Raw genomic sequence first — 55,036 nt, 5'->3', positions numbered from 1 at the left:
TTAGAAATGTTAAAAGAACAAAATGTATCGAATCCAGATTTCGTAGCACTAACCCATTGGCATTGGGATCATATTTTTGGATTGCCTGTACTACAAGATGCATTGTCTATTGCACATTCTGAAACGAAAAAAGAGATGCGTAAACTTGTTTCTTATGAATGGACAGATGAAGCTTTGGACGCACGCGTAAAAGAGGGTACTGAAATTGCATTTTGTGCGGATTGCATAAAAAAAGAGTTTGAAGAAAAAGCGAGAAATATTAACATTATTCCTCCGACCTTAACGTTCCAGAATCAAATGGAATTAGATCTTGGTGAAGTGACATGCGTGTTAAAACATGTGGGCGGAGATCATGCACATGATTCAGTTGTTATTTACGTGAAAGAAGAAAAGATATTATTTTTAGGAGACTGTATATATGCTGATATTTTTTCTTCGAAGTGGAACTATACGACGAAAAGAACGTTTGCATTAATAGATGAATTAGAAAAATTTGATGCTGAGACATATATTCTTTCTCATGGGGAAGCGATAAATCGAGAGGAGTTTTTACAAGAGATTCGCATGTTAAAAGCAGTAGGAACTTATACAGAAGCTCATAAGGGCGATGAAGAGAAGATAAAGGCAGCGTATAAACAAGAACTAGATAGAGAATTAAATGAAGATGAGTTAGAAACAATAACTTATTTTGTCAATGGTTATGAAATGAATAATCAATAAGACACTACATTAATCCAATATAATTAAATTGCACAAAAAGAGTATTGAAATTTAATTCAATACTCTTTTCAATAGTTAAATATGTAGTTTCAACTAAATTCTAAATATAGGGGTTCATCGTCTGAAGTGATTTTATTCTATTTATTTTTCGTATAGATAGTGGTTCAAGTAGAAGCTTTCTTTGCTAATTCAGTAATATATTCAAAGAATACATCACGTTTTACATCATAAACGACATTTACAGGTCGTCCATCAGCAGTTTCCTCTGTACGTCCTTGGCTTGGTCCGTATGTATGAACGATACTATTAATTGTTTCAGTTTTTGCAAGGTTAGTGTTTCCGACAAGCGCGGTAGTTAGTACATCCCATAAATAGTAGGTAGAGTTCGTTGAGAAGTGAACGAGAGGGGGAACCATTGCATAGCATTGACCAAGGAAATCCATACCAATATACTTTCGTTCTTTTGCCCATTGTTCACGTATGTCTATAGTTAACGGAACTTGGTTTGTACTTTCTAGTGTCACTAAGTCGATTTTAATTTTTGCATCCCATACACGAGCCACTGCTTCAGGGTCCCAAAACGAATTCCACTCAGCTGTTCCATCATGCTCTGGTTCATGTACATTGCCTGCTGTAAGAAATGTACCACCCATCCAAACGAGACGTTCAATTTTATCTTCTATGATGGGAGTTTCATATAATGCACGAGCAAGGTCAGTTAGGGGCCCGGTAAATAATAAAGTTGTTTTTCCTTCCGTTTGTAGAAGTGTTTCTATTAAATGGTGATGTGCAGGCTTTACCACCACGGGTGTTACAACTTTTCCAGACTCATTTAAAATTGGTAGAGCATCTACATAAAATGCATGCATCCGCCAGTCTTTTGGAAACGGGTTTTGCCCGCGAGAGTTTGAAGCGGCTACTGCAATATTACCTTTGCCGAAGCGATCAATAATTTTACGACTTGCAGACATTGCGGGTTCTAAATAGCAGTCTGCTGGGATAACAGATACACCGGTAAGTTCAACGTTTTCCATTTGAAGTAATAAAAATAATGAAATTAAATCATCTACGCCGCCATCATGATTGAAGTACACTTTTTTCTTCATTGTAATCTCCATCCTATATGATTTAGTTAGAAATTAAATATGAATTGAGGAGAAGTCATCAATAATTTCCACCACTTCAATTTCTCCATTAATCAGTAGCTCAGGAAGTTCATTTCTAATATTTCCTTTCCAATACTTTCTAGCTTATTCGATTTTTTGAGAAAAAGGAATACCATCTTCTTTTGGTAAAAGATTCCCGTCACCTTCAAAAGAACTTCCGATTACTCGTAGTTTAACAATCTGTAAAACTTCTCGATTGTAAGAATCAAATAATGCTTTCCATTTTAAAGCATCTTCATAGCTTTTTGCAGCGTATAAACAAGATAACCTGGAAGGATATTCAGGGAATTCTTGTAGTCTAACCATTTCTACAATGGTTTCTCTAGCTGCTCTAATTGTTTGATCCATATAACTTATAACTACTTTAGCATTTTCATTATTTATATGTAATTCGTCATTTTTATAGTGATTATTTAAAATTTGTATGCCATCTTCACCATTAGCATTTAATTGTTCTCTTTCAAAAAAGAAGTGATATAGAGTATTGTGTTGATTTTTGTTAAAAGGAATCATTTGTCCGATATGCATTTTTTTCCTTGTTACGATGTGATATGCGTAAAATTCTGTTTCATTCATGGTTATCCTCCTAGTAATAATGTAATGCAATGTTAAATTTAGTAATTCAACATTGAAATATATAAAACCTTTATAAGTAAAAGTGAGAATTTGAGTTGAAAGTAAAGAAAATACATGAAAACGTTTTAAATTTGTTCACAAAATGTTCACTTACGAAGGGGGTTCCAATGTCGATATAATGACAAAGACTCAAAGAGAGAGGATGATGAAATTTGCCAACAACAAGAAAAGAAAACCTCCAATTTGGCATGATGATGTGCCTTGGAATGGTTATCGTAATGACGTTTTACAATTTACTAATGAATGAAACAGGAGGACCAATTTATATTAAAGAGATTGCATTAGAACTATTAATTGGCTTTATTATTGCGCTATTAATTGAAATAAGTATAGTTGGACCTTGTGCGAAAAAAATTGTATTCATGTTGCCATTTGATAAATCTAAGAAAATAAATATTATCGTTGCGATGGCGACAACTATGGTAATCGGAATGGTGTTCTTTATGTCATTTTTCGGTATGGCTATGATGCATTTACATGGTGGACTACAAGGAGCTTCATTTGTTTCAATTTATTTTTCGATTTTTATTAAAAATTTCATAATGGCATATCCATTACAATTAATTATTATGGGACCGCTTGTACGTTTCTTATTTGCAAAGTTTGTTATGAAAAAGAAATCTTTTAATGTAGCGTAATTTTCATTTATAAAACACTATATATAAATAAAAAACACATCTCGCATTTTTGAGGTGTGTTTTTTTTTCATTCCAAGTTATTTTCATAGTGATGTGACATTTGTCCTTTTGTCATTATAGGATGATGGTTTTTAATTAAGTCAGAAATAAAGGATGAGGAGATGATTTTTTGAAAGGTATTCTATTTGCTGTTTTTGCGGGGATATTTATAACACTTCAAGGAACCTTTAATGCGAAACTTAGTTCACATATCGGTATATGGTCGACGAGTATTATAACCCATTTAATTGGATTCATTATTGCAACAACTGTATTTTTGTTAAAGAAAGAAGAGAAAGTAACGGATTTAAAGAGTGTAAAAAAAATATATTTAGTAGCGGGTGCATTTGGTGGATTCATTATTTGCGCAGAAACTATGGCGATATATTCACTAGGAGTTACATTGACAGCTGGCACACTAATGGTTGCTCAATTGTTAACGGCAACAGTTATTGAAATGAAAGGACTGTTTCATATAAAAAAGATACAGATGGAGAGATATCATATTGTGGGAACAATAGTAATGATTATAGGTATTGTTGTATTTAATATGTAAATGAAAGGAGGAAATGAATATGGAGAATAGATCAAGTTTAATTACGCATTATTTGAAAATCAATAAAACGCTCGAGGTTTTTTCAGAAATAGATACAGCATATTTTCAATTAAATCACTTTGAAAAAGGCGAGCTTATTTGCAATATAGATGACGAAATGGATCGTTTATATTTTGTTGTTAAAGGGAAAGTAAAAGTTTATACGATTACACCTGAAGGGAAGAAACTAATTCTTCGCTTTATCAATCCATTGGCCATTGTTGGTGATATTGAACTAATTCAAAATAGCAAAGCACATAATGTCGTTGAGGCTTGTTCAGATGTTGTAGCAATCTCTATTTCTAATACGGTTATTAGAAACAAGTTATTACATGATCCTATATTTATGAAGTTCTTGCTTGAAAACATTGCCAACACGTTAAAAATATCGACTCGTTTTACTGCTCTTAATTTACTTTATCCTGTAGAAGTACGTGTAGCTAGTTATTTGCTTTCAATTTCAACAGATAGTAACGGGAATATGTATAAAGGGGATTTGGATGCAACTTCAGTAACGAGTATTGCAGATTTTATAGGGGTAAGTTATAGGCACGTAATTCGGGTATTACAAAGATTTTATAATGAAAAACTAATTGAAAAGAGTAATGGAGTTATTGTAATTAAAGATTTTTCTAGAATGAAGGAAGTCGCTAAAGATAATATATATGAGCAATGAAAGGGAGAGGAAGATTTTGATTGGATTTAGTTTAGCTATATTAGCAGGAATATTAATTAGCGTACAATCTGTTTTTAATGCAAAAGTAAATGAAAATGTAGGACAGTGGTTAACAACTACATGTGTCCTTGGAATAGGTCTCATTAGTTCTATTCTATTTTATATCATTACAGAAAACAGTATTAGCATTAAAGTGTATACTGCAAATTATTTGTTTTATGTAAGTGGACTGTTTGGCATCGGGTTAATTATTTGTATAATGGGTGCAATAAAGAGTTTAGGTCCAGCATATACGGTGCTAATTAGTCTTATTACTCAATTGGTCGTTGCGTTATGCATTGATACATTCGGATTATTTGGAATGGAGAGTGTTCCATTACAAGTAAATAAATTAGTTGGTATAGGTTTATTAATTGTGGGAGTAGGAATTTTTAAAAATCTATTTTTGAATAAGAAAGCTATTCTTATAAATGAGGATAGTGTCTAAAGAATATAAAGGGAAAAAGTGTAAATGGTCAGAACTTATATATTTAGATAGTAATAAGTGAGCGATGAGGAGAGAAGATAAATGAATCAGTTAATGTTGCAAGATGGTATACACTATTTGAAAATCAATGGGATTATGCATTGGTGTAAAGTTGCAGGGACAGCTCATAATACAGTCCCTCTTATTATAGTACATGGTGGTCCAGGTGGTAATCATTATGTATTCGAAAGAACGCTTGGTTTGAAGTTAGAAGGAAATATGACTGTAGTTTATTACGAACAAAGAGGTTGCGGACGAAGTGAGGCACCACAAGATGACGGTGAGTACTCAATCAATACTCTAGTCGAAGATTTAGAGGAATTAAGAAAGCAATTACATGTAGAGAAGATAAATTTGTTAGGCTACTCTTTTGGTGGACAACTTTGTTTAGAGTATGCTTTGAAATATTCGAAAAATGTTGAACAAATGGTATTACAAGCACCATCGTTAGATGATTTTAATGATATGTATACTGTGCAGATAGAAGGTTTTCTACAAGTAACGAAAGGGGAAATGAAAGAACAAATATTGAAAATAAGTAAGTCGAAAATTGCGCTAAAAGAAAAATATAATCAAGTTTGGAGTATAGTTGATACAGAAAATGTAGATCGACTATTGTTTAAAAATGAAGAATTTGCAAAGCTAAATAGAAGGTTTTGGGAGGAAAGTCAGTTAAGTAATACAGGGAAGATGAGCAAAGTTATTTTTGGAACAAAAGCATCTTTACCGCTTATTGAGCGTATTAAAGGTTTAGAAATTGATACGTGTGTCATAGTTGGAGCGCATGACTATAACACGGGTGTAGGAATGAGTTATAGAATAACGAGACAATTGAAAAATGGTAAACTTGTTATATTTGAAAATAGTGGACATTTCCCAGATATCGAGGAGATGGATAAAGTCTGTGAAACGATTATTGAGTTTTTGGAACAAAAGGGGGATATTAAGGTCGAACCGAATTAATAGAGTTGAATTGGCTATTGGGATATTAAATCATGTAATATGCTAATTGTTTACTTGTAATTGAGGAAGAATCAATTAGTGTATTTGGAAAATAAGTAAAAAAGATCTCGTAAGGTGGAGGTCTTTTTTACTTATTATTTAATATTTTGAACTTATATGAACTGAAGTAGAAGAGTATGATAAGCACTTTCAGGGAACGAGAATATAACCGAAAATAAAATATTACTAAACATATATAACTAATGAATACAATGTCTTTTTCAGTTATTAAGTTGTAAATCATTTTATGATAAAATCTTTTACATAATTTAATAAAGGGGTAGTATTCAATGGGTTATTTCTCAAATGGTTTATTAGTTTTGTTTGTGCTAATCGTATGCAGTTGTATATTTTTTGGTTGATAATATAATGAGAGTCTTATATAAAAGAAGTTATCTTAAGTGAGATAACTTCTTTTTACTTTATATTGAGAAGGAATTCTATCTTTCTTATTGAAGTTTGTTCTAGTTATTTTTACATCAATCAGATTTGTGTAAAGGGAATTTTATGAAATATAAACAAGCCAGAGAATAGGGAGTATTGACATGGAAAATAGTATACGCTACATAAGTGAACATCCTACAGATTTTAATGGATTATTATCCTTATACGAATCTTTAGGATGGAATTCTCTTAAATTAACGGTTAACGAGTTAGAACGAATGTGTAAGCAAAGTTGGTATGCAATTTATGTTTTTGATGATAAGAGGTTAGTAGGGATGGGGCGTGTCATATCAGATGGAGTCATAACAGGCATTATTTGTGGAGTTGGTGTATTGCCAAAATATCAGTCTAGTGGCATCGGAAAAGAAATAGTGAAACGATTAATCCAACACTGTGAACAAAACAAGGTTATTCCACAACTTATATGTGTAGAAAAATTGCAATCTTACTATGAATCTATAGGGTTTGAAGCATTCTCTATTGGGATGACAAAACATATTATAAGATAGAGGTGCTTTATCCCGCTATTTGCCGAGTAGTAAAAGCCCCACGGATTAAAGTTTCACTTTATATTTTCAGTTTACTCGTACATATTTTCAAACTTCAACATAAAGGAGAATGGCTGTATGGAGATTGCTAAAGGGATAGAAATGTTACAACTTGAATTTCAAGAATTTGTTATTCATCCAATTCTTTTATGGGATGATGAAATGGCAGTATTAATAGATACGGGTTTCCCAGGACAAATTGAAGATATACAAGTAGAGATGGAAAAGGTTGGGGTATCATTTGATAAGTTAAAAGTCGTGATTTTGACGCATCAGGATATTGATCATATAGGTAGTCTTCCGGAGTTGTTGCAGCGCTGTCGAAGTAATATTAAAGTTTATGCGCACGAACTAGATAAGCCATATATCGAGGGGGATTTACCTTTATTGAAGGACGGAAATGTAGAGAACCGACCAAAAGGAAAAGTGAGTGATACTATGATTGACGGGCAAGAACTTCCGTATTGCGGTGGAATACTAATTCTTCATACTCCAGGGCATACCCCGGGTCATATTAGTTTATATTTGAAACAAAGTAAAATTCTTGTTGCAGGAGACTCTATGTATAGTGTGAATGGGATGTTAGGAGGAATTCACGCCCCAACAACTATAAATATTAAGGAAGCACAGCAGTCTTTGAAGAAGTATTTAAATCTAGATATTGAATCTGTAGTTTGTTACCATGGGGGATTAAGTAAGGGGAATATAAAGATTCAACTTCAAAATTTATAAAAGTCGAAGATAATAATTTTTAGATAATGGATGCTAAATTATAAAAAAACATGTTTGAAAAAAATTCAAACATGCTTTTTTATTAAAGGAAATCTGTTTAATATGAATGACCTAATCCGTTCCAATAAAAAGAAACGATTTCTTGTGCTAATTCATCTATATTTGCAAGAATAGGATTGTGATTTTCATCTTTAAAATTCCCAATAGATAATAAAGATACGAAAGCATGAGCCGCAAATTTAGCGTTTCCTTTCGGAATTTCTCCGATGTGCATAGCATTATCGAGTGCTTTTTCTAGTACTTCATACATATTATCTTCAGCATTTTTTAATTGTTTCAATTGTTCTTCAGATAACGACAGTTTTGCATCTTTCATAAAATTTTTCATATCAATATCCATCGTTGCGTGTAAGTAAACTTTAGCGAAGTCTAATAATCTTTCTTCTAAAGTTTTGTTTGTAGAGAGTATTTGAGACATATTCTCACGTATACGTACCATCATTTCGATCATAGTAGCGGTAAATAAATCGGCTTTTGTTGAATAGTAATAGTAGACAGTTGCTTTCGTAACACCACAAACTTTTGCTACTTCCTCCATAGAAACGACTTGATAATTTTGAGTAAGAAATAACCGAGTTGCAACTTCTAAAATGGTTTCTTTTGTAGATTTTGTATTTTTATTTTGACGAGGCCTTCCAAGAGTACGTTGTTTTTGTTCCAAATCCATTCGCTCCTGACATGTATTGTTTAGATAATTATAACATAATTTTTATTCATTCTTGATTAATTAACCGACCAGTATATATAATTAATAGTGGAGGAAAAAAGGAAGGTGGGTTTTTTATGAAAAAGCACCCGTTACATATGTTAGGGAGGCTTGTAGCAGGTAAAAATACGCAATGGATCACTTTATCGGTATGGATTCTTATTACATTATTACTTTCATTTACGTTACCACAAGTAAATAGTACGAAAGAACCGAACCCGAAAAATTTACCCGAAACAGCTATGTCGCAGCAAGCGGAAGCACTTATGAAAAAAGAGTTTCCGAATAATGCAGGGAATCCTTTATTAGTAGTATGGTATAGAGATGGTGGATTACAGTCGCAGGATTATAAACTCATACAAGACGTTTATAAAGAGTTAAAAGCTAGTCCTTTAAAGGAACAATCAACGTTACCACCATTTGATACAATCCCGGAACAAGTATTATCAAAAAGTGCATCAAAAGATGGTACATCATTTGTTACACCAGTATTCTTTAACAAGTCAGCTGGAACAGATATATTAAAAGGAAATCTTGATGATTTAAGAAAGATAGTGAATAGTAAGGTGGATGTAGATCCATTTAAACAAAAAATAAGTGATTCTGGATTACATGTTCGATTATCTGGACCAGTAGGCATTCAAACAGATGCAGTTAGTTTATTTAGTCAAGCAGATGTGAAATTGTTAGTTGCTACTGTATTACTTGTATTAGTCCTATTAATTTTGCTATACCGTTCACCAATTTTAGCAATTTTACCTTTACTTGTTGTTGGCTTTGCATACGGTATTATTAGTCCTACACTCGGTTTTTTAGCTGATCACGGATGGATTAAAGTAGATGCCCAAGCGATATCAATTATGACAGTACTATTGTTTGGTGCTGGAACGGATTATTGTCTATTTTTAATTTCGAGATATCGGGAGTACTTGTTAGAAGAAGAAAGCAAATATAAGGCGCTGCAACTTGCAATTAAAGCTTCTGGTGGGGCCATAATAATGAGTGCATTAACTGTTGTACTTGGATTAGGCACATTATTGCTTGCTCATTATGGTGCCTTTCATCGATTTGCAGTACCATTTAGTGTTGCTGTATTTATAATGGGAATCGCGGCTTTAACAATTTTACCAGCACTATTATTAATTTTCGGTAGAATTGCATTTTTCCCGTTTATACCGAGAACAACTTCAATGAATGAGGAGTTTGCAAGAAAGAAAAAGAGGGCTGTAAAAGTTAAAAAATCAAAAGGCTCCTTTAGTAAAAAACTTGGAGATATTGTAGTACGAAGACCATGGACAATAATTATGCTAACTGTATTTGTATTAGGCGGATTGGCTTCATTCGTACCACGTATTCAATACACATATGACTTATTAGAGTCGTTTCCAAAGGATATGCCTTCTCGTGAAGGGTTTACGTTAATTAGTGATCATTTCTCAGCTGGTGAACTAGCACCAATAAAAGTTGTTGTTGATACGAAAGGAAAAGAGCTTCCTATTAAACAAGAACTAGAGAAATTTTCTTTCGTAAATACAGTAAAAGAGCCAAAAGAGGGAAAAGAAAATAAGCAAATACAAATGTATGAAGTTTCTTTAGCGGAAAATCCATACGCAATTGAAGCGTTAGATCAAATTCCTAAATTGAAAAACAGTGTGGAAAAAGTATTAAAAGATGCTGGGATTAGTAATGCTGAAGAGCAATTGTGGATTGGTGGAGAAACAGCTTCATTATATGATACAAAGCAAATTACGGAACGTGATGAATCAGTAATTATTCCAGTAATGATTAGCATTATCGCTTTACTATTACTTGTCTATTTACGATCGGTTGTTGCAATGGTTTATTTAATTGTAACTGTTGTCTTATCATTCTTCTCAGCGTTAGGAGCAGGATGGGTATTACTTCATTACGGTATGGGAGCGCCGGCCATTCAAGGTGCGATACCGTTGTACGCATTCGTATTTTTAGTTGCTTTAGGTGAAGATTATAATATTTTTATGGTTTCAGAAATATGGAAAAACAGAAAGACACAAAATCACTTGGATGCAGTAAAAAATGGTGTAATACAAACAGGTAGTGTTATTACATCGGCAGGTTTAATTTTAGCAGGAACTTTTGCAGTGTTAGGTACACTTCCAATTCAAGTATTAGTTCAATTTGGTATTGTAACTGCAATTGGCGTATTACTAGATACGTTTATCGTAAGACCGTTACTTGTACCCGCGATTACAGTAGTTTTAGGCCGATTTGCTTTTTGGCCAGGTAAACTTTCAAGAAAGAGTGAAGAAATACAAAAGGTGGATGTATAGTTAAAAAAGCCAAGGATATTTTCCTTGGCTTTTTTCAATGTAGTTAATTAATTTTTTGAAGTCAAACCATCAGCTGCAGCGTGATCAGCATCTTCAATTGTTGTTTCGGGCATCCCGTATAAGCCGTTCATTGCTTGTTCTTCGATAGTAAGATTTGCAGTATTATTATTTTGAATAGATGTAGTGTTTTCAGTAACATTTTCTTTTTTATTCATATTTTTGTTATTCATGTATGTATCCTCCAAATTTCATTTGATTTATCTATAGTATGTGGATGGATTTCCAGAAATATGTGAATTGATTCTTACATATGTTATATAATTAAATGAATAATTAGGGTGAGTTGTAAACTGTTAGGAGTGAACAAGTATGGTAAGAGCAAGGGAATTAGCCTTCTAAAATAAAAAGAAAATTTTAGGAGGCTATTAGAATGAAGTTTCATGTAATTGATAGAGAAGATTGGAATAGAGAGCGGTATTTTGAGCATTATTTTAAGTTGAAATGTACATTTAGTATGACTGTGAATGTTGATATCACGATGTTATTAGAGGAAGTATATCAAAAGGGAATAAAATTTTATCCCGTTTTTATATATTTAATTTCTAGAGTAGTAAATAATCATAAAAAATTTCGAACATGTTTTAACGATGAAGGAGTTTTAGGCTATTGGGAGGAAATGATACCGAGTTATACAATCTTTCATAAAGATGATAAGTCTTTTTCAAGTATATGGACGGATTATTCAAGTGATTTCCGCACTTTCTATAAAAAGTATGAAGACGATATGAGATACTATGCTAGTGTTCATGGTCTTTTCACGAAAGAAAATATTCCGCCTAATGTATTTCCGATTTCTAGCATACCTTGGACTAGTTTTACTGGATTTAATCTTAATATTAATAATGATGAAAATTTTCTATTGCCAATTATAACTTGTGGGAAATATTTTAACGAAGGAAACAAGGTTATGCTACCAGTTTCATTGCAAGTACATCATTCGGTTTGTGATGGATATGATGCGAGTCAATTTATAGAAGATTTACAGCAGTTAAGTAATACTTGCAATGAGTGGCTTAAGTAATATCTAATTTTTAATTATATAAAGTGAAACTTTAATCAGTGGGGTGTCAGCCCCCGCTGATTATTAGCCCGACCCCCACCTAACTTCTTTGCTTTCGCTGAATTTTGAGGTGGGGGTCTTACTGCCCGGCAAATAGCGGGATAAAATTGAAAATGAATAAAAGAAGAGAACATGTTTATATTACATGGTCTCTTTTTATTATTCATTAATATTAAGTAATCGTGGAAAATATAGGGTGATTTGTAGTTTAATAGTAAAGAGAGTGATTAGTGTTAATTTTCTTTGTTTTTAAGAATTTAAGGATATAAATGTTTTAATAGGGGGAATAAAGTGAAATTCGTAAGCATTGAAAAAGATGAGATCTTAATTGGGAATATGGCAAAATTGTATTGTAAAGTATTTGAAAAAACAAATTTCAATGAAATGATCGAGCGAATGAATAGGCATATAGAATATACAGGTTTTAAAGGTATAGTAGCAATAAATGATGAAAATGAAGTAGTTGGCTTTACTTATGGTTATCGCTCAATGGAGGGACAGTACTATAATCAATTAATGAGAGAAGCGTTACATCTAGAGCAAGTAGACGAATGGTTACAAGATTGTTTTGAATTTGTAGAGTTAGCAGTCCACCCAGAATATCAAAATGAAGGTCTTGGAACGAAATTACATAATGAATTACTAGAAGGGATTCCAAATAGAACGAGTGTTTTAACAACACAAATAAACAATGAAAAAGCACGTTCGTTATATGAAAGATTAGATTGGGTAAATGTATTAGAACCATTTCATCCAAGTAAAAATGATGTTCCATATGTAATAATGGGAAAAGCATTAAAAACAAAAGTGAATTGATAATTATGCCATTCACAAAAATGGTTGGTTTGTAATAATGAAGGGGAAAACGAAAATGACGAAAATATCTATAGAAAAAGCTACAATTTTAGATGCTGAGAAATTAACAGAAATAATGAAAAGAACATTTGATGCAGAAGCAAAACAATGGCTATATGGCCAAGATGATGTCATTGATTATAACATTCAACCGCCAGGATATTCTTCAGTTGAAATGATGGAATATTCCATTGAAGAATTGGATTCTTTCAAAGTTGTAATGGATAAAGAAATAATCGGAGGGATAATAGTTACGATTTCTGGTAAGTCGTACGGTCGAATTGATCGTATTTTTGTAGATCCTGTTTATCAAGGAAAAGGAATTGGATCACATGTTATGAAATTAATAGAAAAGGAATATCCGAACATAAAGATTTGGGATCTCGAAACATCTAGTAGACAAATTAACAATCATCACTTTTATAAAAAGATGGGTTACCAAATGATTTTTGAATCGGAAGATGAGTATTGTTACGTGAAAAGAATAAAAACAAGCTCAAACAAAGCGAGTGTAGTTACAAATAAAGATATGAAAAATAGTCAATCCGAAAACTGTAATTTAGCAAATACAGAGTATTATCAAGTGAATTTAAAAAACAGTTCATTTGTTGGTAGCAATATAATGAATATGAATATGAGTAATTGTAATGTAAGTCAATCCAAGTTTAGAAATATAAATTTTAGATGGTCATCATATGCAGATTTAAATCTTTCTGGTAGTAAATTTAATTTGGTGACTTTAGGTGGAGTGCAATTTAAAAATACAAGTCTCGGAGATGAGAAGGAACCTATTGTATTCGATAAATGTGATTTGGAATGTAGCACTATAAGTAATAGTAATCTGAAAAATATTGAAATAGAAAATTGTGATATAGTCGGCATGAAACTAAATGGTATTCTGATTGAAAATTTGCTTGATTTATATAACAAGGTGAAAAGTTAACCAAATCCATATCCATATAGTCTTTAATCTTTTTGGAAATTAAGTATTATATCGAAATAATTATGTAAAAATGACATAAAGAAATCCGGGCGAGAAGGTCATTCGTGAACGTTTCTAGAATACACACAAATATATTGTTATTTATATGGAGGAGAGAAAGATGGGAATCAACGTTAGAGCAGTAGAAATACAAGATGCTAGAGCAATTCATCGTATATGTATACAGGATGACGTTTTACCGTATATGGTTTTCTTACCTAGCATGCGTGTAGAGGCTATGGAAAATAGAATTCGAAATTTAGCACCAAATCAATTTGAATTTGTTGCAGAATATGATGGAGAAGTTGTTGGGTTTGTAGGTTTAACACAAAGTCCGGGCCGAAGATCTCATTCAGGCGATTTATTCATTGGGGTAGACAGTGAATATCATAATAAAGGAATTGGGAGAGCACTTCTTACGAAGATGCTTGATTTGGCTGATAATTGGTTAATGTTAGAGAGAGTAGAACTAGGTGTATTAGAAACGAATCCAAAAGCAAAAGCTTTATATGAAAAATTTGGATTTGTAGAAGAGGGAGTAAAGATAGGGAATTTGAAAGCTCATGGAAAGTTTATTAATGAAATTATGATGAGTCGTTTTAGACCGAATGGTTTAATTGTACATAATGAATAGTTAAAAGCATGACAGTATACTGTCATGCTTTTTTATTAGAACTTGGCTGCAATAAAAATAATACTAAACCAATAAAAATAACGGTAATTCCTAGTCCTTGTTGTAAAGAAATGGTCTCATGTAATATAAAGTACGCTAGTATACAAGTGCCAATTGTTTCACCTAAAATACTCATTGAAATTACAGTAGCACTCATCCATTTTAATAACCAATTAAAAATGGTTTGTCCTAAAATTGTAGCAATGAAAGCTAATCCAATAAAGCACAACCAAGTTTGTGTAGAGTAATGGATGAAAGATTCTTGTTGCGTGAAAGCAAATATGCCAAGAAAGCCAGCACTACTTCCATAACTAATTACTGAATAGGGTATAAGTGACAAATCTTTACGAACGTGTTGGCTAATGAAAAAATAAGCAGTAATGATACCGGCAGCAATAAATGCTAAAATATCTCCATATAAAGCTTCTCCACTAATTTGGAAATCTTGCCAGCCAATGATGATACTACCTGAAATAGCGATGAGGCAACCAATAACCGCTCCTTTCGTAAATCTTTCCTTAAATAAAAAATAACCACCAATCATTGAGAACAAAGGTTGTAACGTTACGATAACTGTAGAGCTTGCTACAGAAGTATATTGTAATGATTCAAACCATAGTACATAATGTGCAGCTAAAAATAGCCCAGATATGAATCCGAATGTCCATTGTTTTTTCGTTAAAGTTTTTAGCTCATTTCGACTATTTTTATTAAATAGTAATAACGGTAACAGGATCAGTGTGGCAAAGAATAATCGGTAAAAAGCAATGATTGTCGCAGGAGCATCTGCCAATTTTACAAAAATAGCTGAAGTTGATAAGGCGAATACACCAAAAAATAAGATGCAATATGAAAGAATAGGTGATTTCAAAGTTTGTCCCTCCGATAGAATGTTTATTATAATAAACTTAATACGATATAATGTACAAAGGTAAGTATATAAGTCCCGGAGATAATAGGAAAGGATTATTTGCCTTTGTTTAGTATGTCAGCACAAAGACAATGAAATATGCATTATGATGGATGAAAGGAAGTTTTACTATGATACATGATAGGTTTGGACAAACAGTATTAAGTTATCGTAAGAAAAATAATATGACAATTCGTGAATTCGCTGATTATGCAGGAATTAGTACATCACTAATTAGCCAAATTGAAAGAGGACATGCTAATCCTTCTTTAAATGTTTTGGAGTTAATTGCAAAAGCATTAAATGTACCGCTGTTTACACTTTTTATTAACGATATCGATACAGATTCGCTCATTTCTAAGAAAAAAGATCGAAAAAAAGTATATCGGGAAAACAATGATCACATTGTATATGATGTATTAACACCTGATTTTATGAAAGCACGTATTGAAATGTTAATGATGGATTTAAATAAACAAGCAAACACAACAGAAAGCCATTATTCCCATGAAGATAAGGAAGAGATTGCTGTTATTATGAAAGGGGAAGTGTATGTGGAATTGGAGGGAAAAGAATATTTTTTAGAAGAAGGCGATGTTGTACGTATTCCACCGAATGTGAAGCATCGATTTTTGAATAAAAGTGATGAATCGAATCACATTTTATTTGTACTGACACCATCTTTAGGATGAAAATATAGTGATTTTTAATAGGGGAGAAAGAAAATGGAAAAAAGTATTTTGAAAGGCGGTCTTTCAATTATTTCTCAATGTAAAAAAGAAACAAATGATATTTGGCATGCACATTTTGGAGCAGCTGCAATTGCTAGTTATTTTTTTATGAAAGATAATAATATTGATGAAGAAACAGCTCGTAATATGTATTCGCAAACAAGGATGATGCTTAACAAGAAAAAAATTGGTGAGATGATTGATGATAAAAAAGAAATAGATTTTAAAATTGCGGAAAATATGATTATAAAATCTTTAGAACAAACGATTGATGAGCTTCATTGGGTGGGGCATAACGTCATTTATGCGTCATTAAGTTTATTAGCTATGAAAGAGCTACAAAAATGGGGTGATAATCAAGCAATTGAAGGGATTACTACTCTTATTTTATCATTTCGAAAAACAATTCCAGGTAGATCGTGGATTGGTTATACGACGAAAGAAGTAAAACAATTAAGTTTTGAAGAGGAGATACAAAGTGAATTGAGTAATCCAACACAAGTATCTCAGTTCATTTTAAATGAGTTATCGAAATTTAATAGTATTTATCGAGCGGAATCACATCATGATTTAATTGGGCATTTGCTTACATACTCCCACGCAATTAATATAATGTACGATTTAGGACATATAGATATATTTCAACGAGAGATACGTCCGCTGTTAAAACTAGTATACGTACTAAGAGCTAGCCAAAAGCTCAAGCTGAATACGGAAATAACTTTACACTCACCTATAGATCGATTACCTTTAATTCAATCTAAACGTGCAAATATTTTACCAACTGAAAATATATTTTGGATAAAAGACTATAGTGAATTCGATTGGGATTTTGGTCATGTATTTAAATTCTCATATAGTTATTTTAATCATATACAGAGAGCTCCAAATTATAAAGATATCACATTAGAAAAATTCCGTTATGTTATTCATTCTTAATGAACGTTAATGATCTGTAAAAGGATGTTTAATCTAGTTTCTTTTTTTGTTAGTAGTATATTATTTTTTCAAATATGTAAGATTTTACATGCGTATTTTACTTTTACTAATTATGTAAGTAGGCTATACTGAAATACATACATTTTATTTTTGGAGAGATGTAAAACGACATGGAACTAGCGAAATTGGAAAAAGTAATTGAAATAAAAAAAGAAGAACTTTTATATTTAGTATCGGATTATGGAATTCAACATGAAAAAGTATTGGCATTGAGTCAAGAACTAGACAAATTAATCAATTACTTTATGTTTTTAAAATAAAGAGAACTATGACGGGGTTTGTAAATGTTATAGTTCTTTTTTATTAGGTAATTAGACAATATATTAAAATATATTGTCTAATTTCTTACAGAATGCGCAACTTGCTAGTCGAATATAAGGACTTTTGGTTATAATAAAAAGGAATTATTAATTGTATCGGTTAGGAGCGCAGCACATATGAAAACAGTTGTTGTTATCGGTGGAGGTATAACGGGACTTTCTACTATGTTTTATTTAGAAAAATTAAAAAAGGATTATAATATCGATTTAAATTTAATTCTTATTGAGAAAGAAGAGTATTTAGGTGGTAAAATCCATAGTGTGGAAGAAAAGGATTTCATTATGGAGTCAGGGGCGGATTCAATCGTTGCTCGTAATGAACACGTTATGCCACTTGTAAAAGATTTAAATTTAGAAGATGAAATGGTATATAATGAAACGGGTATTTCTTACATATATTCTGAAAACATGTTACATCCGATTCCTTCTGATACTATATTTGGGATACCGATGAGCGTCCAGTCGTTGTTTAGCAGTACGCTAGTCTCAACGAAGGGGAAAATCGTAGCTTTAAAAGATTTCATAACGAAAAATAAAGAGTTTACGAAAGATACATCACTTGCTTTATTTTTAGAAAGCTTTTTAGGGAAAGAGTTAGTGGAAAGACAAATTGCTCCTGTGCTTTCAGGCGTATATTCTGGTAAATTGAATGAGCTTACAATGGCATCTACATTACCGTATTTACTGGATTATAAAAATAAGTATGGAAGTATTATTAAAGGTTTTGAAGAGAATAAAAAACAATTTCAATCAGCAGGAAATAAAAAATTCGTATCATTTAAAGGTGGACTATCTACGATAATTAATCGCTTAGAAGAAGTGCTGACTGAAACTGTCGTAAAAAAAGGTGCTATAACGACGGCTGTAAGTAAACAAGAAGATCGATATGAGATTTCTTTTGTAAATCATGAAACAATACAAGCTGATTATGTTGTTTTAGCAGCTCCACATGATATTGCACAAACTTTATTACAGTCTAATGAGTTAAATGAGCAGTTTAATACATTTAAAAACTCATCTCTTATAAGTGTTTATTTAGGATTTGACATACTAGATGAACAACTACCAGCTGATGGTACGGGGTTTATTGTAACGGAAAACAGTGATTTACATTGTGATGCTTGTACATGGACAAGTCGAAAGTGGAAACATACATCGGGTAAACAAAAATTATTAGTTAGAATGTTTTATAAGAGTACCAATCCGGTATATGAAACAATCAAGAATTACAGTGAAGAAGAATTAGTACGAGTCGCTTTATATGATATTGAAAAGAGTCTCGGAATTAAAGGTGAACCAGAAGTAGTTGAAGTTACAAATTGGAAAGATTTAATGCCGAAATATCATTTAGAACATAATCAAGCGGTTCAAGCATTACAAGAAAAAATGACGAATCTTTATCCAAATGTATATTTAGCTGGTGCCTCATATTATGGTGTTGGAATTGGTGCGTGTATTGGAAATGGAAAGAATATAGCCAATGAAATAATGGATACATTAAATAAATAATACTGTAGAATAAATAAAAACTGTCCCTTCAGCAAAATGGAGGAACAGTTTTTATTTATTTTATTTGAATGGAAATTGTATTGTTTTTTACATTGTTTTCTTTTATTGTTACTATTATTTCTCCAGACTCTTTAAATGAATACGGTGATAGTTGATAAATATCTTTTATATCAAGTTTTTCTTGTAATTTATTTACCGGTATTGATACGATATTTGGCTTCCATGTTTCTTGTTTTCCTGAAGGATATTCTATAAGTATTACCGGATTTTTTAACTTTATTGTTTTCCAAGAGACGAGATATAGTTGTACTTCTGTATCTTTTTTTAATAATTCTTCGGAGAAATAACCGAATTCGCCTACATTACCGAAAACAGTATAGTTTTGATTTTTTAATTTAATATCTAAATAACTAGGTTGATATGTTACTGCATGATAAGTTCCATATGAAAGTGAGAGTATGGCAGCGATTAAAATACCGATTGAAAATGTCTTAAAGCTATTGCCTTTAAAGCTAGTCATCATGAATGAGTTTGGTGTGAATTTTTTTGCGAATAAAAAAATAAGTAATATGAGTAAGAGGGATAAGCCGATGAATATATACATAGATTTTTACACCTCCATAGCGTAAAATAGATTAACTATATTTTACCATAAATGTATGGGTTAGGGTGGTTGTTTAGAAGGAAAAAATGAAGGAACAAATTCTTTACAGTTCTTGATAATTTAAAATTTGATTTATGGAAATTATAGCGTCATGTTTGAGTCGCAATCAGAAGGTATCCAATTCGTGTATATAGAATAAAGAGGGAATGCGCCATTAGAAATGTTTGACTTATGGAACAATAAGGACTTTACTAATTATACATATTTTTTCTGATATAATGAATGAGTAGAGAGAAAGGAGTGATCCTATGGCATTTCCTATATTAGAAACAGAACGCTTACGTTTAGTTGAAATAGAACAATCTTATTGTCAAAAAATATATGAAATCTTTTCATTGGATGAAGTGACGTGTTATTACGGTATGAATTCTTTTACGGAGTTTGGACAAGCTTCACGTATGATCGAATCTTTTTCAAAAAATTACTTTGAGAAAAAGGCAATACGATGGGGAATTGTGTTAAAAGAAACGAACGTTTTAATAGGAACAATTGGACTAAACAATTTACAATTATGGAGTAAACGATCTGAGATTGGATATGATCTGCATCCTCGTTATTGGGGAAATGGTTACGCTTCGGAAGCAGCTCGAGAAATTATTGATTATGGATTTAAAGATTTAGGTTTGTTTAGAATTGGAGCTATTACATATCCTGAAAATGATACTTCTTGTAGAATGTTATCTAAAATTGGCTTCCAAAAGGAAGGTCTATTGCGTGGATATATTCATCAAGGAAATAAGCAACACGATGCATTATTGTATTCTATAGTACGAACTGATATTGAGAACATAAATTTATAATAAAAAAAACCTCTTAATTAAAAGAGGTTTTTTTTATTATAAATTAACCTAATTTAGGTAATAAACGTTCTCCGCTTTTCATGCTACTTTTACATAAAGGGCATTTAGGCTCTTCTTCAAATGAAAAGTTCTTTCTCATCCATCCTAAACAATCCTCTGATTCACATTCCCAAACAGGGGTTTGTTCTGGTGGTACTTCTGCTACATCGTTCTTTCGATTGCGATACATGTAACCACTCCTTTTATGTAAAAAATTTTAGTTATATATTAAAAAGGTTGTTAACCTTGCTGGTAACAACCTTTTTATTGTTTGAATTATAGCTTTACAACGTTTTTAGCTTGAGGTCCGCGGTTACCTTCTTCAACTTCGAAGCTAACTTCTTGACCTTCGTCAAGAGACTTGAAACCGTCGCCAGTGATAGCTGAGAAGTGAACGAATACGTCGTTACCGTCTGCAACTTCGATGAAACCGAAACCTTTTTCGCTGTTAAACCATTTTACTTTACCTGTTAATGTCATGGTAATGCCTCCTAAAAGTAGAAAAATTACAATATGATCGGCCTTATTTGAATGAAAATAAAAGTTCACATATTATCAAAAACCCATAAGGAGTACAAAATGTCCCTGATTGATACTTGATAATATGCAAAGAAAATATAGTGTTAAATTGACCTTAATTACTATCTTACAACAAATGGTTGGAAATAGCAAGTGCTGGTAATACCACTGAGTAATCTGGGTGATAATAGTAAAGGCACAAAGGCACCTCTTTTATTTATATATTATTCCTAATTTGGATTTATGCAAAATCATGTAAGAAAAACTTAGAGTAAATATTAATATTGCATTTTTTATGGTAAAATATGGTTGTTAACTGTTAGTAGTTAAATATTATAAAAGGAGAAAAGAAAGTGAAAAATAATTCATTTATAATAATTGAAGCAGCAAAAGCAGGGAGAAAAAAGGTGCATCCAGTCTTTGCTGTAATATTAGCCATTATATTTTTGACTTTAGGCGAACTTTTTATGTTATTTATGTTATTTTTACCAAAAGCTGAAACGATATTCATGAAAGGTATTTATGACAATGTTAGAATGGTGTTAACGTTTGGCGGAGCTATATTTATTTTATTTATATGGGTTCGTTTTGTAGAAAAAAGACCTTTTTCATCCATTGGCTTTTGGAAAGAGAAATGGATGAGAAAGTATTTAAAAGGTGCGTTAATAGGGTTTGTATTTATTTCAACGCCAGTTATTCTACTATTATTAATGGGGAGTGTGAAATTGCAAGTACAACATATTACCTCAACAGTAATAGTAGGAATAGTAGGATCTCTAGTTGCATTTTTAATACAAGGGGCAACGGAAGAAATTATTGTACGAGGTTGGTTATTCCCGGTTCTTTCTGTTAGAAGTCGTATATGGGTTGGAATAATTGTAACTTCATTTTTATTTGGATTTCTTCATCTACTTAATCCGGGAATTACAATATTATCTATATCGAATATAATATTAGTGGGTGTTTTCGCAGCTTTATACGTATTGAAAGAAGATGGTCTGTGGGGAATATGTGCATGGCACTCAATTTGGAACTGGGCTCAATATAATGTATATGGCTTTGCAGTTAGTGGCACAACTGTATATTCTACTCCAATTTTTAAGTCTATAACAAATGGACCAGAAACATTGCATGGAGGCACGTTCGGAATTGAAGGTAGTATCATTACAACAATCATGCTCACTATCGCTTCAATTGTTTTATGGAGAAAGTTATGGGGAAGAAAAGCGAAACAACGAAATTTTAGTTAATGAAAGAGGGGGAAACTATGGGGATAATAGCATTTGAGGGAGCAAGCGCTGTTGGTAAAAGTACCACGTGCCGTGAATTAGAAAAGAATTATGGTGCTTATATAATACCTGAAGTGAATTCTTTATTTGAAAGGCCAAAAAATGAACATAGAACATGGTATTTTGAAAAACAAGTTGAGCGCTGGAATATAGCTGTTCAGAAGTCAGAGCAATATGAATTAGTAATATTCGATGGGGATATATATCAACCACTTAGTTATAATTGGTGCTTTCATTTTGATATATTTAATCAGCCATTATCTTTAATAGAAAATTTTTATAAAGAAAAGATGATAAATAGGGAAATTGGTTTTCCGGATCAATATTTTTATTTATATACGAACGATGAAGAACTTAGAAAGCGGAAAGTATCTGATGAGACGAAAAGAAGAAGAAACTTTGAAAAACATTTACATATATCAAAATCGTTTCAGCGTTATTATGAAAATTTAAATACTGTTACAGATGGGTATTGTAAATTAATTGAGGCGAAAAGTGTAAGAAATAATGAATTAGAAATAGTGAGAAACTCAAAAAATTTGAATGTGTGTGAAGAAAGACGTTTTGATGTTTCGAGGTTAGATGCTATTACGAAGTGGTTAAAAGAAAATCGTGCATAAAGTAAAAACAACGAGTGTTGTAGAACGCGCTCGTTGTTTTTTTGTTTCTTTATAAATATAAAGGAAAAATTTGTAGAATATTTTCATTATTTAACAGAATAATCTTTCAATTTTAAAGAAAAAGAAATACAATATGAGGAAGTATATATAAATAATATGATAGGGGATGCGATGCGATATTTTGAATGAAGTAACAGTTTTTATATAAGAAATAATTAGGTAGTCAGAACAGAGATATTTGGGAGGAAACAAGCGAGATGAAAACATTTTTGAAAATAATAGGTGTTATAGCTGGTATGGCGGTAATCGGAGTAGGTTTAACATATGGTATGCTGCATTATTTAAATAATAGTAAACCAGCTGCGAAAAAGGCATCACCAGCTGCTCCAGCAGTAGAAGTATTAGCTGATAGTAACGTAAAAGCAGAAGATGCAAAGCTTTTAGAAAATGGCAATTATTCATTGCCAAATAGTGGTTTTAATAAAAATTTTAAATGGACAGATGAGAACATACAGACAGCATTACATGAAATGGCACATCAAAAAGCGAAAGCTGATCAAAAGTGGGGCTATATTTTTATTACACAAGAGCGGATTGAAAGCTTAATTGATATTGTAAAGAGTAATGATCTTGTGCAGGGAAGTACATATGTAGAAATTTTAGAACGATGGAAACAAGGAAAATATGAAAAGGTTGATGGGGATCACAATAAGATTTGGAAATTACAAAGTGGGAATTTAGGAGAAGGAAAAGGAGTAATGTCGGAAGCTGAGCAAAAAGAATTAATTAATCAAGTGTTTATGAACAAAGGTACATATTCAGGTAGTAAATTAATTGCAGGTGGCGGACAGACTAATAAATAATATACTAATTAATGTAAGAGAGTAATTGCTTATTAGGCAATTACTCTTTTTAAATGTACTTCTTAATATCTTAATCTCGTTCAAGTAAGGAAAGAAACGACTGTAACACCGGGGAAATCCATCTGGATTTATGATAGATTACATGACTTTGAATAACGGATGGAGTTTCGATAGGCTGAAAACATAGTTGTTCTTTTTGACAAATTTCCTGTACAACGATATAAGGAAGAATTGAAATGCCTAACTCACACATGACGGATTGTTTAATGACTTCAACATTGGAAGTTTCAAATGTTTTAGCTGGAATATTTCCGCTTTGACGTAAAAAACGATCTACCATTGTCCTATAGCCGCAGCTTTGTTCTGTAAAAATGAACTGGGTTTCCTGTAATAACTGGAATGGATTTGTATGTGCAGCGGAATAAGCTGGTAAAATCCATCCAAATGTTTCATTACTAAAAGTACGCGTAATAAAATCATTATGTTCTATACTTTCTCCAATTATGAAGACAACGTCTGTTTCTCCTTCACGTAATTTTTGTAATGCTTGTTCATTTGTGTTCGTTTCAAGTATGATATTTACTTTCGGATTTTTCTGTTTGTAAGTACGTAATAATTGTGGTAATCGGTATACCGCTAATGATTCATTAGATGTAATACTTAATGTACCTTCTAAATAATCTGTATTTTGGGGGATTTCTTGCGCTTTTTCATATATTGAAAGTAATTCTAATGCATAAGGATGAAATTGATGACCGGCTTTTGTAAGTAGCACTTTTTTCCCTAACCGATCGAAAAGAGGAATATGTAAATCGTTCTCTAAAGCTTTCATATGTGCTGTAACAGTAGATTGCGCATAACCTAGCGCGTGCGCAGCTTTAGAAAAATTACCATACTTCACAATGGCGCAAAATGTTTTAACATGTCTCATTTCCATAAGCGATCCCTCTTTTATTATCATGATTTGTGAATGATTATATCATGTATTTTAATTTTCCAAATGATTAAATTCTGTATAAAATGAAATTGTAGAAATATTCATTCAGGTGATATTGGAGGAGAAAAGATGATCAAAAAGGGCTATCATGTAGCTGTTGTTGGGGCTACAGGTGCGGTAGGGCAAAAAATTATTGAACTGTTAGAGAATGAAATGAAGTTTAATATAGTTGAAGTTACATTGCTTTCGTCAAAACGATCCGCTGGTAAGAAAGTAAGATTCAAAGGACGAGAGATAATTATACAAGAGGCAAAAACAACTAGTTTTGAAGGTGTAGATATTGCCTTTTTTAGCGCTGGGGGAGAAGTATCTAGACAATTTGTAACTCATGCAGTTTCTAGTGGTGCGATTGTAATTGATAACACAAGTGAGTACCGAATGGCACAAGGTGTACCGCTCGTTGTTCCGGAAGTGAATGCGCACACTTTAAAACAGCATAAAGGTATCATTGCAGTTCCAAATTGTTCAGCACTACAGATGGTAACAGCACTTCAGCCGATTCGAAAATCATTTGGTTTAGAAAGAATTATCGTTTCAACATATCAAGCTGTATCGGGTTCTGGCATTCATGCGATTCATGAATTACGAGAGCAGGCTAAGTCTATACTTGCAGGTGAAGAAGTGAAGAGTGATATATTACCGGTGAAAAAAGATAAAAAACATTATCCAATAGCATTTAATGTACTGCCTCAAGTAGATATATTTACAGACAATGATTTTACTTTTGAAGAAGTCAAAATGATTCAAGAAACGAAGAAAATATTAGAAGATGAAAACTTGAAAATGGCAGCTACTTGTGTACGTGTTCCAGTTGTATCGGGGCATTCAGAATCGGTTTATATAGAACTGGAAAAAGAAGCAAGCGTTGCGGAAATCAAGGGAATACTAATGGATGCACCAGGTGTTATTTTGCAGGATAACCCTAGTGAACAGCTGTATCCAATGCCATTATATGCAGAAGGGAAAATAGATACATTTGTCGGAAGAATACGTAAAGATCCTGATACGCCAAACGGATTCCACCTCTGGATTGTTTCCGATAACCTATTAAAAGGTGCGGCTTGGAATTCAGTTCAAATTGCAGAGACTTTAGTGGAAAAGGGGATACTTTAAGATAGTTTAAAAAACTGGGGAATCGTTAATGACTCCCCAGTTTGTATTTCATAATTGTTTTCTTTATTTCGGCCGACTTTAATTAAAATTAGTCGTTATTGAATTTTTATAAATGTCTACTTTATGTGCAGTGAAGCGTAAGGTTTTGGATTCTGCATGAATTGTAAGATTAATAATAATCGATAACGGCATTTCGACCGTTTTCACAATATCTTCTATAGCAATATACTCATTTTTTGCTTCCTTATAATAAACAACAGAACGAATTACGGCCTCGTCACCTTCAATATCAATTTCACACATCATAGGGAATTTTTCACCATTATGTAAGAATAATTCGCCTAGTACGATTGAACCGTTTAATTCTTCTGTAAAATTAGTAGTTGCCGCTGGTTTTACCCATGTTTCGTCATGTTCTTCGTTTTCCTCTTCATCTATTGCCCATTCCCAAATGGGGTTTTGTTTTAGGTCCTCAATAGTTAATTTATCAATTGGTTTGCAACTACTCATACATAAATTCTCCTTTTATTTTGATAAATAAGTTTTTTGATTTCATGAATTAGATGATTGCTTATAAGTGGGTTTAACAAAGTATTTTGCTCATTTGATATCCAAACTACTTTATTTTGAAATAAAGCTATTACAGCAATATTAACAAAACTTTAATTGTCTAGTAAATAATTATTAGTGGAGATATTAAAATGGGATGGTGTTAAAGAAAGATAGTAAAAAACATCAAGGATGAATGAAATCCATTTGGTACGATATGGATATATCCAATGTGAGGGGGAGTTTGATGTATCAAGTAAAGGGGTATTTTTCATCATTAAAAGGAAGTTATTATGAGATTGGAAAGCAACAAGGGGAATTCGTGAAACAAAATCCGTATCTCATCCCGCAATTTATACACGAAGAAAATGTAATATCTAATAACCATTGGACAGAATCGAGAAATATAATAAACAAACATTGTCCAGGCATAAATGAAGAAATTGAGGGGTTTTGTGAAGTGTTAAAAATTCCTTCAAAAAATATGATGTATTACTATCAAACACTATTGAAAGCAGGTTGTAGTCATTGTGCAGTATTACCTAAAAAGACCGATTTAGAGCACACATATGTATTAAGGAATTATGATTTGTCACCAGTAATAGATGATATGCGTTTTTGTTCAACTCATGTTGAAGGTGCGTATGCACATAGTGGCTTTTCTACTCAATATTTTGGCCGAACGGAAGGGGTTAACGAGCATGGATTAGCTGTTACATTTTCAGCATGTGGTCAACCAGTAGGAAATATTGCAGGTTTAAGAAAGCCAATGGTGAGTGGTTTACAATGTTTTGCGGTAATTCGATTGTTGTTGGAGAAATGTAAAAATGTGCAGGAAGCTAAGTTACTAATAGAAGAAATCCCAATTGCTAGTAATATTAATTTAATAATAGCTGATCCTTTAAATGCAGCATATATTGAAATATTGGACGGTCATAAATCCACAATAACGATTGATGATGAAAAACAAGCTTTTATTGTATCAACAAACCATGCAGTTAGTTCATCAATTCAGAAATTAAATAATAGGAAATTAGAACAATCAACAAAGAGATATTACCTTTTACATGAGCATTTAAATAGATGTGAACAAGTAAGCATAGAGTCTTTAAAAAAGTTAGTAGAAGAAGAATATCCTGCTGGACTTACTGTGCATAACTATGAAGAATGGTTTGGAACTTTACATTCTGTATTATTCGATTTACATGATCGTACAATGAAGATTTGTTTCGGATCACCACTTTTAAACGACTGGTATTCATTGAAAGTTGGAGGAAGTATGCCGTTTTCTGAGGTGAACGTGAACTTTAAAAATAAAACTTATACTGACTTTTGGAAGGAAGATAAGAATGAATTGATACCTAAAAGATAAATGGGATAAGATGGTGATGTAAAGAGTGCATTTATACTGGAGGGATTACCAATGCTGAAAGTTATGTTACCATTTGTTCTTATCTTTTTTCTTATTATTGCGATGTATATTGCTTATCAAAAGAGAAAAAAATCTGGGATAAAAGGATTGAAAAGTGCGTTAACTTCTATTTGCTTCTTTTCACTTGCAATCTTAAATATGTTTGCATATTGGTTTCATTTTGGCGGTGCTTTTACTTGGTTATTTTCAATTGTATTATTGCTAGTTGGTGCATATTTTACTAAATATATTCCAATATCTAAAAGGGTACATTAAAGTTTATAGGAGTTAAATATAATGTTTACTTTGTTTGGAAAAGAGATTATTCTACTAGATCGTTGTGAAACGGTTTCATAGGATAATCTCTTTTGTTTAGTTTTGGAAAGAACGTACTGTGCTTTTTAGTTGCTCAATAAATTCTCGAGTTGCAGCACACATATATTTATCTTTTCTATAAATTAGCCCTATTTCAATTGTTGGAGTAGGCTTTTCTATTTTAATAGCTTGAATGTTATTATTTTGTAAAAAGTCTATATATGGTTTGGGTAACACTGTAATTCCCATTCCTTTGGAAACCATTTGGATTAAAGATTCCATCGTGCTAATTTCTAAAATTGGTCTTGGTTTAAAGTTGAATTTTTGACAATGAGATGTAATTAGTTCGGTTAAAAAGAAATTTTTAGGTAAAAGAATTAAAGGATAGTTCTGTAATTCAGCAATAGATACATGATTACGTTCAGCTAATCGATGACCAGTGGGCACGACTAATGTAAGATCGCTTTTGTATAGAGGGATGGAGATAATCTCTTTATCTTGCACCGGGAGAAATGTAATTCCAATATCTAGTTCGTTTTGTAATAATTTTTCACGAATATCTCCTGTACGAAGCCCTAATACAGAAAGCTCTATATTAGGATATAAATTATTAAAATTTAAAATAGCTGGTGGTAGTAAATAATTTACGACGGTTAACAAAGCCCCTATTGTTAAGGAACCTTGCTGTAATCCGTTTAGGTCTTGAATAGCTGAACGAGCTTGTTCGACTTCATGAAAAATGGTTTTACTATGTGATAATAAAACCTTCCCTGCTTCAGTTAAAGATATTTTTTTACCAATTCGATCGAAAAGTGGCATTCCTACTTCATGCTCTAATGCACGTATTTGTTGACTTAGTGAAGGCTGTGAAATATTTAATTTCTCAGCTGCTTTTGTGAAATGTAATTCTTTTGAAACAGCTAAAAAGTATTCAAGTTGTCGTAATTCGATTGGAATCACCTCAAGTATAATAATAGGTTATACCTATCATTATTATATAAATAATTGAATTGAACAATGATTTTAGAGGTTTTATAATCATCTTTATATAACAGAGAGGTTTGTAAAAATTAATCGAGAGAAAATACATGTAACACCTTTAAAGGAGGAAATAGAATGGCTAATGAATATCAATTATTATCTTTAAATATAGGATTACCAAAAGAGGTTACATACGGCGGAAAAGTAATTCATACAGGCATAAATAAGAAACAAGTAAAGGAACCGGTATATTTATCCTTTGTAAAATTTAATGGGGATGGACAAGCTGACTTAGTTCATCATGGAGGAGTAGATAAAGCAGTTTGTGTTTATACTGGTGATCACTATCCATATTGGGAAAAAGAATTGAATCAAGATTTTGTATATGGGGCTTTCGGAGAAAATATAACAGTTAGTGGTATGCGCGAAGAGGATGTTTGTATTGGTGATACGTTTGAGCTAGGACAGGCAATCGTACAGGTAACACAACCAAGGCAACCTTGTTTTAAATTAGCAAAAAAATATAATATTCCAAAGTTACCACTATATTTTCAAGAAACAGGATATACAGGATTTTATTTTCGTGTATTAAAAGAAGGATGGGTATCATCAGTCGATACCTTAAAAAAACTACAGTCTGATCCAAAAGGTGTTTCAGTAGCGTTTGCTAATCGTATCATGCATAAGGAAAAACAAAATATTGAAGGGGTAAAAAGGATATTAGAAGTAAATGCACTTTCATGTAGTTGGAGAAAGTCTTTTGAAAAGCGTATAAGTGGAGAAGAAATTAATACGAAGGAAAGACTTGAAGGAATAAAAGACTAAAAATATTTTATTATAAATAGTGTATTTCTATTAGTAAAAGCTAATTAGAAAGCGCTATTTTTGTATAATAAACTAATTAATATCCAAAAATCTTAATATCGTTTTATTCGACTTATTTTCAAATAGTCAAAACATAAAATTAATTAGACTTTTTTTTTATGTTTTGTGATAGTATATTGATTGGTAAGACCTCTATTTTTAAGAGTAGGTCATATAAGTATATCTAATTTAATGGAATTTAACATTTGGAGGTACAACATGGGGAATGTTGAAAAATTGGCAAGTCTTCTAATAGAAGAACCGAAAAGAGAGCAGTTATTTCCTTTATTTGAAGAAGTGTTTGGAATTACAACTCAAACATTGAATGATTTTTCGGATAAAGGATATTGGGATGATACATATAAAGCTTTATCATTTTTACAAGAAGATAAAGTGATTGCAAATGTTGCGGCATTTTCACTCCCATTATTAATTAATGGTGAAAAAATAAATGCAGCGGGTATTCAATCAGTAATGACACACCCTAATTTTCGTAGACAAGGGTTAATGACACAATTAATGGGTAAAATGATAGAAGAAATCGATAAGAAATGTGAATGTGCATTATTGTTTACGGAAAACCCTGAACTATATACAGCATTTGGATTTAAAGTTGTGCAGGAATATTTGATGACTATACCATATGATAAAAATATTAATAATAACGATTCACTACTTAAAAAGTTAGATTACTATAATATAGAGAATAGACAGTTAATACATGAAACTATTGATAGTAGCCAAAGACTTTCAAATAGTTTTTCAACTTTAAACTTCCATCCTTCATTTTATTTGAATATGTATGATTCGGAATGGAATGAGAAATTGTATTATTCAGAGAAACTAGATGCTCTAATCGTTTATGAAGTAGAAAATGAAAAGTTGAAATTATTTGGAGTATTTGCGCCAGTACTTCCGGTTTTAGATGAATTATGTGGAGAAATCAATGAAAGGTTTACGGAAATCGAATTTTATTTTTCTCCGGATCAATTAGGGGTTGAGGATGTACAGTTTACAGAAGTACAGTCTAGCAAGTATTTAATGGTTCGAAGTGATAAAGAGTTAGATTTTAAAGGTTATAAATTCCCAGTATTAGCGGAGTTTTAAATGTCTATATAAATGCTTTATTATGGAGGAGCTATGAATATATCGTATATACCAGAACATATTGAGCAACTCACTATAATGAATGTACCTGAATACTATAAAATTAATGATAATCATGCGTTTATTGTCCGTTCGAAAGCAGAAACTGATTTTTGGCTTAAAACACATTATGGTTTTGAAGTAATGAATGGTCATGTATTTTATAATGAGATGATGACAGACTTTCAAGCTGAAGTTCAGTTACGTATGAATCCAAATTCAAAATTCGATCAAGCAGGTCTTTTTGTTATGATTTCGGAGAACTGTTGGCTAAAAACATCTTTAGAATATATCCCCGAAGGGCCATCTCACTTAGGTGCTGTCGTAACGAATAATGGATATTCTGATTGGTCAACGCAAGATTATCCAACTGAAGCAGCTAAGCAACAACTTCGTTTTCGAATTATTCGAAAACGCGGTGATTATACAATATATGTGAAAAAGAGACATCAATGGGAACAAATAAGAATCGCTCATTTAATGGAGGATATAGGAAATGAGCCTATTAAAATAGGTTTTTACACGTGTAGTCCTTCTAAAAATAAGGGATTTGAGACTGAGTTTTTACATTTTACAATTGAAGAATTATAGATGAAAAACCGTATTCTTTTCATTAAGAATGCGGTTTTTGTATTTACATAATATAAAGCATATGTATTGACCAGAAAGTCATTAATACTTATCATTTAATAATGTTAAATATTAATTTACATAATATAATAGAAGTAATGAAGAAATTACAAAAAATATCGCTTAAATAAGGAGGGATATGAATTATTCAGTGGTAATTTCATGGGAAAAGGAGACTATGTATGAAATCATTTCGTAAGTTATTACAGTATTTAAAACCATACATGTTCTTCGCTATTATTGGACCGCTATTTATGGTACTTGAGGTTGCGATGGACTTAATTCAACCGACTATTATGCAACATATCATTGATGTTGGGATTGCAAATCGGGATTTAAATTATGTAATAAAAATGGGGCTTCTTATGATAGGAGCAGCAGCACTCGGTTTAGTTGGAGGGCTTGGGTGTATGATGTATTCTACAAAAGCAGCTGTTAATTTCGCTACTGACATACGAAAAGATGTGTTTGCGAAAATAGAAACATTTTCTAGTAATAATCGTGATTCATTTGGAACAGGTAAATTATTAACGATCGTGACGAATGATATCACTTCCATTCAATCAGCAATGACGATGACATTACGTGTTCTCGTTCGTGGTCCGCTGTTATTTATCGGAAGTATAATTATTGTTTTTGTAACAGCAAGAGAGTTATTTCCAATATTACTTGTAGTTGTTCCGATTTTATTACTTGCGATTATTTTAATTGCAAGTAAAGCAAGTGGTACATTTAAAAAGGTGCAAGAGGCATTGGACAAAGTGAATACAAAGTTACAAGAAAATTTATCTGGTGTACGTGTTATAAAAGCGTATGTAAGACAAAAATATGAAATCGCTCAATTTGGAAGTGTAAATACAAATTTAACGAAGATAAATATTCGAGCTGTGCAGCTTATTTCTTTAATGATGCCAATCATTATGCTAGTTGTAAGTGGCGGGATTGTCGCAACATTATGGATTGGTGGAGAAAAAGTATTCAATGGAACGCTTCAAGTAGGAGCGATTTTGGCATTTATTAATTACTTGAATATCATTTTAATGTCACTTATGTCGATTAGCATGGTATTTATTCAAATTGCGCGAGCTTTTCCATCTGCGGATCGTGTACAGCAAGTGTTAAATACCGAGGTTGATATAATAAGCGAAGCGAATGCAATCGAACCTGAGAAAATCGAGGGGAATATCGAATTTAAAAATGTTAGTTATAGCTATACGAAAAATAATGAATACGTTTTAAAAGATATTTCGTTTAACATACAAAAAGGTGAAAAAGTAGGGATTATTGGATCAACTGGAAGTGGTAAATCTACCTTAGCAAAACTGTTACCACGTCTATATGATGTGGATCAAGGTGAAATATGTATAGATGGAATAGATGTTAAAACATATGATTTGCAAAAACTCCGTGCTTCAATAGGGTTTGTACCTCAGAAGGCTTTGTTGTTCTCAGGTAGTATAGAAGAGAATTTACGTTATGGTAAAGAAAATGCAACACATGATGAGCTGGAAGTAGCAGCTGCATCAGCATGTGCGACTGAGTTTATCAATAAGCTGGAAGAATCTTATCAATATAATTTAACACAAGGTGCGACAAATCTATCAGGTGGACAAAAACAACGTGTATCAATTGCAAGGGCACTTGTGAGAAAACCACCGATTCTCATATTAGATGATTCTACATCAGCAGTTGATGCAAAATCAGAGGCTACTATTCAAACAGCTTTAAAAACAAAATATAAAGGCACAACGACTTTATTAATCGCGTCCAAAATTTCTTCCATAATGGATGCGGATAAAATACTTGTATTAGATAATGGTGAATTAGTTGGCAATGGTACACATGAACAATTGTTAGAACGAAGTGAGGTTTATCAGGAAATTTATCTTTCCCAAGGTGGTAATTTGCATAAAGAAGGTGGGGAAGAACATGCGTAATTTTCAAGGGCAATTTGCTAATAAAGGTGGACGAAACACGCCAAAGATGGGGAAAGCTAAAAATGCTCAAGGAACTGTAATGCGGATATGGAACTATATGGGCTACCAAAAAGCTGCTCTTATGTTTGTTATATTTCTAGTCGTTGTTACTACTTTACTTGGATTATTAGGTCCCTATTTTATGGGGGTCATTATAGATCAATATATTGTACCGAAAGGTTTAAGTGGTACAGCAAGAATGTGTATGTTACTTATCGCAATTTACGGTGTAACTGTACTTTTAACATGGTTACAAACATTTGTCATGATTAACGTTGCATTAAAAACAATTCAAAAAATACGACAAGATATTTTTGAGAAAATCCAAACGCTTTCTTTACGGTTCTTTGATGTGCGTTCCCAAGGTGATTTAATGAGCCGTGTGACAAATGATATAGATAATTTGAATCAAGCTTTGACACAAAGTGTTGTACAAATTATTTCATCAGCGTTAACTTTTATAGGTGTAACGATTGCGATGTTCGCTTTAAATTGGATTTTAGCAATTGTAACTTTAATTACAGTACCTATTATGTTTTACGTTACAAAAAAACTAGTTGCATATAGTGGTAAAAACTTTGCGAAGCGTCAAAAAGATTTAGGTGAATTAAATGGATTTATTGAGGAAGCAATTACAGGTGCGGATGTTACAACGTTGTACGGAAAAGAAAAAGAAACTGTACAAAATTTCAATAAAATTAATGAACAGCTAAGAGTTTCAGCTACGAAGGCTGATACATTTTCAGCTTTTATTTTTCCAAGTATGAACTTTATTAATAATTTAGGTATGAGCCTTGTCATTGGGACTGGATCAGTTATGGTCTTAAACGGAATGACAACAGTAGGAGTTATTGCGGCTTTTATTAATTATTCTCGTCAATTCTCAAGACCGCTAAGTCAATTTGCGACTTTAATGAATACAATTCAAGCGGCAGTTGCTGGTGGAGAACGTGTTTTTGAAATTATGGATGAGGTACCAGAAATTCAAAATAAAAAAGACGCATTCGTTGTACAAAATTTACAAGGGCATGTTGCACTTGAGAATGTTTCATTTGGCTACGCAGAAAATAAAACGATTTTAAAAGAAGTGAGTCTTAAAGCGCAGCCAGGAGAGACAATTGCTTTAGTTGGTCCGACTGGATCAGGGAAAACAACAATCATTAATTTATTAACTCGTTTTTACGATATACAGCAAGGACAAATTCATATTGATGGAAAAGATATAAAAGATTATGATATTAATTCTTTACGAAGTAAAATAGGAGTAGTTTTACAGGATACGTATTTATTTGCTGGTTCGATTATGGATAATATCCGTTATGGACGCTTAGATGCTACTGATGAAGAAGTTATCACTGCAGCTAAGGCAGCATCTGCACATTCTTTTATTAAGCATTTGCCAAATCAATATGAAACAGAAATTGCTTCAGAAGGATCGAATTTAAGTCAAGGACAAAAACAACTTCTAGCGATTGCACGAGCAATTTTAGCAGATGCAGATATATTAATTCTCGATGAAGCGACATCAAATATTGATACAAGAACAGAATTACAAATACAAGCAGGACTAAATAATTTAATGAGAGGTCGCACAAGTTTTGTGATCGCTCATCGACTTAAAACAATTGAAAAAGCAGATCAAATTCTTGTTATAAAAGATGGAAATATTTTAGAAAGAGGGAATCATGAATCTCTCATGGAAGATAGAGGGTTTTATTTTGATTTGTATACGAGCCAGTTTAAAATATAGTAAAAGCATTGATATGTTGCGGTTTCTCTTGAGAGGAGAAACCGTATTTTTATATTTGTAAATGTTACTATTCGAATGGTCTTTCACTACATATTTTAACAGCACCCCTTGTATTCTAGGAAAAACATGTGAATAACGATTTAATGTTATGAACATATCTTTATAACTGAAGTGTTTACTTACAGTCTTTGGATGTATACCTTGTTTCAAAAGTAGCGTAGCATGTGTATAACGTAAATCATAAAATCGAACTTTAAAAATTGGAATTTAAATAAAAAGAGCGCTGTTAAAAGCGCTCTGAGACAAATCATATATTTAGAGAGGAGTCAAGATAATATATGGATATTGTGTGAGAATGTTGTAGGTTTTAATGAAAAATAAAGCACACATATAAGTGTGCTTTTATGAACGCTTTAGATTTGTATGACTATATAGTCATACAATAAAATATGCTTGTTTAATATAAATGTGTGTCAAATCTATAAAAAGATATTGTGTATAAGGAACAATAAATGTTAATTAGCCAAGTCTTTTGTTTTTATCCTGCTATTTGCCGGGTAGTAAGACCCCCACCTCAAAATTCAGCAGAAGCAAAGAAGTTAGGTGGGGGCTGGACTGCCCGTAAAGTCCGATTGGTGAGGGCTGATTAAAGTTTCACTTTATTAACGAATTTGTGCAACTGTTAACGCTGCAGAACGAATATCTACTGTACCTATTACTTCAACGGGGACAATTTGAATTAAATCACCAGGGTTTAAGTTAATTAGAATGACACCACTTGATACATCGACTTCACCAGTTCCTATAATATTAGAACGGACTGCGGTTCCGGATCCTGCAATAACATTAGTCGATGAATTTAATGTCAAGAAAAAGCGTGCTGCTTCCGGGGCTAATGGAACGTTATCAAGGCTAATCGTTAATGTATAGCTAATTTGATAAATACCAGCTACCTGAATTTTAATACCAGTTCCAGTACTAATTGTATCATTGATTACAGGGACAGTAATATTAGGATTTGGGCCTGTACTAGGTAATAGTAGTGGTGTAAATAATGTTGCGAATTGAGGTGAAGTAGCATTGAATGCAAAACCTAGGGCAGGTAGTGTACTAGGTGCGTGTGCTTCACAATTAAAATTAGCGAATTTACGAATGGATGAGCGCATATTTTCACTCCTTTCTTGTATTTAGATTTCGTGAGTATTAACTTCACATTTTGGACAAGCATAATACAATATATGAAAATTTATAGTAGATAGTGCACAAGCTTCACTATTACGAATAAAGCAATGAATAATAATAAATACTATATGGAAAAGCAGTTAGCTAACTGCTTAGTAGGTTCTCCAAGAGCAAATAGGCGCAAAATTATTGCACTCTCAAAAAGATCAATACAGATAAGTGCTCTTTTTGAGAGTGAGTATAAATTTCTATCATTCTATCTAGTATTTGCACTGTATTATGTAGTTGCTACTAAAATTGATGTGAATTTTTAAAATTAGAGGTTTCTTTTAATGAAACCTCTAAAAAGACAACTAAATTTACGTTATAGTAAATTCAATTGCGATAGGAGTGCCTCCATCTAGGACTGCTCCTCCTACAATAGTAGCAGCTGTAGTAGTCACACCAGTAATAGTATCACCTGTTTGAATAACACCATTAATATAAAGTGTTAAAAAGGCATAAGAAGCAGGGAATGTTGTTACAGCACCAGTGTCATCAGTGAAGTCTGTGTTAGCAAAAGTTAAATCTGCTCCAGCAGCAGTTCCTGTTGCTGCTGTACTTACAAATCGTCTTCCTGCTATAAAAGGTTTAACGATAGGCATTTATATTCACCCCTTTTTGAGAATTAACTTAGACAAGTTTTTTGAAAGTTTTGTCCTGTATCGTATATTATGCTGTGCTTCTACTAAGAGATACGGCTTGTATACTAGTAAATAAATATAATTATTATGCGTTTTATAAGTTAGGTTCTTATAAGTAATTAAGTGGTTAAGGTTGGATTTTGTATATGGTATGTTTATGTTAAAAAAGAGAGCTCTTTTAGAAAGAGCTCTTAATCAAATTATTATCTTAGTGTTGGAGGGAACTGGCGGCCTCAGTGACAGATGGTAGAAATAATTTACGTGGTATTGTAATACATAGCCTTTAAATCCTTGATATATAAAGGTTTTGAAGACTATGTATATATGGATTGCAAACATTTTGCAAACATTGTCATCCGAAAATGTTTTTTGCGAAGTTTTTAACAGCATCCTCTTGCATATTCGGAAGAACATGAGAATATATACTTAATGTCATAGATATATTTGAATGTCCTAATCTTTCGCTAACGATTTTCGGGTTTACACCTTGCTTTAATAATAGAGTTGCGTGTGTATGCCTTAAATCATGGAATTTTATTTTTGGCACGTTAGCTTTTTGGATTATTTTATAGTAACATTTTCGGAAATAGTCTCTGTATACAAAATTCCCACTCATTGTACAAACAATCAGATTAGAATCGCTGTATGCATTTCCAAATCTCAATTTTTCTTTTTTTATAAATAGGTGGTGTTCCTTTAAGGCATTTATAGTTTCTATTGGTATAGGTAAAGTTCGTTTAGAAGAATTTGATTTAGCGCTTTGTTTAATTTTATTATCATGACCTAATGTTTGATTAATTGTAACTGTGTGGTTATCGAAATCAACATCTTGCCAACGTAGCCCTAAAACTTCACCTAGCCTCATTCCTGTTGTTATTGCCAGAATAAAGCCAGTATGATATCGTGAGTTTTGTGAATGTAACAAAAAAGTTTTTACTTCTTCCTCTGTCCAAGTTTGGATGGAGGTGTTTTCTTTTTTGGGTTTCGCTGCAAATCTAGCAGGATTTGTTAGGATTAAATTTTGTGCAACAGCTTGATTTAATGCAGTGTTTAAAATCCTATGAATCAATATGATTCTACTGTTAGATAATTTTTCAGTTAAATTTCTATAAAATTGTTGAATCTGTATCACATTCAGTTTATTAAGATTGTTTTTTCCAAGCGCAGGAATAAGATGCTTTAAAACAATACATTCGTAACCACCATACGTACTTTTGTCGACTTCCATTTCTTTTACTTTTAACCACTCTAACAAATAATCCTTTAGAGTAATTTTAGACGGCTCGATAAAAGTCCCTTCATTCAACTCCGTAATCTTTTTCGCTACATCTTTTTCAGCTTCTTTTTTTGTCTTATATCCAGAGAACCACTTTTGTCTTCTTTTTCCTGTCTCCGGATCAGCTCCGATATCAATAACGATGCAATATTTATTTCCTCTTTTTCGAATATGTCCTTTCACTTGAAACACTCCTTCATTTTGTTTTGAATCATGTTGTGTAAGTCTAGTTGTAATTTTGCTGCTATGAAAATTACATAGTTGGACATATCAGCGATGGATATATTTTACCATATATGAGCAAATTCAGTTATAGGATATGATTGTCAGTCAATGTTAAATAATAGTAGAATATTAATAGAATTAGATGAAGGGGGAAGTAAGACTATGAGACAATTCACAAAGGATCCAGGTGGGCATAAAGTAACTGATCCTGGTGGCTGGAAGGCAGAATTAGACCCAGGAACAGGTATATAATATACATAGGAGGAGCCTAACGGCTCTTTTTTATTGCAGAAAAAAAAGAGAGCATTAGCTCTCTTGCTCAAATTGTAAAAAGAAGAAAATTTTACAATTTGAAAATGGAAATGATTTCTTCTACAATCAAATCATAACAATTCGTCAGTCTCCGCTAAGACTTTAGAATAAAACGCGAGTTGTTTGCAAAAACGCTCTCGTTTAGGTTCTTCTAACGCCGCATACGTTTGTTGAACTTCTTCGAGAGTGTTACGTAACAATACGTCATTTGTATCGCTATAACCATTACAAAGTAGGTCTAACGAAACATTGAAAAACGAACTGATTTGAAGAAGAGTTTCCATACTCGGTTCAAACATTGCATTCTCGTAATTATTTATCTGATTTCGACTGAGGTTTAGTTGTTCACCGAGTTGTTCTTGTGTTAAATCTTTAGACTTTCTAAGCTTTTTTAAATTTTGACCAAACAATTCTAACGCTTTCATAATTCGAGTATAGTCTTTAAGTATTAAACATACTATAATTGATTGTAAAACAATCATTATTAGTATTGTGATTGGTTTTAGGAAAAAAATCGACCAAAAACAGGAACTTGTGTTCTGTTTTTGGTCGATTAGTGGTAATATATGCATATGGGACTTTAAAGCACGAAATGCAAAATTGCATATTTTATTTCATTGAATACGAAGAACGTTGATATATAGCGTTTTTTGAACTTTCTCAATAATTGTCAGATTACTGCATGACCGAATTTTGGGAAATTTGTGTTATTATGAAAATAAATAAAATAAATGGACGTGAAAAAAGACCCACGGTGTAAGTAGTGTTACCAGCACTCTTACACTGCCCCCTAACCTGACTAGGGAACATTGTCGCGGATCTTATACATAACTATTATAACACAACTTAGAGTGGAAGTGACACGTTCTCCTTTATATGTAAGAAAATGGGGTAACGTGTCTTTTTGTCCAAAGGAGGACAAAATGGAAATATTATTGAAGAAGATGCACGAAGACTTAAAGTCTAATGGTTACACGAATCGTAAATTAGCAACTTTATTTAATGTTAGCCATACTACAGTTAATAGTTATTTTTCTCAAAGTACTAAGTTTGATTTTATGCATTATGTCGAAACATTAAGATTGTATGAACCAAATAATCTTAATTTTAGAAGAGAGTCGCTAATGAAGTCTTTTGCATATATGTCCCCTAACAACGAAAGATTAGGACTTGAAGTATTAAATATGTATGGTGAATTTGAATTGCAAAAGATTTTAATTTCTAAAATTTTTAATAATAATGATACAAACAAAAATGCAAGATTGAACAAAAAGATGGCGGAAATATACCAGTTACTATCAATGCGCAACGAAGGATTTATAAACAAACATGAGTTTTTTCGAGCGGTTGATGAATTTAGAAAGTCAAAGAAAATATCTACTAATGAATTGAAGATAATTTCTGACTTCGCGTTAATATATTCACATCTAAATTTTAACGATCATAAAATGGTTATGAAATATACGAAACAATTGATTCCGTATATTGAAGATATAAAAAAAGGAACTTTGAAAACCTCTTTCACACTAAGAGCGAAAGAGATGTTAGCTACAAGTAGTCATCATGCAAATGATTTAGAACATGCTAGAAAATATTGTTTTGAAATCATAAATGAACCTTTAAATAAATACGAATGCATGAAGGCGCTAGCTTATTGTATTTTAGGAGAAACTTATATATTTGAAGATTATAGTATAGCCAAGTACTATTTTGAACAAGGAATGTTAACATTAGAAAATCCTTCAAATCGAAAATGTATAGTTAGAAAAAAAGCTATAGAGAACACACTTAATTTCTTGAAAATTTATTGGAGAAAGGGATTAGAAAATATAACTCCTACCGATATAGCCGAGGAAGCATTTTTATATGCTGTAACAGATCGTAAAGAACAAGCTTTATTTTTGCTAGATAAGTTAGAAAAAGAAAATAACAAGTTAAGTCCAATTCAAAAATACTATAAAGGATTAGCAACGGGAGATCAAAAGTTTTTTGAAGAATCAATTGCAGATTTTGAAAAATTAGGGGATTTTTTCTATTCTCAGCTACCAAGAGAATGCCTAAAATGATATAATGAAAATATAAAAGGGAGTGATTTAATTTGAAGCTAAAAGCTATCAAAATAGTAATAGCAGCAGCAATTATTGCCTGTGTAGGTTTTACACCAATACATAATGATAAAGAATCCAACCAACAATCTCAAACTCCAATTGAATATAGAATGATGGTCGACCCTGGAGCAGGAGGCGGCTGAAAATAAAGAATGGCGCTATCATAAAGATAGCGTCATTCGTGCTTTATAAGGGTTGGAAAGTAAATGACCAAATGGTCAAAAACTTTCCAGTGTGTGTATAACTAAAAGAGGATGTAGGGGGAAAGGTAAATGGAAGATATGATCAATCAAGTTTTATTGATGGAAAAAACAGAGGGGATATGTGCAGATAATTTACGTGATTTATTAAAAGAACTTTCTGAACAAGATAAAGAGCAAAACAAAACTCCGTAGACAATTAGAAGTCTTACGGAGTTTTGTTTTTAGATATAAAGCTTTGTATTGTTGATTTAAATAACTCTTTGTTTTCCTCTGAAAGTTGGTTAATCAGTTTCATCCATTCGTTAGTTTCTTTACCGATTTCCTCGGATTCTTTAACTGTTAACTTCTCATGAATTGCTCTTCCCAATAAATAATCGACAGAAACCTCATATATGTCTGCTAATTTAGTTAGTGTCTCATAGTCAGGTTTACGTCTTCCTGATTCGTAGCTAGATAAAGTTGCTTTATTTACGTCTAATTTTTCAGAGATGAAAGTTTGTGTGTAACCGTTTTTTTCGCGACACGCTTTCAATCTTTCATTTAAGTTCATAATTTTATTATTCCCCTTTATAAATAAGATCCGATAGTGTAATACATAATGTTTAGCATTGCAAAGTATTATTCTCTACTTACAGTATATATACTTTTTGACAACATTTCACTATCTGTAAAAATATTTTTTACGAAATGACAAAAAGGGGTTTACATTTACGAAATGACAACATATAATGAAATCAAGAAGTTGTCATAACGACAACAACGGGAGGTGAGGCGGATATGACATTCGGAAATAGAGTTCGAGATATTCGCAAACAAAAGAATATAACACAAGAAAAACTAGCCAAAGAGCTTGATTTCAAGCATGCTTCAGCGATTTCTTTCATAGAAAATGGCAAAAGAAGATTGGATGCTGAAAAGATACCTACTTTAGCGAATGCGCTTGGAGTATCGATAGATGAGCTTTTTTTTGAGCAAAATGTTGTCGTTTTGACAACCGGAGGAGAGCAGGCAGAATGAGACGATATCATACATAAATGCATGGCCACCAAGGTTAGTATGATTAGCTATCTTTAATACAATTTGGGAAGGAGCAAAACGATATGGGATTAGATCAAATTATTAAAGAATCAATCCGCGAAGTTGTTCGAGAGGAGATTCAAGCAGCATTAGCTGCATTTCAACAACAAGCACAACCAAATAAAGTAATGAGAGTGAAAGAAGCGGCAGCTTATCTAAACATAGCAGTTTGTCGAGTGTATGAATTAGCAAACCACCCACAGTTTCCAGTGATTAGAGATGGGCGTAAACTACTTTTCCTACAAAAGGATTTAGAAGCTTGGCTTGAAACACAAAAGGAGGTGATTTAGTGGAAGATACAACATCGTTAGTATTATTCGCAATATTTATCGCATGCAGTGCATTGTTGCTTTACATTACTTACGAACCAATAAAACGATGGGCTTGGAGTGACGTAAAACAAAATAAAAAGACCCATGGCAGTGGGTCCTTTAAGAAAAACAATTTGTTATAAGTATACCACGGAAAGTAGGGAAATAGTACATGGATTTAATTGAATATCAAGTGCTATTACCTAATAAGTTCTGGGACTTAGCAGAGAGCAAGGATGAATTAAAGAAGATGATTGAAAAGTATTTCAAAGTTGGTTATCCGCAGTATGAAATTCAACGGATTATCAAAAGTGGACAAGCACATATAGCAGTTTGCACAAGGAGGTAAGGACTATGTCTGAAGTAAAAGTGAAATGGATAAAACTCTCAACAACGATGTTTGAGGATGAAAAAATACGTCTAATTGAGAGCATGCCTGAAGCTGATACATTATTAATCATTTGGATTAAGTTGTTAGCTCAAGCTGGTAAAACAAATGCAAGTGGTTATATTTTTTTAAACGAGAATATCCCATATACGGAAGATATGCTAGCAACACTATTTAATCGCCCCCTAAATACAGTTCGTATGGCACTAGGTGTATTTAAAAAATTTGGAATGATTGAAATTGACGATAATCATTACATCAACGTTGTTAATTGGGGAAATCATCAGAATCTAGACCGTTTAGAAAAAATCAAAGAAGACACTAGAAAACGCGTAGCGGCACATCGAGAAAGAAAAAAGCAACAAACACTCAGTTGTAACGTTACATGTAACGATGACGTAACGGACATAGATAAAGATTTAGATAAAGATTTAGATAAAGAAATAAAAAATGATTATAGTCCTGAAAAATCTCAGGACAGCGTTCAATCTATTCCATATCAAGAAATTGTTGATTATCTCAACATGAGAGCAAAAACCAATTATAAACATACATCTAAAAAAACACAGGGTCTAATTAGAGCAAGATGGAAAGAGGGGTTCGGATTAACTCATTTTAAACAGGTAATTGACATCAAGACTTCACAATGGATTGATAATTCGGAAATGAGTGGTTATTTGAGACCTATCACTTTATTTGGAACTAAATTCGAAAGTTATTTAAATGAAAAACCTGTACAACGAAAAGGAGTTTTTAAAGGGGGGACAACTAATGCAAGCAATCAAAAAGATAGTAGCTTCATCGACAAATACGACTTCAAGAAACGCTAGTCAAAGATATGTATTGTCGCCTAATAGATGTACGAATGTATTTTTAGTAGGAAAAGAAAATTTCAAAGACGTTTGCAGTAAACGCATGTTGATAGATACAGAAACAAATGAAGAGTTTTGTCCTCAATGTAGATCGGTAGAAAAAGAAGATCAGAAATTAGCTATAGAGACACTTGCTATAAAAAAGAAAAATGAAATCATTCATTTGTATGATTCATTTGCTGATAACAGCTTAATAAATGACAAACTCAAAAAAGCTACATTTGAAAATTATGTACCAACGAAAAAGGAATTAGCTGATGCGAAAGAATCAATTATGCATTTTGTAGCTTCTTTCAATAAAGAGGACCCAACAAGCATGATAATAACGGGGGATTATGGAGTAGGAAAAAGTCATTTGTGTGTAGCAGCTACTAAAGAACTTATGAAAAAGGGTCACAGTGCAATGTTTATTCAAATGAATAAGCTATTTACCAAAATTAAATCCACTTGGAATAAAAACAGTGAAATGACAGAGGACAAGTTAATGTCTCTACTAGCAAAAGTCGATGTCTTGATTATTGATGACTTTGGGGCGGAATTTACAGAGAAAGATAAAGAGGGCGTCACATGGAAACAAACGAAGACAAATGAAATTGTAGATAGCCGTATAGGAAAAAGCACTTTATTTACTACTAATTTTACGATCGGTGAATTAGCAGAAATGTATGGAGAACGTGACTTTAGTCGAATGATGGAAAACGCTGAAATGTTAGAAATGCATGGGGATAATTATAGATTACGTAATTTCAAAAAGGAGGAATAAATATGTGCTCATTATGCCGCAATACAGGAATTATTCGTAAAGAAACTTATCCAGGTGTGATTGAAACGAGCGGTTGTAATTGTGAATTGGCAATACAGCAACAAGAAGAAAACGATAAGCGTTGGCAAGCATGGTTAATCAAATTTGAATCAATGAAACAAGAGTTGCAACGGAATCAACAACAAAAAGTCAGTTAACAAGGGGGAGCAAGGAATGAAAAACACAGGTGTTGCAAGAAAAGTGGACGAGCTAGGGCGTGTAGTAATTCCAATAGAGTTACGCAGAACTTTAGGGATTGCTGAAGGTACAGCATTAGGCTTTCATGTTGAAGGGGAAAACATTGTTTTAAGAAAACATGACAAGTCATGCTTTGTAACGGGCCAAGTTTCTGAATCAAATATTGAATTGCTTGATGGAAGAATGTTTCTAAGTAAAGAAGGAGCAACTGAATTACTGGACCTTCTTGAAAAGAGTGAAATGGCACATGGCTAAACAACTAAATATTTTCGAAGTAGAGCCAGCGATTTGTGAGTTTGATGTAATGAAAGCCAATGTTAAGAAAGGAACTGGACGCAATACATACGCTGATGTACGCGTCCAAGTTCCAAAGAATGCAAAGTGTACGGATGAGTTACCACGCACAACTAAACAAGATGATCGCTATGACATCTTTGAACAATATGTAATGGCAATATGGAGATTTCAAAGAGCTGTAGATAAGTTTTTCAATTGGGATACAGCTGAAGAATTGTGTAAGGCAGCAAGGGATAAAAAAGAAATAATTCCGGTACGGATTTACTTAGGAAGTGGATTCAAACCTGATGTTGTCGAGTACATGCGGTAGTAAAAGGGAGAGGGATATATGAAAAAAATAGAAATCGATGTTAGTAGCAACAAACTTTTAATAGTGAAAGATGGAAATGTTACGGCAGTAAATCCACCAATGAGCGGATTTGGTGAGCAAGTCGCGGTTTGGATAAACGGTAAGGTTGATCGTGTAGATACTAAGTTTACTGAAAAGATAAAATAATCATTTTTAGAAAGTAGGTTCGCTTATGAGCGTAGCAAGTAATCATGAAGCGATGAAGGAATCAAGATTAAAAATTTACATCGCTTTAGAGGAAGCTAACTTCATTTGGGATGAAAGAGATGTAATTCGTTTTCGTGAAATGTGGAAACAAGGTATGAGTTTGCCAAAGATGGCAAAAGCGTTAAGAAGGCATCAAGCGGAGGTTGCGCTCCTTGTGATAGACCAAGCTGATCAGGAATTAATAACAAATCGTCCGATAGGATTAGGTATTTGCTAAATAGGAAGGGGAAATAAAAATGAACTTAACTAGAATATTCGGAATGCAAGAGGTATTGGATACAAGAATTATTAAGGAGCATGGATTAGAGGGACAAAATTTATTTTACAATATGATCCTTGCTTTACAGGTTGAAATTGGAGAACTTGCAAATGAAACAAGATGCTTTAAGCATTGGAGCAATAAAGGACCTAGTGAAAAAGAAGTTATTTTAATGGAGTATGTAGATGGATTTCATTTTATAGCTTCATTAGGGAATGGCATCGGATTTAATCCTAATGAATATAGTCTGAAATTATTAGAACATAATGCAAACGTCTATACGGCAAGTACGTTAGTCAATCAATTTAACAATGTATATGAAGGTATATCGGAATTTCGTGCAACTCAAGATATTGAGCTTTATGAAGAATTATTGTACTCGTTTTTAGGGTTAGGTAAGAAATTAGGATTCACATTTGAAGAAATTGAACAAGGTTACTACAAAAAGAATGAAGTGAACCACCAGCGCCAGGACAACGGATATTAAGACAAAATTTGAATTTTATTAAGAAATGGGGGAATTAGAGTGAAAGATGTAAAGATAGAAAACATTTGTGGAAGTTTACGTATTTCTGTAGATGGAACTGTTATTGGGAATGTATCTGACGAGATGGGAAAAGTGGTTACAGAAAATTTATTAATAAATTTAGATCAAGTTGGAGCTATTAACCTAACTATTGAAAACTAAACAAAAGCGTTATTTTATAGTGATGCAAAAAGAGTACATATCGAATATGTACTCTTGAAAAAAGGAAGTGTATATAAGTGATGAAACACTATACTACAACATATGCTTGTCTCATTTAAAAGTGCAAGGAATATAACAAAATCCTTATTCTAAAGTTAAAGAGCACCTAAAAAGGTGCTCTGGCCAAAATTAAAATTGAAAAAGAATACCTATGGTATTGTATGTATGTTTTCTATGGCTGTGCAATTTCTTAACAAAAACGTTATTTGAATAGGAAATGGCAGGTAATTGACTAAGTTACCTGCCGAGTGCCTAAACAGTCCGGAGGGGAAGTCTCCGTTTTAAAAGAATGTAGCTGAATTGAGGATAGTATGTGTAATGTAAAAAAGATTATTCGTAAAGGAGAATGAAAAATTATTTTATAAGGACTGGCATTCTTTTAGTTTCAAATCTTTCAAAGTCTATAGGACAATATGCAAACGTTGCTATAGGTTCTGAAGTCTCGTTTGTAAAAAAAGTGTGGTTAATTACGTCACCAGAAGAAGAATAAAAAGTAATTTTGGTTTTTGATATAGGGGGAAGCGTTATTACCAGTGGTTTGCTTGTCATATTAATCAACTCCTAAATTATTTGATTGTATATGAACTTAATATGTATTCAATAAATGTATATGAATTCATTTTATAAAGTTAGTACTTTGTGAATCTAGAAATTTAACAAAATAGTTATTTTGTGTTAATTAAAAAAATAGAGAGCTCTTTTTAAAGAGCTCTTGACCAAAAGTGATCTTGAATATGAATACGCACAATATTGTATGCGTGCTATTCAGGTAGGTGCAAATTTAAAACAAAATTCTTATTGTATGAGCAAAAATAAAAGAATCCGTTTGTTATAAACGGATTCTTCCCACAAGGTGTGCAAGAAATTCAAGGTAACTGGACCAGAGCCACCTGTGGAATCTCTTGTGATAATACTGTATGCAAAGGAATCAATAAGGTTAATGAAATTTAAACAAAATCCTTATTTTAATTAAAAGAGCAGCTAGCAAAAGCTAACTGCTTGTTGAAAAAAGAATCCACCCCAGATTATTTACTGGCAGAGTTTCAAGAAATAAATGATTAAATTAATTTAATTTTTCAATTACAATCGAAGCATTTATATTTGTTTGTGTTCCACCCGCCAAAGTTTGCAAAGTAACTGCAGCAGCGGAAGTATGATTATTAAGGGTAATAATATCACCTGCTGCTAAAGTGAGAATTGTTTGCCCATTGTTTTGTTGAGTACCTGCACCTGATCCATAAATGGAGTTGGTAACGGGAGCCCCATTTAAAAAGAGGGCAAATTGATTAGGTTCAACTCCTGATACAGAAAAAGAAATTTTATAATCTCCAGCATTAATAACTGTCATCTGAGAAGTTCCGAGCGTATGAGTAAAACCGGATGTGATTCTACCGTGTGAATTAAAAAGAATAGGTGCTTCTAAGGCAACAACTTGAGCTGCTGTATTGAAAACATAAGCATACTGGGATAAACCAGATACTGTAAGACCGATAGGCCCAGTAGGTCCGGTAGCTCCAGCGGTTCCTGGTAATCCAGTAGGCCCAGGAATGCCTTGGATGCCTTGAATACCTTGAAGCCCAGTTGGGCCAGTCGGGCCGATAGGTCCAATAAGTCCTGGATTACCTTGAATACCTTGGATACCCTGAATTCCAGTCGCCCCAGTTATTCCAGTGGGTCCAATAGGACCAATAGGCCCCGGATTACCTTGAATCCCCTGAATCCCTTGACTTCCTTGAGGTCCAGTGGGGCCAGGAATGCCTTGGATACCTTGGATACCTTGAAGTCCGGTTGGTCCTGGTGACCCAGTTGGTCCAGTGGGGCCAGTCACTCCGGTAGGTCCTGGTGGTCCCCCGGAAGGTCCAGTCGGTCCCGTTGGTCCTGGCGGTCCCCCGGAAGGGCCGGTCGGGCCAACAGCTCCAGAAGGTCCAGTTGGGCCTGCAGAACCAGGAATCCCTTGAGGGCCGGTCGGGCCAGGAATCCCTTGAATGCCTTGAATGCCAGGAATCCCTTGAATGCCTTGAATCCCTTGAATTCCAGTGACCCCCGTTATTCCAGTGGGTCCAATAGGACCTTGAATGCCAGGAATGCCTTGGATGCCTTGGATACCTTGAATTCCAGAAGGTCCAGTTGGACCAATAGATCCAGAAATCCCAGGAATCCCTTGAGGTCCAGAAATACCTTGAGGCCCAGTAGGTCCCAGGTTACCTTGAATTCCGGTAGGTCCCGTAGGTCCTGGAGGTCCACCAGAAGGCCCAGTTGCTCCAGTTATTCCGGTAGGTCCCGTAGGTCCTGGAGGTCCACCAGAAGGTCCTGTCGCTCCGGTTATTCCGGTAGGTCCAGAAGGTCCTGTCGCTCCAGTTATTCCAGTAGGCCCTATTTGAGGTAAAGGAAAGGGTATGTGACAACAATGCTTTTTAAATTTACTCATTTTTACACCTCCCTTATAAATTAACTATCAATTTATATTTATACTTTAACAACTTATGAGTAAACAGACACACGGGTGTAAGGAAAAAACCTATGAAAATTACATAATAGGTTTTAAGAGCAAGCCTCTATTTTAAATTCCATACCAAAAAGAGCACCATATATAAGTGCTCTTCGGACCAAAACTCTTAATGTAAAAGGGTACGTGATATCATATGTAATTTTTTCATGGGCGTGAAGTATTTGAACAAAAACGCTATTTTGTAGAGCTTTAATTCCATGGGAAAAGAGCACTTCGTAAAAGTGCTCTTCTGACCCAAATCCATTTTGTAAAAGAGAGGAATACGTAATATCATATGAATTTATTTTTAAATGTGTTTAAAATCGTATAAAAACTTCATTTTAAACAACAAAGCAGCTAGCCGAAATAGCTAACTGCTTCGTTGTACAATTTTAGAAGTTACAATCGATACGGATATATGTTGTAACAAAAAGTTACAACTATAGTATAAACAAATATCAAAATATTATGCAGGTAAGAAAACTAAATAAAAATTTCATTTTGTAGAAAAGGGGAATGGATATGAAATACGGAGTTTATTTAGGTGGAGAAGTAATGGAAACACATGATGACTATTTCAAAGCATGTGAAGAGGCGCAGCAGTTAACGAAAGATACAGGTGCGGTTCATTGGGCTATGCCGATTAAAGAAGAAACTAAGTGGGATGAGCAAAGGGTTAAAGCGTACATTGGATATGTAGAAAATAGCGAAAAGAAAATAATGAAGTTAGAAAGTGATTATATAAATGCGCAGAAAGAACTTCGAGGGATTTTAGAGCGTATTGAGAGTGAAAAGAGAAGCAAGGAGAACTCACAAAAGGAATTGTACGTTCATGGCGGTTGGATGTTATATGATGGCGAATGGGTTGAGGTGGACAAGCAATAAAAGAGCAGCTAGCAAAAGCTAACTGCCCGGCTGGTTCTCCAAGGGGGAACAAGGAGAAAGTAACTTAATGGGTTGTCTACAGTATTGACGGAATATTGAGTTTTATTCAGGGGAGGAATAGAAATGATTAATGAACTGAAAGTAGGAAGTGTATTCCCGTTTTGGGTGCCAGTTAACTTAGGGTTTGCACGTTCTATACAACAAGTCGAATGTGAGTATTTAGGGAAATACGACGGAATACATTTAATGACTCATTTCGATGAAGATTTGTGCATGCATGTTGTATCCGAATTAACTACTGGATTTGGGATTACAAACAGTTTCAAGAGATGGTTTGCAATTGAAAAGACAAAACGAAGAATTGATAAAAATAAAGATCGTGTTGATTTGTGGATTAAAACGGCTAATGCAAAGTATGGAGAATTGAATGAATTAATCTCAACAAAATAATCCTTTGAATAGAAAGTGAGATTAGGAAAATGGGAATGAGTGTAGAAGGTGTGAAATTCTTTTTAGAAACACCCGATGGAGAAAGAGTGGAAATAAAGGGTGGTGTTGATTGGGCTGATACTTCTCCTGGTGAAACAGGTAATTATGATTTTGACTTCACTAAAGAAATAAGTGTGCCGTGCACTTTTGAAGAACCGCAAAATATAAAAGAGCTGCAAGAGATAGGTTTTACACCACAACAAGCATGGAATATTCATTTGCACAAAGGTGAGAGTTGGAAAGAAAACTCAAAAGAAAGTCTTTTAAAATAAATTAAAAATCAATATTGTCCGGCTAGAAAACTAGAGGACACCAATTCATTAAAGCAGCAATTAAAGCTGTTTTAGGAATAGGTGTCCTTTTTATTTTGAAAAGGGGATGGGGAAATGAAAGCACTAAAGGATCAATTACGTGAATGGAAAAAGCAATCAAAACAAGCCAAGAAGAAAAACAAGAAAAAACGAAAAGAAAAATTAAGTACTCGTGACATTGAAGATTTAATGGGAATTCGTGGACCGCGCTATGAGCGTAGACGTGGAGCACTAAGACAAAAGTAAGATTAATTAAGGAGGAACTCAAAATGAGAGAACAGTTATTTTTTAATATGCCAGTTGTAGATACAAAGAAAACAAAGAAAGCGGTAGAAGAAGTACTGGGGAGTTATCGTGAGTATTTGAATACATTGCCAAGTAATTTAATGCCGAAAGTAACGACAATGTTTTCAGAGGTTCCTCCGACATTTACGAATCAGTTTCATAGTTCTACTGAAGATATCGCTATTGAACGAATTGAATTAGAGCAGCAAAGAAAAGAATACATGGATTGGGTACATCAAGCTGTGAATACGCTAAAACCTGATGAAAGATATATTATTTTTAAAAGTTATATGGAAGAAGAAATTGAATCAGACTTAAATATTTGGCTTGAATTAGGCGTAGGAAAAACAAAGTATTATAAGTTAAAAGGTTCAGCGTTACTACGTTTAGCGTTTAATTTAAAAGTGGAAGTATACAAGAAGAAAGCAAAACGTAAGGAGGGGGTGAAGAATGCATGAATCTTGTTCAGCCCATTAGAGATAGGGAAGCAATTAAGGAAATGAAGGAGTTTTTCAAGGAGCAGAATGAAAGAAACTACATTCTGTTCCTTCTTGGTATTAATACAGGGTTACGTATATCGGATATATTACGTCTTCGTATTCGTGATGTGGAGGGTTGGAGTATCTTTATCCGCGAAAAGAAAACAAAGAAGGTAAAGGAAGTGAAGATGCCTCCAGAATTAAAGAAGGCAATACGTGAGTATGCGAAGGGGCGACCGAAAAATGAATTTCTTATTAAGAGTAGGAATGGTAAGAATAAGCCAATCACTCGATCTATGGCCTACGTCATATTAAACCAAGCAGCAAAAGAGTTTGGTTTAGAACGTATAGGGACGCATTCTCTCCGAAAAACATATGGATACCATCACTACAAGCAGTTTAAAGATGTAGCAGTGTTACAACAAATGCTCAACCATACAGATCAAAAAGAAACACTAAGATACATTGGGATAGAACAAGATACGCTAAATGATTATCAAAAGAAATTTAAAATCTAGAGACCTATATTTTTTTAGGTCTTTTTTGAATTAGCTACAAAAGAAAAGTGTCAAATTCATTTTGAAGAATTAAAGCAAAGCCTTGTTACTCTAGGAAAAAACGGAATAGGTCAATTCAACACTCTATGGTTTATAGTGAATTCATAAATGAATATAAATCAAAAATTTACACTAAAAAATGATAAAATAGTAATGAAATACAGTGTGTTTTTTATTAAATTATGTGGAGGACAGTATATGGGTGGAAAAGAAGGTTCTAGAGGATATCTCTATCAGTCTATTGCAACGGTAATGGATACGGTTTTAGATAATAAGTGGAAAGCCGTAGAAGTTGAACCGGATACTGACAATGATAAGGTAGATATTCTATGGCTATATGAAAATAATAAGAAGAAAGTTGTTCAGGTCAAATCCTCAGAGAATAATATTAGTAGAACTGATATCATTCGTTGGTTGAAAGAGTTAATAGAAGATGTAAATGATGCTGAAGAGTATAAATTAATGTTAATTGGCAATTGCAACGATGCCACATCTAAATTTATAACTAAGATTAAAAAAAGGAACTTTTCGGAACAAGATAAGGATTATGAGGATCTAAGTGAAATTCAGTCATTTATTTCAAAGATTGAAATACAATTGGATAATTTTCAACTGGCTGCACTTGAAGCTCAAATACATCAAAATGTAAGTAGGTTACTAGCTAAGATGGGACATGTACTACACCCATCGATAATTGATCAGATTGCAGGTGCAATGGTGTATCAATTTTCTAAGTTTTCTACAAATGGAACTAGGATAACCAGAGAAGAATATATTGAGAGAATACAAGAATGGGCTTATTATAATTACCCAGAGATAAAAGGTCAGGGATTAGTAAAGAAGGCTTTAGAAGTGGCTTTTTATTATAAAGATAAGTTAGATTTTTCAAGTAAGATAAATCGTATTTACTTACCCGCTAGCCCGTTAAATCCTTTGAGTGAAAAATTAAAACAAAGTATAAGTGAAATAATTGAATACAAACTCCTACCAAAAAGCAAAGAGCAAATTGATAAGGAGAAAAATGTAGCTGAAAAAGAAGATTTAGCAAAAATTTTTCAGGCTGGAATAAATGAATTTACATATGACGAAATATCAGATTGTGAAAAGGAAGAATTGATTGGAAAAATAAATGAATTACTTGAAGTAGACGTGGAAAAAAGCTTTTTTTATGTTGGTGATTTAAAGACAAGAAAGAATATATTTACACGTGATGTAGAAGTGCGTGGTACAGAAAAAGAAAAGGAAAAAGGTAGATTGCTGGATAGTTTCTTAATGGAACTTTATGAATATGAACATAAATATAGTTATTTGAAATATTTCCAGAGCTTATATTTAGTTCCACTTGTTCTTCGTAACAATGGTCAATCGTATGATGAAGATATAGAAGTGAATTTAAAAATTCCTTCTAATGTAGAGGTGATTATTAAGGAGAGTATGGAAATACCAAATAGCACTGTGATTGAGTTTTTCTCAGGAGAAGATGGATTCTTAGAATATATGTTAAAGCATCAAAGGGACTATCAATTAGAAGAGTACATTGGTTACTCACAATGGCAACCAATACGAACTCATTTCAATTTGCCCATAAATTTATATCCGAGCGCTAAAGAAATTGAAGAGAGAGATAGAGAGAGATTTGATGATTACTTAGATAGCATTTTTGATTTCGAAATATATGAGGAATCGAATCAGACAATTTTAAAGTATTATTTTAGAGGTCTTAATGCTAAAAAGAACATGGCATTTCCAGCATTTTTGATGGTGAAGGCAGATGAAACATTTCATATAGAATACGAGATTACTTCCAAACATTTAGGAAATAAAGTAATTGGTGAATTAATTTATGAAATAAATTAAAACGCGAACTATTTATGAACTATTTGTGGACGAAATTGATTTTTGAACGTGCTATATTTGTATTGTGGGTAGTGGCGGAAAACACTACTCATAAATTCCTTTATAAACTATATGTTGTCTAAACGGTTTCATAATGACGGCACATAAAATCCGAAACCAACAGATGGTAATGATTGGATGATACCGTTATCAAGGAGAGCGTTTGCTCTTCTTTGAGCTAACGACATCCTAGGTAGACAGAATGAGGGGAACCTGATAAGTTTTCCGATAGTGTTTGTCGTGGTTGTTAGCTGAGAGAAGAATAAAACTTCACATACCGTAATTGAAAACAAATAGTAAATAATGATAAAGCATCCATTCGGGTGCTTTTTATATTGGAGGAGGATGAATGATGAAATTTAAAACGCAATTAGAATGTATGGATAATGAGTGTCGTACCGTGATGTTTGGACATTTTTTAGATGGGATGAGGTTTCTATTGCGAAAAATGTCTTGATATTCAATTCCGTGGAAAGATTGAGGGAGGAGAAAGATAGAATGCTATGGTTATTAGCTTATCTTATTGTAGGTATGATATACATATCTTCTGGGATGTATTCAACTGTACTTAAGTTGTTAAAAGATGATAAAGGTGATCCGAGTAAAGAGATGATAACAATTGTGGTAATGTTATTTCTTATTTGTATCTTTACACTAGTGTGGCCAGCATTAGCAACAATGAAGATAGCTGGTAAGTTTCAAAAGAAGAAAGAGTTTGAGAAGTAAC

70 protein-coding genes and 1 pseudogene (1 of these 71 running past the window's edge) are annotated in these 55,036 nt (G+C 32.9%); 53 read left to right on the top strand and 18 right to left on the bottom strand.

Going from position 1 to position 55,036, the window contains the following annotated elements; all coding sequences use genetic code 11:
- Window positions 1-720: the 3' portion of an MBL fold metallo-hydrolase gene (locus ACTFR3_RS15780; RefSeq protein WP_098771724.1), read on the top strand. The gene continues 147 nt to the left of window position 1, outside the view; 720 of the gene's 867 nt are visible here — the last part of the coding sequence; its start codon lies off the left edge, out of view; the stop codon is at window positions 718-720.
- 164 nt (window positions 721-884) lie between these two features.
- On the opposite strand, the gene ACTFR3_RS15775 is transcribed toward ACTFR3_RS15780, so the two are convergent.
- Complete coding sequence (locus ACTFR3_RS15775; protein ID WP_440044570.1) at window positions 885-1,838, bottom strand: nucleoside hydrolase; 954 nt, start codon at window positions 1,836-1,838, stop codon at window positions 885-887.
- Between the two features lie 21 nt (window positions 1,839-1,859).
- Window positions 1,860-2,462: pseudogene (locus tag ACTFR3_RS15770) on the bottom strand (DUF2441 domain-containing protein).
- 212 nt (window positions 2,463-2,674) lie between these two features.
- On the opposite strand from ACTFR3_RS15770, the gene ACTFR3_RS15765 reads away from it, so the two are divergent.
- The 7 genes from ACTFR3_RS15765 (at window position 2,675) to ACTFR3_RS15735 (ending at window position 7,722) form a co-directional block, all read left to right on the top strand.
- On the top strand, window positions 2,675-3,160 hold the full coding sequence (locus ACTFR3_RS15765; RefSeq protein ID WP_001143404.1) for a hypothetical protein: 486 nt from the start codon (window positions 2,675-2,677) through the stop codon (window positions 3,158-3,160).
- Window positions 3,161-3,329: 169 nt separating this feature from the next.
- Window positions 3,330-3,755 (top strand): DMT family transporter, encoded by a 426-nt coding sequence (locus tag ACTFR3_RS15760; RefSeq protein ID WP_000676258.1) that lies wholly within the window; start codon window positions 3,330-3,332, stop codon window positions 3,753-3,755.
- A gap of 19 nt (window positions 3,756-3,774) precedes the next feature.
- Window positions 3,775-4,470 (top strand): Crp/Fnr family transcriptional regulator, encoded by a 696-nt coding sequence (locus ACTFR3_RS15755; RefSeq protein WP_000431609.1) that lies wholly within the window; start codon window positions 3,775-3,777, stop codon window positions 4,468-4,470.
- Window positions 4,471-4,486: 16 nt separating this feature from the next.
- Window positions 4,487-4,957, top strand: a complete 471-nt coding sequence (locus tag ACTFR3_RS15750; protein ID WP_000579028.1) for a DMT family transporter — start codon at window positions 4,487-4,489, stop codon at window positions 4,955-4,957.
- Window positions 4,958-5,038: 81 nt separating this feature from the next.
- A complete protein-coding gene (locus ACTFR3_RS15745) occupies window positions 5,039-5,959 on the top strand; it encodes an alpha/beta fold hydrolase (protein WP_001072682.1) in 921 nt (306 codons plus the stop codon).
- 584 nt (window positions 5,960-6,543) lie between these two features.
- Window positions 6,544-6,951 (top strand): GNAT family N-acetyltransferase, encoded by a 408-nt coding sequence (locus ACTFR3_RS15740; RefSeq protein WP_440044569.1) that lies wholly within the window; start codon window positions 6,544-6,546, stop codon window positions 6,949-6,951.
- Window positions 6,952-7,068: 117 nt separating this feature from the next.
- Window positions 7,069-7,722: an MBL fold metallo-hydrolase gene (locus tag ACTFR3_RS15735; RefSeq protein WP_000401476.1), complete on the top strand. Its 654-nt coding sequence runs from the start codon at window positions 7,069-7,071 to the stop codon at window positions 7,720-7,722.
- 97 nt (window positions 7,723-7,819) lie between these two features.
- On the opposite strand, the gene ACTFR3_RS15730 is transcribed toward ACTFR3_RS15735, so the two are convergent.
- Entirely contained in the window at window positions 7,820-8,443 is a 624-nt protein-coding gene (locus ACTFR3_RS15730) for a TetR/AcrR family transcriptional regulator (RefSeq protein ID WP_000436046.1), read from the bottom strand.
- Between the two features lie 122 nt (window positions 8,444-8,565).
- On the opposite strand from ACTFR3_RS15730, the gene ACTFR3_RS15725 reads away from it, so the two are divergent.
- Entirely contained in the window at window positions 8,566-10,797 is a 2,232-nt protein-coding gene (locus tag ACTFR3_RS15725) for an MMPL family transporter (RefSeq protein WP_440044567.1), read from the top strand.
- 47 nt (window positions 10,798-10,844) lie between these two features.
- Here the strand turns inward: ACTFR3_RS15725 and ACTFR3_RS15720 are convergent, their stop codons facing one another.
- Window positions 10,845-11,027: a DUF4021 domain-containing protein gene (locus ACTFR3_RS15720; RefSeq protein WP_001060658.1), complete on the bottom strand. Its 183-nt coding sequence runs from the start codon at window positions 11,025-11,027 to the stop codon at window positions 10,845-10,847.
- A 200-nt stretch (window positions 11,028-11,227) separates the two neighbouring features.
- Between ACTFR3_RS15720 and catA the strand changes: the two genes are divergently transcribed.
- The 4 genes from catA to ACTFR3_RS15700 all read left to right on the top strand — a co-directional run bounded on the left by catA (window position 11,228) and on the right by ACTFR3_RS15700 (window position 14,388).
- Window positions 11,228-11,878 carry a type A chloramphenicol O-acetyltransferase gene (gene catA / locus ACTFR3_RS15715; RefSeq protein WP_326264732.1) on the top strand — a complete coding sequence of 217 codons (651 nt, stop codon included), beginning with the start codon at window positions 11,228-11,230 and terminating at the stop codon, window positions 11,876-11,878.
- A 330-nt stretch (window positions 11,879-12,208) separates the two neighbouring features.
- Window positions 12,209-12,733 (top strand): GNAT family N-acetyltransferase, encoded by a 525-nt coding sequence (locus ACTFR3_RS15710; RefSeq protein ID WP_322211088.1) that lies wholly within the window; start codon window positions 12,209-12,211, stop codon window positions 12,731-12,733.
- Window positions 12,734-12,770: 37 nt separating this feature from the next.
- Window positions 12,771-13,715, top strand: a complete 945-nt coding sequence (locus ACTFR3_RS15705) for a GNAT family N-acetyltransferase (RefSeq protein WP_440044566.1) — start codon at window positions 12,771-12,773, stop codon at window positions 13,713-13,715.
- A 160-nt stretch (window positions 13,716-13,875) separates the two neighbouring features.
- On the top strand, window positions 13,876-14,388 hold the full coding sequence (locus ACTFR3_RS15700) for a GNAT family N-acetyltransferase (RefSeq protein WP_000512619.1): 513 nt from the start codon (window positions 13,876-13,878) through the stop codon (window positions 14,386-14,388).
- 22 nt (window positions 14,389-14,410) lie between these two features.
- Here the strand turns inward: ACTFR3_RS15700 and ACTFR3_RS15695 are convergent, their stop codons facing one another.
- Entirely contained in the window at window positions 14,411-15,298 is an 888-nt protein-coding gene (locus ACTFR3_RS15695; RefSeq protein WP_440044565.1) for a DMT family transporter, read from the bottom strand.
- Window positions 15,299-15,468: 170 nt separating this feature from the next.
- Here ACTFR3_RS15695 and ACTFR3_RS15690 point away from each other — a divergent pair, with 170 nt between their 5' ends.
- The 4 genes from ACTFR3_RS15690 to ACTFR3_RS15675 all read left to right on the top strand — a co-directional run bounded on the left by ACTFR3_RS15690 (window position 15,469) and on the right by ACTFR3_RS15675 (window position 18,896).
- On the top strand, window positions 15,469-16,029 hold the full coding sequence (locus ACTFR3_RS15690) for a helix-turn-helix domain-containing protein (RefSeq protein WP_440044564.1): 561 nt from the start codon (window positions 15,469-15,471) through the stop codon (window positions 16,027-16,029).
- Between the two features lie 33 nt (window positions 16,030-16,062).
- Window positions 16,063-17,007, top strand: a complete 945-nt coding sequence (locus ACTFR3_RS15685; protein ID WP_440044563.1) for a hypothetical protein — start codon at window positions 16,063-16,065, stop codon at window positions 17,005-17,007.
- Window positions 17,008-17,177: 170 nt separating this feature from the next.
- On the top strand, window positions 17,178-17,327 hold the full coding sequence (locus tag ACTFR3_RS15680) for an aspartyl-phosphate phosphatase Spo0E family protein (protein ID WP_000417698.1): 150 nt from the start codon (window positions 17,178-17,180) through the stop codon (window positions 17,325-17,327).
- A gap of 177 nt (window positions 17,328-17,504) precedes the next feature.
- Window positions 17,505-18,896, top strand: coding sequence for a protoporphyrinogen oxidase (locus ACTFR3_RS15675; protein ID WP_440044562.1), 1,392 nt, complete (start codon window positions 17,505-17,507; stop codon window positions 18,894-18,896).
- Window positions 18,897-18,951: 55 nt separating this feature from the next.
- Here the strand turns inward: ACTFR3_RS15675 and ACTFR3_RS15670 are convergent, their stop codons facing one another.
- Window positions 18,952-19,500, bottom strand: coding sequence for a hypothetical protein (locus ACTFR3_RS15670; protein WP_440044561.1), 549 nt, complete (start codon window positions 19,498-19,500; stop codon window positions 18,952-18,954).
- 308 nt (window positions 19,501-19,808) lie between these two features.
- Here ACTFR3_RS15670 and ACTFR3_RS15665 point away from each other — a divergent pair, with 308 nt between their 5' ends.
- The gene (locus ACTFR3_RS15665) at window positions 19,809-20,360 is read left to right on the top strand and encodes a GNAT family N-acetyltransferase (protein ID WP_000885397.1); all 552 of its coding nucleotides are present in this window, start codon (window positions 19,809-19,811) and stop codon (window positions 20,358-20,360) included.
- Between the two features lie 43 nt (window positions 20,361-20,403).
- On the opposite strand, the gene ACTFR3_RS15660 is transcribed toward ACTFR3_RS15665, so the two are convergent.
- Together ACTFR3_RS15660 and cspD are read right to left on the bottom strand one after the other, a co-directional pair.
- On the bottom strand, window positions 20,404-20,589 hold the full coding sequence (locus ACTFR3_RS15660) for a cold-shock protein (protein ID WP_000286203.1): 186 nt from the start codon (window positions 20,587-20,589) through the stop codon (window positions 20,404-20,406).
- 86 nt (window positions 20,590-20,675) lie between these two features.
- The gene (cspD, locus tag ACTFR3_RS15655; RefSeq protein ID WP_000176366.1) at window positions 20,676-20,879 is read right to left on the bottom strand and encodes a cold-shock protein CspD; all 204 of its coding nucleotides are present in this window, start codon (window positions 20,877-20,879) and stop codon (window positions 20,676-20,678) included.
- A gap of 392 nt (window positions 20,880-21,271) precedes the next feature.
- Here cspD and ACTFR3_RS15650 point away from each other — a divergent pair, with 392 nt between their 5' ends.
- The 3 genes from ACTFR3_RS15650 to ACTFR3_RS15640 all read left to right on the top strand — a co-directional run bounded on the left by ACTFR3_RS15650 (window position 21,272) and on the right by ACTFR3_RS15640 (window position 23,690).
- Entirely contained in the window at window positions 21,272-22,168 is an 897-nt protein-coding gene (locus tag ACTFR3_RS15650; protein ID WP_000794822.1) for a CPBP family intramembrane glutamic endopeptidase, read from the top strand.
- Window positions 22,168-22,827: an AAA family ATPase gene (locus ACTFR3_RS15645; protein ID WP_002024134.1), complete on the top strand. Its 660-nt coding sequence runs from the start codon at window positions 22,168-22,170 to the stop codon at window positions 22,825-22,827. Before ACTFR3_RS15650 ends, ACTFR3_RS15645 begins: the two co-directional genes overlap by 1 nt.
- Before the next feature lie 257 nt (window positions 22,828-23,084).
- On the top strand, window positions 23,085-23,690 hold the full coding sequence (locus tag ACTFR3_RS15640; RefSeq protein ID WP_000846982.1) for a PRK06770 family protein: 606 nt from the start codon (window positions 23,085-23,087) through the stop codon (window positions 23,688-23,690).
- Window positions 23,691-23,760: 70 nt separating this feature from the next.
- Here ACTFR3_RS15640 and ACTFR3_RS15635 read toward each other — a convergent pair whose 3' ends face one another.
- Window positions 23,761-24,627, bottom strand: a complete 867-nt coding sequence (locus tag ACTFR3_RS15635) for a LysR family transcriptional regulator (protein WP_440044560.1) — start codon at window positions 24,625-24,627, stop codon at window positions 23,761-23,763.
- A 129-nt stretch (window positions 24,628-24,756) separates the two neighbouring features.
- Here ACTFR3_RS15635 and ACTFR3_RS15630 point away from each other — a divergent pair, with 129 nt between their 5' ends.
- Window positions 24,757-25,800: an aspartate-semialdehyde dehydrogenase gene (locus ACTFR3_RS15630; protein ID WP_000591709.1), complete on the top strand. Its 1,044-nt coding sequence runs from the start codon at window positions 24,757-24,759 to the stop codon at window positions 25,798-25,800.
- A gap of 78 nt (window positions 25,801-25,878) precedes the next feature.
- Here the strand turns inward: ACTFR3_RS15630 and ACTFR3_RS15625 are convergent, their stop codons facing one another.
- Entirely contained in the window at window positions 25,879-26,310 is a 432-nt protein-coding gene (locus tag ACTFR3_RS15625) for a hypothetical protein (RefSeq protein ID WP_000093107.1), read from the bottom strand.
- A gap of 286 nt (window positions 26,311-26,596) precedes the next feature.
- Here ACTFR3_RS15625 and ACTFR3_RS15620 point away from each other — a divergent pair, with 286 nt between their 5' ends.
- Together ACTFR3_RS15620 and ACTFR3_RS15615 are read left to right on the top strand one after the other, a co-directional pair.
- Window positions 26,597-27,721, top strand: a complete 1,125-nt coding sequence (locus ACTFR3_RS15620) for a C45 family autoproteolytic acyltransferase/hydolase (protein ID WP_259591171.1) — start codon at window positions 26,597-26,599, stop codon at window positions 27,719-27,721.
- Between the two features lie 51 nt (window positions 27,722-27,772).
- Window positions 27,773-28,036, top strand: coding sequence for a hypothetical protein (locus tag ACTFR3_RS15615; protein ID WP_000921854.1), 264 nt, complete (start codon window positions 27,773-27,775; stop codon window positions 28,034-28,036).
- Between the two features lie 96 nt (window positions 28,037-28,132).
- Here ACTFR3_RS15615 and ACTFR3_RS15610 read toward each other — a convergent pair whose 3' ends face one another.
- Window positions 28,133-29,035 (bottom strand): LysR family transcriptional regulator, encoded by a 903-nt coding sequence (locus ACTFR3_RS15610; RefSeq protein ID WP_000612247.1) that lies wholly within the window; start codon window positions 29,033-29,035, stop codon window positions 28,133-28,135.
- Window positions 29,036-29,191: 156 nt separating this feature from the next.
- On the opposite strand from ACTFR3_RS15610, the gene ACTFR3_RS15605 reads away from it, so the two are divergent.
- The 5 genes from ACTFR3_RS15605 to ACTFR3_RS15585 all read left to right on the top strand — a co-directional run bounded on the left by ACTFR3_RS15605 (window position 29,192) and on the right by ACTFR3_RS15585 (window position 35,422).
- Window positions 29,192-29,881 (top strand): MOSC domain-containing protein, encoded by a 690-nt coding sequence (locus ACTFR3_RS15605; protein WP_001262990.1) that lies wholly within the window; start codon window positions 29,192-29,194, stop codon window positions 29,879-29,881.
- A gap of 258 nt (window positions 29,882-30,139) precedes the next feature.
- Window positions 30,140-31,027: a GNAT family N-acetyltransferase gene (locus ACTFR3_RS15600; RefSeq protein WP_000528673.1), complete on the top strand. Its 888-nt coding sequence runs from the start codon at window positions 30,140-30,142 to the stop codon at window positions 31,025-31,027.
- Between the two features lie 33 nt (window positions 31,028-31,060).
- Window positions 31,061-31,657: a DUF1349 domain-containing protein gene (locus ACTFR3_RS15595; RefSeq protein ID WP_001027672.1), complete on the top strand. Its 597-nt coding sequence runs from the start codon at window positions 31,061-31,063 to the stop codon at window positions 31,655-31,657.
- A gap of 221 nt (window positions 31,658-31,878) precedes the next feature.
- The gene (locus tag ACTFR3_RS15590) at window positions 31,879-33,633 is read left to right on the top strand and encodes an ABC transporter ATP-binding protein (protein ID WP_000834783.1); all 1,755 of its coding nucleotides are present in this window, start codon (window positions 31,879-31,881) and stop codon (window positions 33,631-33,633) included.
- On the top strand, window positions 33,626-35,422 hold the full coding sequence (locus ACTFR3_RS15585) for an ABC transporter ATP-binding protein (RefSeq protein ID WP_440044558.1): 1,797 nt from the start codon (window positions 33,626-33,628) through the stop codon (window positions 35,420-35,422). Before ACTFR3_RS15590 ends, ACTFR3_RS15585 begins: the two co-directional genes overlap by 8 nt.
- Before the next feature lie 662 nt (window positions 35,423-36,084).
- Here the strand turns inward: ACTFR3_RS15585 and exsF are convergent.
- The 4 genes from exsF to ACTFR3_RS15565 all read right to left on the bottom strand — a co-directional run bounded on the left by exsF (window position 36,085) and on the right by ACTFR3_RS15565 (window position 39,525).
- Window positions 36,085-36,588, bottom strand: coding sequence for an exosporium protein ExsF (gene exsF / locus ACTFR3_RS15580; protein WP_001257869.1), 504 nt, complete (start codon window positions 36,586-36,588; stop codon window positions 36,085-36,087).
- A 375-nt stretch (window positions 36,589-36,963) separates the two neighbouring features.
- Window positions 36,964-37,248 (bottom strand): DUF4183 domain-containing protein, encoded by a 285-nt coding sequence (locus ACTFR3_RS15575; RefSeq protein ID WP_001123247.1) that lies wholly within the window; start codon window positions 37,246-37,248, stop codon window positions 36,964-36,966.
- A 391-nt stretch (window positions 37,249-37,639) separates the two neighbouring features.
- A complete protein-coding gene (locus ACTFR3_RS15570; RefSeq protein ID WP_440044557.1) occupies window positions 37,640-38,746 on the bottom strand; it encodes a tyrosine-type recombinase/integrase in 1,107 nt (368 codons plus the stop codon).
- A gap of 425 nt (window positions 38,747-39,171) precedes the next feature.
- Entirely contained in the window at window positions 39,172-39,525 is a 354-nt protein-coding gene (locus ACTFR3_RS15565; protein WP_048558286.1) for a helix-turn-helix domain-containing protein, read from the bottom strand.
- Window positions 39,526-40,023: 498 nt separating this feature from the next.
- Between ACTFR3_RS15565 and ACTFR3_RS15560 the strand changes: the two genes are divergently transcribed.
- From ACTFR3_RS15560 to ACTFR3_RS15550, 3 genes are all read left to right on the top strand, one after another.
- Window positions 40,024-41,166: an AimR family lysis-lysogeny pheromone receptor gene (locus ACTFR3_RS15560; RefSeq protein WP_440044555.1), complete on the top strand. Its 1,143-nt coding sequence runs from the start codon at window positions 40,024-40,026 to the stop codon at window positions 41,164-41,166.
- A gap of 32 nt (window positions 41,167-41,198) precedes the next feature.
- Window positions 41,199-41,351, top strand: coding sequence for a hypothetical protein (locus tag ACTFR3_RS15555; RefSeq protein WP_173602714.1), 153 nt, complete (start codon window positions 41,199-41,201; stop codon window positions 41,349-41,351).
- Window positions 41,352-41,480: 129 nt separating this feature from the next.
- Window positions 41,481-41,603 (top strand): hypothetical protein, encoded by a 123-nt coding sequence (locus ACTFR3_RS15550; RefSeq protein ID WP_255295443.1) that lies wholly within the window; start codon window positions 41,481-41,483, stop codon window positions 41,601-41,603.
- Between the two features lie 13 nt (window positions 41,604-41,616).
- Here ACTFR3_RS15550 and ACTFR3_RS15545 read toward each other — a convergent pair whose 3' ends face one another.
- Window positions 41,617-41,961: a helix-turn-helix domain-containing protein gene (locus tag ACTFR3_RS15545; protein ID WP_048558219.1), complete on the bottom strand. Its 345-nt coding sequence runs from the start codon at window positions 41,959-41,961 to the stop codon at window positions 41,617-41,619.
- A gap of 227 nt (window positions 41,962-42,188) precedes the next feature.
- Here ACTFR3_RS15545 and ACTFR3_RS15540 point away from each other — a divergent pair, with 227 nt between their 5' ends.
- The 13 genes from ACTFR3_RS15540 (at window position 42,189) to ACTFR3_RS15480 (ending at window position 46,859) form a co-directional block, all read left to right on the top strand.
- Window positions 42,189-42,428, top strand: coding sequence for a helix-turn-helix domain-containing protein (locus tag ACTFR3_RS15540; protein ID WP_242321158.1), 240 nt, complete (start codon window positions 42,189-42,191; stop codon window positions 42,426-42,428).
- Between the two features lie 83 nt (window positions 42,429-42,511).
- The gene (locus ACTFR3_RS15535) at window positions 42,512-42,778 is read left to right on the top strand and encodes a helix-turn-helix domain-containing protein (protein WP_071730224.1); all 267 of its coding nucleotides are present in this window, start codon (window positions 42,512-42,514) and stop codon (window positions 42,776-42,778) included.
- On the top strand, window positions 42,778-42,942 hold the full coding sequence (locus tag ACTFR3_RS15530; RefSeq protein ID WP_098015098.1) for a hypothetical protein: 165 nt from the start codon (window positions 42,778-42,780) through the stop codon (window positions 42,940-42,942). The genes ACTFR3_RS15535 and ACTFR3_RS15530 overlap by 1 nt, the downstream gene beginning before the upstream one ends.
- A gap of 29 nt (window positions 42,943-42,971) precedes the next feature.
- Window positions 42,972-43,148, top strand: a complete 177-nt coding sequence (locus ACTFR3_RS15525) for a hypothetical protein (protein ID WP_098954960.1) — start codon at window positions 42,972-42,974, stop codon at window positions 43,146-43,148.
- A gap of 5 nt (window positions 43,149-43,153) precedes the next feature.
- Entirely contained in the window at window positions 43,154-44,017 is an 864-nt protein-coding gene (locus ACTFR3_RS15520; RefSeq protein ID WP_098400100.1) for a phage replisome organizer N-terminal domain-containing protein, read from the top strand.
- Window positions 43,959-44,822 (top strand): ATP-binding protein, encoded by an 864-nt coding sequence (locus ACTFR3_RS15515; protein WP_440044554.1) that lies wholly within the window; start codon window positions 43,959-43,961, stop codon window positions 44,820-44,822. The genes ACTFR3_RS15520 and ACTFR3_RS15515 overlap by 59 nt, the downstream gene beginning before the upstream one ends.
- A 2-nt stretch (window positions 44,823-44,824) precedes the next feature.
- The gene (locus ACTFR3_RS15510) at window positions 44,825-45,019 is read left to right on the top strand and encodes a hypothetical protein (RefSeq protein ID WP_429775885.1); all 195 of its coding nucleotides are present in this window, start codon (window positions 44,825-44,827) and stop codon (window positions 45,017-45,019) included.
- Window positions 45,020-45,035: 16 nt separating this feature from the next.
- Complete coding sequence (locus tag ACTFR3_RS15505) at window positions 45,036-45,314, top strand: AbrB/MazE/SpoVT family DNA-binding domain-containing protein (RefSeq protein WP_440044553.1); 279 nt, start codon at window positions 45,036-45,038, stop codon at window positions 45,312-45,314.
- Complete coding sequence (locus ACTFR3_RS15500; protein WP_001118821.1) at window positions 45,307-45,666, top strand: hypothetical protein; 360 nt, start codon at window positions 45,307-45,309, stop codon at window positions 45,664-45,666. Before ACTFR3_RS15505 ends, ACTFR3_RS15500 begins: the two co-directional genes overlap by 8 nt.
- A gap of 18 nt (window positions 45,667-45,684) precedes the next feature.
- Entirely contained in the window at window positions 45,685-45,852 is a 168-nt protein-coding gene (locus tag ACTFR3_RS15495) for a DUF3954 domain-containing protein (protein ID WP_000717825.1), read from the top strand.
- A 25-nt stretch (window positions 45,853-45,877) separates the two neighbouring features.
- Entirely contained in the window at window positions 45,878-46,129 is a 252-nt protein-coding gene (locus ACTFR3_RS15490; RefSeq protein WP_000109543.1) for a hypothetical protein, read from the top strand.
- A 19-nt stretch (window positions 46,130-46,148) separates the two neighbouring features.
- Entirely contained in the window at window positions 46,149-46,658 is a 510-nt protein-coding gene (locus ACTFR3_RS15485) for a dUTP diphosphatase (RefSeq protein ID WP_095690837.1), read from the top strand.
- 39 nt (window positions 46,659-46,697) lie between these two features.
- Window positions 46,698-46,859 (top strand): hypothetical protein, encoded by a 162-nt coding sequence (locus ACTFR3_RS15480; protein WP_176544616.1) that lies wholly within the window; start codon window positions 46,698-46,700, stop codon window positions 46,857-46,859.
- 414 nt (window positions 46,860-47,273) lie between these two features.
- Here ACTFR3_RS15480 and ACTFR3_RS15475 read toward each other — a convergent pair whose 3' ends face one another.
- Both ACTFR3_RS15475 and ACTFR3_RS15470 read right to left on the bottom strand, forming a co-directional pair.
- Window positions 47,274-47,468 carry a hypothetical protein gene (locus tag ACTFR3_RS15475; protein WP_065212698.1) on the bottom strand — a complete coding sequence of 65 codons (195 nt, stop codon included), beginning with the start codon at window positions 47,466-47,468 and terminating at the stop codon, window positions 47,274-47,276.
- A gap of 514 nt (window positions 47,469-47,982) precedes the next feature.
- Complete coding sequence (locus ACTFR3_RS15470) at window positions 47,983-49,347, bottom strand: BclA C-terminal domain-containing protein (RefSeq protein ID WP_098277275.1); 1,365 nt, start codon at window positions 49,345-49,347, stop codon at window positions 47,983-47,985.
- A gap of 582 nt (window positions 49,348-49,929) precedes the next feature.
- Between ACTFR3_RS15470 and ACTFR3_RS15465 the strand changes: the two genes are divergently transcribed.
- The 8 genes from ACTFR3_RS15465 to ACTFR3_RS15430 all read left to right on the top strand — a co-directional run bounded on the left by ACTFR3_RS15465 (window position 49,930) and on the right by ACTFR3_RS15430 (window position 55,035).
- Window positions 49,930-50,292 (top strand): hypothetical protein, encoded by a 363-nt coding sequence (locus ACTFR3_RS15465; protein WP_088338596.1) that lies wholly within the window; start codon window positions 49,930-49,932, stop codon window positions 50,290-50,292.
- A 123-nt stretch (window positions 50,293-50,415) separates the two neighbouring features.
- Window positions 50,416-50,742 (top strand): hypothetical protein, encoded by a 327-nt coding sequence (locus ACTFR3_RS15460; RefSeq protein ID WP_440044552.1) that lies wholly within the window; start codon window positions 50,416-50,418, stop codon window positions 50,740-50,742.
- 29 nt (window positions 50,743-50,771) lie between these two features.
- On the top strand, window positions 50,772-51,053 hold the full coding sequence (locus ACTFR3_RS15455; protein WP_326035873.1) for a PadR family transcriptional regulator: 282 nt from the start codon (window positions 50,772-50,774) through the stop codon (window positions 51,051-51,053).
- A 114-nt stretch (window positions 51,054-51,167) separates the two neighbouring features.
- Window positions 51,168-51,338, top strand: a complete 171-nt coding sequence (locus ACTFR3_RS15450) for a hypothetical protein (protein WP_000645536.1) — start codon at window positions 51,168-51,170, stop codon at window positions 51,336-51,338.
- Window positions 51,339-51,361: 23 nt separating this feature from the next.
- On the top strand, window positions 51,362-51,835 hold the full coding sequence (locus ACTFR3_RS15445) for an ArpU family phage packaging/lysis transcriptional regulator (protein WP_046945209.1): 474 nt from the start codon (window positions 51,362-51,364) through the stop codon (window positions 51,833-51,835).
- Complete coding sequence (locus ACTFR3_RS15440; RefSeq protein WP_440044551.1) at window positions 51,832-52,374, top strand: tyrosine-type recombinase/integrase; 543 nt, start codon at window positions 51,832-51,834, stop codon at window positions 52,372-52,374. Before ACTFR3_RS15445 ends, ACTFR3_RS15440 begins: the two co-directional genes overlap by 4 nt.
- Window positions 52,375-52,611: 237 nt before the next feature.
- Window positions 52,612-54,270, top strand: coding sequence for a hypothetical protein (locus ACTFR3_RS15435; RefSeq protein ID WP_440044550.1), 1,659 nt, complete (start codon window positions 52,612-52,614; stop codon window positions 54,268-54,270).
- 537 nt (window positions 54,271-54,807) lie between these two features.
- Window positions 54,808-55,035: a hypothetical protein gene (locus ACTFR3_RS15430; protein ID WP_440044549.1), complete on the top strand. Its 228-nt coding sequence runs from the start codon at window positions 54,808-54,810 to the stop codon at window positions 55,033-55,035.
- Window position 55,036 lies beyond the last annotated feature (1 nt).

Source organism: Bacillus cereus group sp. MYBK14-1 (assembly GCF_051916885.1).
Classification (GTDB): Bacteria; Bacillota; Bacilli; order Bacillales; family Bacillaceae_G; genus Bacillus_A; species Bacillus_A cereus.
Note: the sequence above shows the minus strand (reverse complement) of the source record. Positions and strands in the feature narration are given on the sequence as shown.

Bases quoted from the DNA above. Each gene is read 5' to 3' on its own strand.
- ACTFR3_RS15775 (WP_440044570.1), bottom strand. From the start codon at position 1,838: ATGGAGATTACAATGAAGAAAAAAGTGTACTTCAATCATGATGGCGGC.
- ACTFR3_RS15755 (WP_000431609.1), top strand. From the start codon at position 3,775: ATGGAGAATAGATCAAGTTTAATTACGCATTATTTGAAAATCAATAAA.
- ACTFR3_RS15745 (WP_001072682.1), top strand. From the start codon at position 5,039: ATGAATCAGTTAATGTTGCAAGATGGTATACACTATTTGAAAATCAAT.
- ACTFR3_RS15740 (WP_440044569.1), top strand. From the start codon at position 6,544: ATGGAAAATAGTATACGCTACATAAGTGAACATCCTACAGATTTTAAT.
- ACTFR3_RS15735 (WP_000401476.1), top strand. From the start codon at position 7,069: ATGGAGATTGCTAAAGGGATAGAAATGTTACAACTTGAATTTCAAGAA.
- ACTFR3_RS15725 (WP_440044567.1), top strand. From the start codon at position 8,566: ATGAAAAAGCACCCGTTACATATGTTAGGGAGGCTTGTAGCAGGTAAA.
- ACTFR3_RS15720 (WP_001060658.1), bottom strand. From the start codon at position 11,027: ATGAATAACAAAAATATGAATAAAAAAGAAAATGTTACTGAAAACACT.
- catA (WP_326264732.1), top strand. From the start codon at position 11,228: ATGAAGTTTCATGTAATTGATAGAGAAGATTGGAATAGAGAGCGGTAT.
- ACTFR3_RS15705 (WP_440044566.1), top strand. From the start codon at position 12,771: ATGAAGGGGAAAACGAAAATGACGAAAATATCTATAGAAAAAGCTACA.
- ACTFR3_RS15700 (WP_000512619.1), top strand. From the start codon at position 13,876: ATGGGAATCAACGTTAGAGCAGTAGAAATACAAGATGCTAGAGCAATT.
- ACTFR3_RS15690 (WP_440044564.1), top strand. From the start codon at position 15,469: ATGATACATGATAGGTTTGGACAAACAGTATTAAGTTATCGTAAGAAA.
- ACTFR3_RS15685 (WP_440044563.1), top strand. From the start codon at position 16,063: ATGGAAAAAAGTATTTTGAAAGGCGGTCTTTCAATTATTTCTCAATGT.
- ACTFR3_RS15680 (WP_000417698.1), top strand. From the start codon at position 17,178: ATGGAACTAGCGAAATTGGAAAAAGTAATTGAAATAAAAAAAGAAGAA.
- ACTFR3_RS15675 (WP_440044562.1), top strand. From the start codon at position 17,505: ATGAAAACAGTTGTTGTTATCGGTGGAGGTATAACGGGACTTTCTACT.
- ACTFR3_RS15670 (WP_440044561.1), bottom strand. From the start codon at position 19,500: ATGTATATATTCATCGGCTTATCCCTCTTACTCATATTACTTATTTTT.
- ACTFR3_RS15665 (WP_000885397.1), top strand. From the start codon at position 19,809: ATGGCATTTCCTATATTAGAAACAGAACGCTTACGTTTAGTTGAAATA.
- ACTFR3_RS15660 (WP_000286203.1), bottom strand. From the start codon at position 20,589: ATGTATCGCAATCGAAAGAACGATGTAGCAGAAGTACCACCAGAACAA.
- cspD (WP_000176366.1), bottom strand. From the start codon at position 20,879: ATGACATTAACAGGTAAAGTAAAATGGTTTAACAGCGAAAAAGGTTTC.
- ACTFR3_RS15645 (WP_002024134.1), top strand. From the start codon at position 22,168: ATGAAAGAGGGGGAAACTATGGGGATAATAGCATTTGAGGGAGCAAGC.
- ACTFR3_RS15640 (WP_000846982.1), top strand. From the start codon at position 23,085: ATGAAAACATTTTTGAAAATAATAGGTGTTATAGCTGGTATGGCGGTA.
- ACTFR3_RS15635 (WP_440044560.1), bottom strand. From the start codon at position 24,627: ATGGAAATGAGACATGTTAAAACATTTTGCGCCATTGTGAAGTATGGT.
- ACTFR3_RS15630 (WP_000591709.1), top strand. From the start codon at position 24,757: ATGATCAAAAAGGGCTATCATGTAGCTGTTGTTGGGGCTACAGGTGCG.
- ACTFR3_RS15625 (WP_000093107.1), bottom strand. From the start codon at position 26,310: ATGAGTAGTTGCAAACCAATTGATAAATTAACTATTGAGGACCTAAAA.
- ACTFR3_RS15620 (WP_259591171.1), top strand. From the start codon at position 26,597: ATGTATCAAGTAAAGGGGTATTTTTCATCATTAAAAGGAAGTTATTAT.
- ACTFR3_RS15615 (WP_000921854.1), top strand. From the start codon at position 27,773: ATGCTGAAAGTTATGTTACCATTTGTTCTTATCTTTTTTCTTATTATT.
- ACTFR3_RS15605 (WP_001262990.1), top strand. From the start codon at position 29,192: ATGGCTAATGAATATCAATTATTATCTTTAAATATAGGATTACCAAAA.
- ACTFR3_RS15600 (WP_000528673.1), top strand. From the start codon at position 30,140: ATGGGGAATGTTGAAAAATTGGCAAGTCTTCTAATAGAAGAACCGAAA.
- ACTFR3_RS15595 (WP_001027672.1), top strand. From the start codon at position 31,061: ATGAATATATCGTATATACCAGAACATATTGAGCAACTCACTATAATG.
- ACTFR3_RS15590 (WP_000834783.1), top strand. From the start codon at position 31,879: ATGAAATCATTTCGTAAGTTATTACAGTATTTAAAACCATACATGTTC.
- ACTFR3_RS15585 (WP_440044558.1), top strand. From the start codon at position 33,626: ATGCGTAATTTTCAAGGGCAATTTGCTAATAAAGGTGGACGAAACACG.
- exsF (WP_001257869.1), bottom strand. From the start codon at position 36,588: ATGCGCTCATCCATTCGTAAATTCGCTAATTTTAATTGTGAAGCACAC.
- ACTFR3_RS15575 (WP_001123247.1), bottom strand. From the start codon at position 37,248: ATGCCTATCGTTAAACCTTTTATAGCAGGAAGACGATTTGTAAGTACA.
- ACTFR3_RS15565 (WP_048558286.1), bottom strand. From the start codon at position 39,525: ATGAAAGCGTTAGAATTGTTTGGTCAAAATTTAAAAAAGCTTAGAAAG.
- ACTFR3_RS15560 (WP_440044555.1), top strand. From the start codon at position 40,024: ATGGAAATATTATTGAAGAAGATGCACGAAGACTTAAAGTCTAATGGT.
- ACTFR3_RS15550 (WP_255295443.1), top strand. From the start codon at position 41,481: ATGGAAGATATGATCAATCAAGTTTTATTGATGGAAAAAACAGAGGGG.
- ACTFR3_RS15545 (WP_048558219.1), bottom strand. From the start codon at position 41,961: ATGAACTTAAATGAAAGATTGAAAGCGTGTCGCGAAAAAAACGGTTAC.
- ACTFR3_RS15540 (WP_242321158.1), top strand. From the start codon at position 42,189: ATGACATTCGGAAATAGAGTTCGAGATATTCGCAAACAAAAGAATATA.
- ACTFR3_RS15535 (WP_071730224.1), top strand. From the start codon at position 42,512: ATGGGATTAGATCAAATTATTAAAGAATCAATCCGCGAAGTTGTTCGA.
- ACTFR3_RS15525 (WP_098954960.1), top strand. From the start codon at position 42,972: ATGGATTTAATTGAATATCAAGTGCTATTACCTAATAAGTTCTGGGAC.
- ACTFR3_RS15520 (WP_098400100.1), top strand. From the start codon at position 43,154: ATGTCTGAAGTAAAAGTGAAATGGATAAAACTCTCAACAACGATGTTT.
- ACTFR3_RS15515 (WP_440044554.1), top strand. From the start codon at position 43,959: ATGCAAGCAATCAAAAAGATAGTAGCTTCATCGACAAATACGACTTCA.
- ACTFR3_RS15510 (WP_429775885.1), top strand. From the start codon at position 44,825: ATGTGCTCATTATGCCGCAATACAGGAATTATTCGTAAAGAAACTTAT.
- ACTFR3_RS15505 (WP_440044553.1), top strand. From the start codon at position 45,036: ATGAAAAACACAGGTGTTGCAAGAAAAGTGGACGAGCTAGGGCGTGTA.
- ACTFR3_RS15500 (WP_001118821.1), top strand. From the start codon at position 45,307: ATGGCTAAACAACTAAATATTTTCGAAGTAGAGCCAGCGATTTGTGAG.
- ACTFR3_RS15495 (WP_000717825.1), top strand. From the start codon at position 45,685: ATGAAAAAAATAGAAATCGATGTTAGTAGCAACAAACTTTTAATAGTG.
- ACTFR3_RS15490 (WP_000109543.1), top strand. From the start codon at position 45,878: ATGAGCGTAGCAAGTAATCATGAAGCGATGAAGGAATCAAGATTAAAA.
- ACTFR3_RS15485 (WP_095690837.1), top strand. From the start codon at position 46,149: ATGAACTTAACTAGAATATTCGGAATGCAAGAGGTATTGGATACAAGA.
- ACTFR3_RS15475 (WP_065212698.1), bottom strand. From the start codon at position 47,468: ATGACAAGCAAACCACTGGTAATAACGCTTCCCCCTATATCAAAAACC.
- ACTFR3_RS15470 (WP_098277275.1), bottom strand. From the start codon at position 49,347: ATGAGTAAATTTAAAAAGCATTGTTGTCACATACCCTTTCCTTTACCT.
- ACTFR3_RS15465 (WP_088338596.1), top strand. From the start codon at position 49,930: ATGAAATACGGAGTTTATTTAGGTGGAGAAGTAATGGAAACACATGAT.
- ACTFR3_RS15460 (WP_440044552.1), top strand. From the start codon at position 50,416: ATGATTAATGAACTGAAAGTAGGAAGTGTATTCCCGTTTTGGGTGCCA.
- ACTFR3_RS15455 (WP_326035873.1), top strand. From the start codon at position 50,772: ATGGGAATGAGTGTAGAAGGTGTGAAATTCTTTTTAGAAACACCCGAT.
- ACTFR3_RS15450 (WP_000645536.1), top strand. From the start codon at position 51,168: ATGAAAGCACTAAAGGATCAATTACGTGAATGGAAAAAGCAATCAAAA.
- ACTFR3_RS15445 (WP_046945209.1), top strand. From the start codon at position 51,362: ATGAGAGAACAGTTATTTTTTAATATGCCAGTTGTAGATACAAAGAAA.
- ACTFR3_RS15440 (WP_440044551.1), top strand. From the start codon at position 51,832: ATGAATCTTGTTCAGCCCATTAGAGATAGGGAAGCAATTAAGGAAATG.
- ACTFR3_RS15435 (WP_440044550.1), top strand. From the start codon at position 52,612: ATGGGTGGAAAAGAAGGTTCTAGAGGATATCTCTATCAGTCTATTGCA.
- ACTFR3_RS15430 (WP_440044549.1), top strand. From the start codon at position 54,808: ATGCTATGGTTATTAGCTTATCTTATTGTAGGTATGATATACATATCT.